A 54,147-nucleotide genomic window follows, 5' to 3' on the forward strand; every position below is an offset into this window, starting at 1 on the left:
CGCCGTCCGAGCAGGCAACGGCGCCCTGTCAGTGCTCGCCCAAGTCGCCCCTGCGCCACTGCCCGTCCCAGAACTCCACCTGCACAGCGCGATTTGGCGCGGCAGCCGCGGAATCGACTTCTGGTCACGCGCCAACTACGTCCGAGCCAGACTCGGCCTCCCCGCCGGCCCCGGCATCGCCGCCGAACTCAACGCCATGTCCAACTCGCTCGTCGGCGGCATCGACCTCGCCGCCCGCATCCTCTCCGGCAGCCCCGACGTTGACCACATCATGCTCACCGGTGGAGAAGTCTTCGGACCACCCGCCTTCGACCACCTCAGCGCCGACCACGGCATCGCCTACGGAGACGGCGGATCAGCCCTGATCCTCGGCCGCCGTCCCGGCCTGGCCCAGGTCCTCGCCACCTCGTCCTACACCGACCCCAGCCTCGAACAACTCCACCGCGGACACCACCGCTTCCTCCCCGCCGGCACCACCGAACCGGGCCCAGAACGCATCCGCGAACGAAAACGCCAATACGTCACCGCCGTCGGCACGGACTCCATCAACACCCGCAACGCCCACGGCATCCGCACCGTCATGAAACACGCCCTCGCAGACGCCGAACTCACTGCCGACCAGCTGGTTTGGATCCTCCTGCCCCACTACGGACACCAACTGCTCGACACCCACTGCCTGCAACCCCTCGGCATCAACGCCGACCGCACCCTCCGAGACGCGGGCAACCAGTGGGGACGTCTCGGCCCCAACGACCAGATCGTCGGCCTCACCCACCTGCTCGCCCGCGACGCCGTCCGCCCCGGCGACCACCTCGCCCTGATCGGCATCGGCATCGGCATGACCTGGACCGCCGCAATCATCCGCATCGACAGCATCCCGACCTCCCTCCGAGCACAAGCACCTCCGCTCGCGCATCCCTGGCGCAACAAGACGTCACAGTCCACTTGACCCTTGTTCGCGCGGTGCCGCACAGCACCCCGCGTGCGACTCCAGGCAGGCAGGTCATGAGCATCGAAGCCATCAACTGGGCGCTCCGCGACGCCCCGATCCCCGACGACCGACGGGACTCCTCCAGCCTCGCCATCGTCCTCATCGGCCTGGCCAATCACGCCGATCCCGACGGCCGCAACGCCTTCCCGTCCTTAGCCACCCTCGCCCGCTACACCCGGCTCTCCGAACGCTCTGTCCGCTACGCACTACGGCATCTGCAGCACCTCGGCCTGATCGCACCAGCCGACCCAGGCATCGTCGCAGCCCACGTCCGCCGCGCCGACCGCCGTCCGAACGGCTACGACCTGTCCATGACGACTGAGCCTCGGCAGACAGCAAGCGACGATCTGCCGCCGACTGACCGGGGGCAGCGACTGCCCCCGGTCAGTCGGCACGAGGGGCAAAACACGACCGCACGGGCGGCAAACAACGCCGCGGCGAGAGGCAAACACTGCCCCCGAAACATCCCTAAACCATCCATGAACCGCCCGAACCCGCGCACGAACCTGCGCAGCGAACCGATCAGGCCGGTGCCGCCGCCCTGTGGCCAGTGCGACGCCCGTCCTGGCGATCCGATCGGGACACGCTCCACCACCGACTGCGATGGCAACGTCCGGCGCTGTCCGCTGTGCCATCCAGCCGAGATCCAGCGCCGCGACGCTGAGTGTGGTCCCGCCGACGATCTCGTCAATCACTCCTCAGCTCGCCGATCGCGCGTGGCAAGGGTCGTGAACGCCAGCACGGCCGACCGCGGCAAACGCCCTCCCTCAGTCACGTCCGTTCCGATCGGAGGGCCATATGGGCAGCCGTGAAACCGAGGGACTAACGCCCGTTCAGCGATCGATGCGCGCCCGCGCCGCCGCCCACGTCTCCTGGTCACGCACCACAGACCGGGCAGCTCGAACCGCGCCTGCCCGGAAGGCCGCGCTGGACCGCTTCGAGCGGATGGTCGATCCGGACGGGGTTCTGGACGACGAGGCGCGGCGGAAACAGGCCCTCGCAGCCAAGCGCGCGTACTTCCAGCAGCTGGCCTACCGCAGCTCTCGCGCTCGCGGGCGCAGTCACGGCGGGGCCGCCGGAGGCTAGAGGAGCGCCCCGACGAGGTTCAGCTTCCGGTGCGCCGCCTGCGCCCGTTCGTCCGCCGCGGAGGCCCCGTAGCGTTCGAGCATCTGGCGGCTGCGCCAGCCCGCGATCCGCATGATCGCCTCGTCGCTCATGCCCGCCAGCTTGCACCGGTGCGCCCACGTGTGCCGGAAGAGGTGCGGAAAGACCGGGCCGATGCCTGCCTGCTCCGCTCGGCGGTCGAGCATCGACCGGATACCCCACTCGTTCAGCGCGCCATAGCGGCCGAGCCACGCCGCGACGGTCCTCCTGCCGTACGGATGGCGTATGCGGGAGCGGAAGTAGCGTCGGAGCGCCTCTGCGGTTGCCGGGTTGAACGGCACGTCGCGAGCCCGACGGCCCTTCCCCAGAACGCGGACGACATCGACGTCGAAATCGAAGCTGCCACGTTCCTGCTCCGCCGGGTTTGCCACCGTCAACAGCGACAGTTCGCCGACCCGGACGCCGCAGTCGATCAGCACCAGAATGATCGCCCGGTCCCGCAGTTCGGCGAATCCTTTCCCTTTCGTGGTGGCCAGCAGCTTCTTCAGCTCGTTTTCCCGCAGAACCGTCGGTGGATTATCCGGGACGTGCGGAACCTCCATTTTGTAGAACGGGGACAACTCGACAATTTCTTCCACGTCGTCGAGCCAGCGCCAGAACTGCTGCAGGTGCCGATACTGCTTGGCGATGTAACTGTGCGACAGCGACTCTCCGGTGCGGAAATTCGGCCGCTGGCGAAGGTACTCGAAATACCGCTCCAGCTCCCGGCGGCCGATTTCAGGGGCCAGCATCGGCATGTTCTCGTCGTCGAGGTAGTTGACCAGCATGGCCACGCTGTCGAGGTAGGCGTCGATCGTCGAGTCGGCGCGGTTCTTGGCCCTCAGGTGCGTCCTCCAGTCCGAGACGAGCTCCCTGATGTCATCGGGCTCCAGCACCTCCAGCGGTGCCTCAACGGCGGTCATGAAAACAGGCTTACTCGAACAATCCCTTGGGTTACCAGCGCTGTGCTCGCCTCCAGCGCCCCGAGAAGCCTCGATTCAAGATCGTTTTCGAGGACGTTTCCGCAGGTCAGACCCTATACAAGGGGAGGTAGAGTGGGCCGGGTCGGGCTCGAACCGACGGCCAAGGGATTATGAGTCCCCTGCTCTAACCAACTGAGCTACCGGCCCCTGGGTTCGCTTCCGCAGGTCGATCCCCCCAGTTCGAGTCAACTTAGCACAGGCCCCGCGCGGGCCGGGGGCGTAGGCCGATCGGGTCGAGACCCCTCGTGCGGGCCTCCGGTCGCCTAGATTGCAGGGGGTCGGGTCCCGAGAGGAGGCCGCCATGACCATGCCCGGCCGGGTTCCGCTCGCGCTTCTCGACGCTCTCGCCGCCGGGCTCGGACTGGGCTATCTTGCCCGCGACTATCGCGACGCCCTGGTTTCGCACGGGCCGGCCTGGTCGATCGCCGCGGTTGTCGGGATTGCGGTAATCGTGGTGGCATGTCGCGGATACCGCGTCCTTCGCAGCACGAGCACCCGCATGGAGGCGATAATCGCGGACGAACTGTCCCGGCGTAAGCCGTCGCCTCGGCCTCGGCGGTGAGTGCGGGATCCGTTGCGGCCACGAGAGAAATCACCTGCCTAGCTCAATGATGGCACCGTACAAGCCGGGGGCGAGCGCGTCGGCGAGACCGCCCGGCGGCACTGCCTCGCGAAGAAGGTGCAACCAGGCGAAAACCGAACCCAGCAGCATCGCGTGCACTACCGGCACCTCGGGTCGCCGGGCCAGTTCGCCGCGGGCGATCGCGCGGTCGAGCACTTCGGCCAGGTACGCCCGTTCCCGGATCAGGAACAGTTCGCCAAGCCGGGCCGTGGGGCCGTCCTCGGCGCGGAGGTCGGCAAGCAGGCCGGGCAAGGCGTTTCGCACCTGTGGTCCGTCCAAAGCGGACTGAATGTCGGCGAGAACGCTTGCTACGTCACCACGCAGAGTGCCGGTGTCGTGCGGTGCCGCGATCGCGTCATCGTGCACGACTGCGGCGAAGACGAGTTCCGCTTTGGACTTCCAGCGCCGGTACAGAGCCGCCTTGCCGACGCCGGCGCGCGCGGCGATCGCGTCGACCGTGCACCGCTGGTAGCCGACCTCCTCCAGCAGCTCGTTGACCGCGGCCCGCACTGCCGCGTCGATTCCCTGCTCACGCGGCCGTCCGCGCCGGTTGGGCGTCATGGCCCACAGTTTACGAGACTGGCAGTTCCGTATATCTTCGGGGCATGACCTGGGACAAAACCTCCGCCCACACCCTCGCCGTCGACCCGGCCGCGCTGTGGGACGTCCTTGCCGACGTCGAGAACTGGCCGCGCTGGGACCCGGACGTCGCGCGCGTCGTGCTGCACGGACCGGCCGCTGCCGGTTCGACCGGATTCCTTTACCCCAGCGGCGGACTCCGCGGCAGCGTGCACGCGAAGCTCGCGAAGGACTTCACCTTCACGAGCTGGCGGCCCGGACGCGAACTCGGGCTCTGCCAGCCTGTGCCGTTCGGGAAGATGGACCTCCGGCTGAGCGTCGCGGCCGCCGCCGGCGGCGCCGAACTGACCCAGCGCGTCGTCCTCGACACCCCGCTGCGGGCGGTCATGGTGCGGATCATCGCTGGCGACATCGTGGCGAACTTCGGCCGGAAGTGCGCCGCGCTGACCCGGCTCGCCGCCGCGAAAGCGAGCTGACTCGCCCTTGCGGCCCCGGCCGGGACCGCAAGGGCGGACCGGGCTAGTTCCGGTACCGGAACAGGATCCGGCCCCGGTCGAGGTCGTACGGGCTCAGCTCCACCAGGACCCGGTCGAACGGCACGATCTTGATGAAGTTCTTCCTGATCTTGCCGCTGATGTGGGCCAGCACGTGGTGCCCGTTCGCCAGTTCGACGGTGAACCGGGCGTCGCGCAGGCACTCGACCACGGTTCCCTCGACTTCGATCCCGCCCTTACCGGCCATGGCGCATCAGCTCCACCGCGCTGTTCGCCCGCCGCGCGCCGATGCCCTCGAACAGCGCCGTCGCCGCTGCGTTGGCCTCGTTCACCTCGGCGGATGCCGTCGGGATGCCCGCTTGGCGCAGGACGTCGAGCGTGTGGGTCAACAACCCGCGCGCGATGCCGCGGCGGCGCCGATCAGCACGGACGGCGATGAGCCCGATCCGAGGCAGGCGCGTCACCTGAACCACCCGGACCAGGCCCACGTACTCGCCCTCCTCGACCGCCACGGCGTACTTCGACGGGTCCACGATGGTGTCGCCAGCCGCGCGAGGCAGCACCTCGGCTGGCATCTCCGACCAGCCGACAGTCGCCTCGACCTCGGCGCGAATGACGCGGTCGAGCTCGCGCAACGGACCCTCGTCAGCGGATCCGGCGGGCACGAACGCGACGCCCGACGGCAGCCCGACCGGTCCGGTGACCTGCGGGTCTGTGGGCGCGACGTACTCCCACTCGCGCCGCCGGACCGTCAGGCCGGCCCGCTGCCAGCCGTCCAGCAGTTCGCGGTCGGTTTCGTCGACCACGGTGTGCACGGGGTCCGGCAGCGCGGCCAGCATCTCGCGGGCGAGCTGGTCGAAGACGGAGCGGTGCCAGGCGTCGACGCTGAGGAAAACCCGTCCGTCTGGCCGGGTCGTGGCCTCGCCGCGACCGGCGACCCGGCCGTCGTCCAGTGCCTGCCATAGTCCCGGTCCGAGCCGGGTGATGTTCACCGCGGGTTCGCCCGCGGTGAAACGCAGAGTGTCCATGATGGTCACCTTTCGGAGTGCCTTCGCTCAAGGCGCTCCTGGCAACCCCTACGTCAGTCGCCCGACCGTGACGACACGGGGAGCACCCACATCGAAACAGCGTTCATGGGTCTCACCTCCTGGCGTCGAGTCACGGTCGAGGCGAACCATAACGACGCGCTCCGGCCCCGTCCACCGAATTAACTTCTCCTCAGCCGATCCGCAGCACCACCTTGCCGCGACCGTGTCCGACGGCCACCTCGCGATGGGCGTTCGCCGCGTCGTCGAGCGAATACTCCGACCGGACGGTCACCCGCAGGTCTCCTCGCGCGCACAGGTCCAGCAGTTCGCGGAGCCGCCGGGCGGACCGGTCGCTGGTGAGCCACTGCGCCCCGAGTTCCGAGGCCAGCGGAGGCTCCACAATGGACCCGATCCGTCCGCGATCAGCCACCAGTTCCGCTGCGATGCGAAGGTTCCCGTGTCCAGCGGTATCGAAAGCGAGGTCGATCCCGTCTGGAGCGGCTTCGCGGAGACGGTCGAGCTCGCCTTCGCCGTACACCACTGGTATGGCACCGAGCGCGCGGAGATATTCCTGGTTCTGCTCGCTGCCGGTCCCGATCACCCGCAGCCCGCGGAGACGCGCCAGCTGGACCGCCATCGAGCCGACGCCGCCGGCCGCGCCGTGAATCAGAATCGTCTCGCCGGACTTGGCGCCGAGCCGCTCAAACGCGGTGTGCGCAGTCTGCCCGGAAGCCGACAATGCGCCCGCTGTCAGCCAATCGACGTTCTCGGGCTTGACGACGACTTGGCTGGCCGGGACAGCGAGGTACTCGGCGTAGCAGCCCAGTACGCGGAATCCGGCAACCTGTTGTCCTGTCTCGAATTCGGCCACTCCCGCGCCGACCTGGACGATCGTCCCGGCGAACTCGTTGCCCAGGATCTGCGGGAATTCGATGGTCGCGCCCGGCGGCGTCCAGCCGTCCCGGATCGCGACGTCGGTCGGCTGAACGCCGGCGGTCTCGACGCGTACCAGCACTTCTCCCGGCTTCGCGACCGGCGTCGGCAATTTATGGACCGTCAGCCGTTCCGCGGGCCCGAACTCGTCGATCGCCGCAGCGCGCATCACCGTCGGAATCTCGGACATCACACCACCGCCTTCGCTGCCGAGCGGACGAATTCCGCCATTTCCGCAACGCTTTGCGCCGCCCCTACCTGCAGGGTCGTAGTCGTCACAAAATCCCCTTCACGCGCGATCCTCGCCGCCGGCTGGGCGGTGCTTACAGTGGACTTCATCAAGCGGACTTGATGTCAAGCACGGAAAGAGCTGCCATGCCCCAGATCACGCGCGAGGTCGTCTGGCTGAAGCCGGGACAGATCGCCGAACGCGCCGGTGTCAGCGTCCCGACGCTGCACTATTACGAAAGCCGCGGGCTCATCGCGAGCAGGCGCACGAGCGGCAACCGGCGCGAGTACCGGCGGGACACGCTGCGCATGATCGCCTTCATCCGGACCGCGCAGCGGGTCGGGGTGTCGCTGGAAGAGATCAAGGAAGCGCTCGCCGAACTGCCGGACCAGCGGATCCCGACCAAACGCGACTGGGCGCGCATCTCCCGCCGCTGGCACGACCGCCTCACCGCGCGGATCGAGGAACTGACCGCGTTGCGCGACCGGTTCACCGACTGCATCGGCTGCGGGTGCCTGTCGCTGAAATCCTGCCCGTATTCGAATCCGGACGACGTTCTCGGGCAAGGTGGTGCGGGGGCTCGGCGGTTTCCGCATTAGCTCCCCGCCGGCGTTTCGCGAGCCCTGAGGGAATCAGAGTCGGTGAAGGCGGCTCACGGGAGGTGAGCTGGCCGTCGCTGCTCGCGGATGGCTCATGCGGCCCTTGGCCCACGACGAGGTCGAGCCGCTGGGGCGGCCCGGTCAGCTTGGCCGCGGTGAATGGGCCGTCCTAACCGCCGAGTGCGGCCCGGAAGTACCGTCCCGTCGCGCCGTCATGCTCGGCGAGTCCCTTCGGCGTGCCGGTGTAGAGCACCTGCCCGCCGTTCTCGCCGGCACCGGGGCCCAGGTCGAGCACCCAGTCCGCCGCGGCGACGACGTGCAGCGAATGTTCGACGACCACGAGCGTCCGGCCCTCGTCGACCAGCCGGTCCAGGAGCGCGACCATCCGCGTGGTGTCGCTGGGATGCAGGCCCGCGGTGGGTTCGTCGACGAGCAGGTCGTCGCTGGTCGAGTCGAGCTGGCGGGCGAGTTTCAGCCGTTGCCGCTCGCCGCCCGACAGCGTGTCGAGCGTGCGGCCGCTCGCCAGGTGCCCGAGACCCAGTTCGCCGAGCAGCGCGGCCAGCCGGACCACGTCCGGATGCGGCACGTACCGGGCCAGCGCCGACACCGGCGTGTCCAGCACTTCGAGCACCGTGCGCCCCTCAAGCCGCGTTTCCAGTGCCTCCGCACGGAATCCGGTCGCGTCGCACTCCTCGCACGGCGTGTCGACGTCCTCCAGGAACGCCAGGTCGGTCCGCCGCACGCCGGTGCCGCGGCAGGCCGGGCACCCGCCCTGCGAACGCGGGTTGAACAGCTTCGGCGACTCGCCGCTCGCCTCGGCGAACGCGCGCTGCACCGGATCGGCCAGTCCGAGCCAGGTGCCGACCGTCGACCGCCCCGTCGCGACGATCTGGCTCTGGTCGACGACAGTGAACCGCGGGTGCCGCTCGGCGAGTTCGCCCGCCAGCGTCGACTTCCCGGACCCGGCCACCCCGGTGATCACGGTGAGCACGCCAGTCGGCACGTCGACGTCGATATCGCGCAGCGTGTGCCGGTCCAACCCGCGCAACGGCAGCCAGCCGGTGGGCTCTCGCAGCGTGTCCTTGAGCCGGACGCCGGTGCGCAACGCTCGCGCGGTCGTCGTGTCGGCCTTCCGCAACTCCGCCGGCGGACCGTGAAACACGACGCGTCCGCCCGCTTCTCCGGCTCCTGGCCCCAGGTCGATCACGTGATCCGCGGCGACCATCACCGCTTCGTGGTGATCCACCACCAGCACCGTGTTGCCATGATCACGCAACCGCCGCAGTACATCAACCAGGGACGCGACGTCGGCCGGATGCAGCCCGTCCGTCGGTTCGTCGAGGACGTAGGTGAGGTCGGTGAGGCTGGATCCCAGGTGCCGCACCAGTTTCAGCCGCTGCGACTCGCCGCCGGACAACGTCGGTGTCGCGCGGTAGCAGTGCAGATGCCCGAGGCCGAGCGTGATCATCGATTCCAGCCGCAACCGCAGCGCGGCCACCAGCGGACGCGCCCACTCGTGGTCCAACCCGGCGCAGAATTCCAGCAACCCCGCCGCGTCGCGATATCCGAGGTCCACAATGGACACGCCGTTGATCCGGCTCTCCCGCGCGGCCGGGGCGAGCCTGCTGCCGTCGCAGTCCGGGCACGGCCGCTGCCGGGTCACCTCGGCCAATGCTGCCCGCACCGCCGGTCCCGGCTTGGCTTCGCGTTCCACGAGCAACCGCCGGATCCGCGGGACCATCGACTGGTACTTGGCGCTGGCCGGGAACCGGGGCAACGGATTCGGCGGCTTCTGCGTCGGTCCGTGCAGCAGGAACTGCACCAGTTCCTCAGGCCATTCCCGCAACGGCAGGTCGTTGTCGAAGAATCCCGAGTAGACATAACGCTTCCAGATCCAGCTGCCGACCGCGAAACTGGGGAAGACCATCGCCCCGTCGTTGAGCGAACGGCTGCGGTCGATCATCCGCTCGCCGTCGATGTCGGTGACCGTGCCGAGCCCCGCGCAGGCCGGGCACATGCCGGACGGATCGTTGAACGAGTACGCCGGCGAATAGCCCGCGGACGGTTCGCCCAGGCGGGAGAACAGCATCCGCAGCATCGTCCACACCTCGGTGGCGGTGCCGACCGTCGACCGCGAATTCGTCCCGAGCGGCCGCTGATCCACCACGACGACGGTGGTCAGCCCGCTGAGCGAACTGGCCTCGGGCGCCGGATCGTGCGGCAGTTTGGTCCGGACGAACGCGGGCATTGTCGAGTACAACTGCCGCCGCGACTCGGCCGCCAGCGTCGCGAACGCCAGCGACGACTTGCCGGACCCCGACACTCCGGTGACCGCGACCAGCTGGTGCTTCGGGATGTCGACGTCCACATCGGCCAGGTTGTGAGTGCGCACACCGCGGAGGCTGATCAGGTTCGACGGCATGTCTCGCAGCCTACGTCCCGGAGGGGATCCGGCTCGGATGGGTTGCGCCGGATCGCGGACTGGCGGGTTTCGACGGGCTCGTAAGTTTCCGCGGACTCGCGGGCTTCCTCGGACTCGCGGGTTTCGGCGAGCCGCGATGAGTAGTGGCACGTTTCGAAATCTTGGGCGATCTTCGGAAGGCGAATTTTCAGCGTTGGATTATTCGGTGCGGAACATTCGGCTTGGGGTTCGCTCCGGCCGGCGGTCCTTTCGCTGATGCCGCGGCTTTGTCGTGCATCGCGACCGGCGCGAGCAACCCGGGTTCGAGCAGCTTTGGTCGATGTCGAGTGCTACGGCGGAGTTCGCTCGCTCAGCATCACTCGCCTCGACCGACGTCGGCCCTGCTCCACGCGCTCAATCCGGTCTGGACCGCAGCGTGCTTCGCTCGACAGCGAACGTGTCCGGGCCTCCGGTCTCCTCAGCACCGACAAGCCGCAGATTTTGGACTTGCTGGTCCATTTTTCCGGAGGCACCCTGGCCGAGCCAGGCGGGCACGGTCCCGCGCGTGTTTTCGGAACGGAGCGAGGACCCCGATGTCTCTTGACCATTACTACCTGCTCGGACGGTCCGGATTGCGGGTCAGCCGGCTCGCGCTCGGCACGATGAACTTCGGCGTCGACGGGTTTCACGCCGCGTACGGGAAGTCCGAGGAGGAGGCGCGGCCGATCTTCCGCAAGTACGTCGAGGAGGGCGGAAATTTCGTCGACACGGCCGACTTCTACACCGCGGGCGAGAGCGAACGGCTGATCGGCAAGTTCATCGCCGAGACGGGCGAGCGGGACCGGCTCGTGCTGACGTCGAAGTTCACCAACAGCGTCGCCCCGGGCGATCCGAACGCGGGCGGCAATGGCCGCAAGCACATGATCCGGTCAGTGGAAGCGTCGCTGCGCCGGCTGGGCACCGATTATCTCGACCTCTTCCGGCTGCACACGTGGGATCGGATCACACCGGTCGAGGAGGTGCTGCGCACGTTCGACGATCTGGTGCGGGCGGGAAAGATCCGGTACGCCGGGCTGTCCGACGTGCCGGCGTGGTACGCGAGCCGTGCGCAGACGCTCGCCGACGCGCATTCGCTGCCGCCGATGATCAGTCTGCAGCTGCCGTACTCGCTGATCGAGCGGACGATCGAAACCGAGCACGTCCCGGCGGCTCAGGAGCTGGGACTGGGAATCACCGCGTGGAGCCCGCTCGGCAGCGGGTTCCTGAGCGGCAAATACCGCAGTTCGGCGGCAGGACTCAGCGGCGAGGGCCGGTTGGCCGGCGCGTCCGGGGCCTGGACTGCGCAGCAGTGGGAGCTGCTGAAGACGCTCGAGACGGTTGCCGACGAGCTGAACGTGACGATGGCGCAGGTCGCGATCAACTGGGTCGCGACACAACCGGGCATCGCGTCGGCGATCGTCGGGGCGAGCAGCGCACGGCAACTGGACGCGACGATGCACGCGCTCGATTTCACCCTGCCCGCCGACCTGCGCGAGACCATGGACCGCGCGAGCGAGGTGCCGCCGGCCGGGCCGTACCGGATGTTCACGCCGGACTACCAGTCGTGGCTGGTCAACCCCGGCGCGAAGGTCGGCGACAAACCCGAGGGGTATCGGCCGGTGGTGCGGAACTGGGTGCCGGCGAAGCAGGCGTGAACCGCGCGGGATTCCGCGCACTGGGAAAAATGATTTCCTCCGCCCTTTTCAAGATATAGCGCACCCCGGGGCTTGCCGCAAGCCCCGGGGGATGGCGCAGAATCGCTGCTCGACCATGAAATTCGAGCTGTCGGGGGCGAGTGTGCGGGCGAGATCGGGACTAGGGGTGTGCGGGAAAGTCTGCCCGCCGAAGATGCTTCCGGCGCGGGCGCCGAGAGCGCATTCGCGCGGCTCCTTGAGCCCGCCGCCGACGCGGAGTTCGCGCGCGGCCGCCCTCCACCGAAGGCCGTCGCACAGCTCCGACAGTCAGATGGCCCCGTCACGCGGCCGCCCCCGGCGACGCCGAATCCGCGCCGCAGGACCAACTCGCCGGACATGCCTCATCAACCGGCTTGGCTCTGCGGCCGCCCGCTCGGATTCACTCGACCGACCGCGATGCCCGACACGCTCGACGTAGCCCAGCCGGACAACGCCAGGAGCTCCGAGGCAGGGCCTGGCCAGCCCTAGCCGGAGGCTCTGCTCGCCCTTGCCGAAGACTTCCCGCCACACCACGGCCCGGGCCGCCTGCAAGCGCGGTTTGCCAACCACGAACTGACCCTTGTGCGCCGGAGAACCTCGGCTCGGCTCGGCTCGGCTCGGCTCGGCTCGGCTCGGCTCGGCTCGGCTCGGCTCGGCTCGGCTCGGCTCGGCTCGGCTCGGCTCGGCTCGGCTCGGCTCGGCTCGGCTCGGCTCGGCTCGGCTCGGCTCGGCTCGGCTCGGCTCGGCTCGGCTCGGCTCGGCTCGGCTCGGCTCGGCTCGGCTCGGCTCGGCTCGGCTCGGCTCGGCTCGGCTCGGCTCGGCTCGGCTCGGCTCGGCTCGGCTCGGCTCGGCTCGGCTCGGCTCGGCTCGGCTCGGCTCGGCTCGGCTCGGCTCGGCTCGGCTCGGCTCGGCTCGGCTCGGCTCGGCTCGGCTCGGCTCGGCTCGGCTCGGCTCGGCTCGGCTCGGCTCGGCTCGGCTCGGCTCGGCTCGGCTCGGCTCGGGACAGGATGGAACCGCACAACCCGCCGACCGCACAACCCGCCGACCGCACAACCCGCCGACCGCACAACCCGCCGACCGCACAACCCGCCGACCGCACAACCCGCCGACCGCACAACCCGCCGACCGCACAACCCGCCGACCGCACAACCCGCCGACCGCACAACCCGCCGACCGCACAACCCGCCGACCGCACAACCCGCCGACCGCACAACCCGCCGACCGCACAACCCGCCGACCGCACAACCCGCCGACCGTCACGACTCCAGGCGCGAAAAACCGCCGGAAAACGTCAGTCCGCCCAGCCACTTGACAGAAGGTGGACAATGAAAAATCGACGCGTCTTCACCAGGCAATCAGAAGTTCGCGCCGAATCTGATTTCAGAATAACAGCAGCGAGGGGCACTTGTCAACTCAGGGGTACGAAGAAGAACTGCGGTCCGAACAGGACTACGTCGCCGGGCTGTACCGGCGGCTCGACGACGAGCGCGGGCGGGCCAAGGAGCGTTACACCGCTGCCCTCAAACGAAACGACGAGGCTCCGGGCGAGCGCGACGTCGAGGTGCGCGCGCTCGCTCGCGAAACGCGGCGGTTGGCGGTCGCCGACTCCGGGTTGTGTTTCGGGCGGCTCGACCCGCTCGAAGGCGACCATTCCTACATCGGCCGGATCGGGCTTTTCGACGAGGACGACGAGTACAAACCCGTTCTTCTCGATTGGCGCGCGCCGGCGTCGAGCGCGTTTTACACCGCTACCGCCGCCAACCCCGAGAACATGCGGCGGCGACGCCAGTTCCACACGCGCGGACGCCAGGTCGCCTCGTTCACCGACGAGGTCTTCGGGCGGCCGGACAGCGGCGAAAGGACCGACGCCGACGCCGCGCTGCTCGCCGCGGTCAACGCGCCCCGCGGGGAGGGGATGCGGGACATCGTCGCGACGATCCAGGCCGAGCAGGACCGCATCATCCGGCTCGACCACCCGGGCGTCCTGGTCATTGAGGGAGGGCCGGGAACCGGGAAAACCGTCGTGGCGCTCCACCGTGTCGCGTATCTGCTCTACACGCAGCGCGAGCGGATGGAGCGCCACGGCGTGCTCGTCCTCGGGCCGAATCCGTCGTTCCTGAACCACATCAGCCGCGTGCTGCCGTCGCTCGGCGAGTCCGACGTGGTGTTCACCACCCCGGGCGGACTGCTTCCGGGGTTGCACGCGCACGCCGAGGACGAGCCGGAAGTCGCGCGCTTCAAGGGATCTCTGCGGATGCTCGACGTCCTCGACGCGGCGGTCGCGGACCGGCAGGAGCTGCCCGAGGAACCGATCCTGATCGAGCTCCGCGACACCACGGTCCGGATCGACGCGGCGACCGCCGAGTGGGCCCGCGACGAGGCGAGGCAGAGCGGGCGGCCGCACAACGAGGCGCGGGCGGTGTTCGTCGAGATCGTCACCTACGTCCTCACCGAACGCGCCCTGTCCCGCATCGGGCGCGGCTGGCTCACTCGCGACGACAAGGAGGAATGGGAGGACTTCCGCTCCACGCTCGTCAAGGAACTCCTCGCCGACCCGGCCTTCGTCAAAGCGATCGACAGCCTCTGGCCCATTCTGACCCCGGAAAGCCTCCTGACCACGCTGTACTCCTCCCCCGCCCGGCTCAACGCGGCCGGCGCCAGCCCGGCGCTGCTGCGCGAGCCGGGCGCTCCCTGGACGGTGTCGGACGTCCCGCTGCTGGACGAGCTGGTCGACCTCCTGGGCAAGGCTCCGGACCGGGCGAAGCAGCGGGAGGACGCGGCCGAACGCGAGGCCGAGGCCGAGTACGCGGCCGGCGTGCTCGACATCATGCGGCTCGACCGCGAGGAGATGGACGAGGACATCGGCCTGTCCGCGGAGAACCTGCTCTACGACACCGATCTGGCTGACCGGTTCGTCGAGCACGACACCCGCGACCTCGCCGAACGCGCCGCGGCCGACCGGGACTGGACGTACCGGCACGTCGTGGTCGACGAGGCCCAGGAACTGTCCGAAATGGACTGGCGGGTGCTGATGCGGCGGTGCCCGAGCCGGTCGTTCACCGTGGTCGGCGACCTGGCGCAGCGCCGGTCGGCGGCGGGCGCGACGGACTGGGGCACGATGCTGGATCCGTACGTCCCGGGCCGTTGGGCCTACCGTTCGCTCACTGTCAACTACCGCACCCCGGCCGAAATCATGGCCGTCGCGGCCGCGGTGCTGGCCGAGTTCGCACTGGGGGCCGAGCCGCCGGAATCGGTGCGCGCGTGCGGCGTCCGGCCGTGGTCGCGGAAGGTCGCCGAGGACGAACTGCCCGCGGCGGTCGAGGAATTCGTCCGCGACGAGGCAGCGCGCGAAGGGACCAGCGTCGTGATCGGGCCGCCGGACGTGCCGGGCGCGGTGCCCGCCTCGGAGACGAAGGGGCTGGAGTACGACGCCGTGCTTCTCGTGGACCCGGACCGGATTCTCGCGGACGGTCCGCGCGGCGCGGCCGAGCTCTACGTCGCGCTGACCCGGGCGACGCAACGGCTCGGCGTGCTGCACCGCGGCGCGTTGCCGTCGGTGCTGAACGGGTTGGAGGAACGGGTCTGACCGTCAGGAGCGCAGCTCGGGCGCGAGGACGCTGCTGCGCTTCAACGCCTTGAGTACCACCCCGGTATGCACCGAATCCGCCTGCCGGGACCAGCCGGAGCTGCCGACGAACTCGTGCAACGCGGCGATGTCGGGCAAGGTCACGTCAGCGAGCAGCTGATACTCGCCTGTCATCGCCGCCGCGTACCGCACGTACGGCGAGCCCAGCAGGGCGCGTCCGATGTCGTCGACGTCGTGCGGGCGGCACCGGATCCACAGCAGCGCCTCGACCGGCAGCCCGAGCACGGCCGGTTCCACCACCGCCCGGATGAACACCTTTTCCTCCCGCCGCAGCGCTTCCAGCCGACGGCGGACGGTCGATTCCGAAATCCCGGCGGCGCGGGCGAGTTCCTCGTGGGTCCGCCGGCCGTCCTCGCGCAGCGCACGCACGATGGCGCGTTCGTCGCTGCCGAAGGCGACGCCGTCGGGCTGCCGGGGCTGCGGAGTGGGCTGCGGCAACGAGCAGATCGCCTCCGTCTCGGCCGGGCTGAGCAGGCCGGGCTGCCATTCGTGGATGGTGCGGTAATACCGCGTGACGGTATCGGCCGTCAGATCGTGCAGGCCGGGGATTGCCGCCATCTCGTCGAACAGGAAGGTCGGCAGCCGGTTGCGGTCGCAGAAGACCTCGGCGACCAGTTCGCCCTGCCCGGTGATGAGGTAGCAGAAGCTCGTCTCCGGACGTCCGGCGAGCGCGGTGCCCGCGGGACGGCCGAGACCGGCCCGGCAGCGTCCGCGCACCAGCAGCGGGACGCCGTGCGGGGAAACGGCGACCACCGTCACGACGCCGGTGCTCAGCAGATGCGTCCCGCGGCGGGCCACGGTGCGTTCCGGCGCGTCCAGCACCTCGGCGATCCGCCGCCAGGACGCGCGGCCGTCGACTTGCAGCGCGCCGGCGATCCGGCGGTCGAGCGGGTCCAGCTGTGCGGTCATCAGCCAATCCTGTGGCTGATTCCGTCATTTGTCGAGCAGGTCTTGTCCAACCCCGGCATGACGAGAGAGGCTTCGCGCACGGACGCCGCCGTCGAGAAGGGAAGCCAGTGAGCGCTGAAGAGATCTGCTACTTGCCCGCCCGCGAGCTGGCCCGGCGGTTGCACGCCCGCGAGGTGTCCGCCCGCGAGGTGACCCAGGCCCATCTCGACCGGATCGAGCAGGTCAACCCCCAGATCAACGCGATCGTCACCCTCACCGCCGAGCGCGCGCTGAGCGAGGCCGCGGCCGCCGACGAACGGCTCGCACACGGCGAGGAGGTCGGTCCGCTGCACGGGATTCCGGTGGCGCACAAGGACACGCACGACGTCGCCGGGGTCCGCACCACCTACGGCTCCCCCATTTTCGCCGATCACGTGCCCGACAGCGACACCCTCGTCGTCGAGCGGATCCGGAACGCGGGCGCGATCACGCTCGGCAAGACGAACGCGCCGGAGTTCGGGGCCGGTTCGCACACGATGAACCCGGTCTTCGGGGCCACGCGCAACCCGTACCGGCGGGATCTGTCCGCGGGCGGCAGCAGCGGGGGCGCGGCGGCCGCGCTGGCCGCGGGCCTGCAACCGCTCGCCGAAGGCAGCGACATGGGCGGCTCGCTGCGCAATCCGGCGTCGTTCTGCAACGTCGTCGGGCTGCGTCCGTCGCCTGGCCGCGTGCCGACCTGGCCCGCGACGCTGCCGTGGGAGGCGCTGGGCGTGCAGGGTCCGATGGGCCGGACGGTCGCCGACGTCGCGCTGCTGCTCTCCGTGATCGCCGGGTACGACGAGCGCAACCCGATCGCGCTCGACCTGCCCTCCGCGCCGTTCGCCGGATCGCTCGACGCCGACCTCACCGGACTGCGCGTGGCGTGGTCGCCGGATCTGGGCGGCCTGCCGGTCGACCCGGAGGTCACCGCGGTGCTGGAACCGGCGGTGAAGGTGTTCGCCGAGCTCGGCTGCCGCGTCGAACCCGCCTGCCCGGATCTCGCCTCGGCCGACGAGGTGTTCCGAACCCTGCGCGGATGGCTTTTCCACGCGGGGTTCAGCAGCCTGCTCGAGGAACATCCGGACCAGATGAAGCAAACGCTCGCCGACAACATCGCTTTCGGCGCCACGCTTTCCGGTGCCGACCTGGCGAGCGCGCAGACGCGCCAGCTGCAGCTCATCACCGGGATGCGGGAGTTCTTCACCCAGTACGACCTGCTGCTCGCGCCGGTGAGCCAGGTGCCGCCGTTCCCGGTGGAGTGGGAGTACCCGGAAACCGTTGCCGGGCAGCCGATGCACGACTACCTGGAGTGGATGCGGTCGGCGTACTCGATCTCGGCGACCGGGTGCCCGGCGCTGTCGGTGCCCGCGGGGTTCACCGAGGACGGACGCCCGGTGGGACTGCAGATCATCGCGCCGCTGCGGGGCGAGCTGGGGCTGTTGCGGGCCGCGCACGCTTTCGAGCAGGCGACCGGGCACGGGAACCGGCGGCCGGTCTTCTGAGGCGAGGCCGCGGGCAGGGTCCGTGAAGGACTCCTCGCGGGAATCAGATTCCTTCAAGGAGCCCTTCACGGCCCGGGACGCAGCAGCCGCGCCCAGCAACCGCGCGGTCTCGCGAGGCGCGCCGGCCAGTGCGTGCGCCCTGCCAACCCCTCCAGCGCCAAGGCAATCGCTCGTGGATCCTCCGTCCGGCGAGCTATCTCGTACCCTTCCTGCTGCCGCAACGCGGTCTCCGCGTCACCGCGCAATTCGGCAGCAAAACCGAGTTCCGCGAGAATCAACGTGTTTCCCGGCTCGAAATCGACCTGCTTGTTCCACTCGAGCAGCGTATGCAAATGCTTCTCGGCGAGCTCGAGGTCGCCCTCGCGCCGGGCTCCGAGGGCCAGCCCGGTCAGCGCGTACATCTCCCCGGCGTGCGGCTGCGGTCCGGGGCCCGTTCAGCGCGGGCGAAGCGGTGGCCGCGCCCGCCGTCCGCCGTCCGCGCTGGTCGGCGGACGGCGCTTCCCGGGCCGCATCGTTCGTGCTATGCCGCTGGGGAGGGCGTTTCTCGAGGCGTGGTAGCTGTTTTACTGCCGTCTCCCGGTCCGCCTGGCGGTGGGTGCGGGCCAGGCGGGCGATGCTGCGGCGGGGTGCGCGCTCCGAAAGGATCGGCGTAATAACCGAGCCGCTGTTGCCTTCTGCGCAACGCGTTTCTCACCGGGACGATGACAGCCAGCCCAGCGCCGAGCGCAAGCACGGAGAGAACGGCGATGATGACTATCGCCCACCAGAAGATGTCCACGGCCCCAGTGAACCGGTGCGGCACACCTTCCGGCAAATCGGCCCCGGTCATTCGTCAAGAACCCGATCGTCCCGATGGGAACCGTAGAACTCCGCCTGCCGGAGCATGAGTTCGCGCATCGAGGCACTCCTCGGCATCCCGTACACGGTGCCCGGGAAGTCCAGGGTGCGCTGGACCTCCCACAACTCGTCGTGCCGGTCCGGGGAGAAGAGCTCGGCCGGGTTGCCCGCGGCGATCCAGCCGATGGGGAGCACCGCGCCGGGTTCGAGGCGGGAATTGACGTGCAGGACGCTGTTGATCCGCAACTCCGCCCCGCCGCCGGCGACCGATCCGGGGAACAGCGAGGCACCGGTCGCGACGAAAACCTCGTCCTCGACGACGGCTCCGTTGACGTGGGCGTGCGGCCCGATCAGGACCGCGTCGCCGAGCGTCACGGGATGCGCCGCCCGGCCTCGGACCAGTGCGTGTTCCATGAGCACGACGTCGGAGCCGGTGCGGATTTCCCCGTCTTCCGCGGTGAGCACCGCCCCGTGCAGGACCCGGGCTCGTTCGCCGAGGACGACTGCCCCGCACAGCACCGCGGACGGTGCGACGTACGCCGATGCGGGTACCACGGGCCGCTGCCCTCGATGTTCGATCAGCATCGGCCCACGCTCACCCCGCCGCCCGTTTGGCGGCCGCCTCGCGGGGATATCCGAATCCGACAGAGGCCAGGAGGAAGCCATGACGGAACCGTTCGCGGTCGGCACCGGGACGTCGACGGCCGAGGGTGATTTGACGGTGCCGGCCGATGCCATCGGAGTGGTGGTTTTCGCGCATGGTTCGGGCAGCTCGCGGCACAGCCCGCGCAACCAGGCGGTCGCCCGGGCCCTGCAGGACCACCGCTTCGCGACACTGCTGTTCGACCTGCTGAGCGCGGACGAGGACAACGACCAGGCGCGGTTCGACATCGGGCTGCTGCGGGACCGGTTGCTGCGCGCGCTGGACGACCTCGGCCGCCATCCCGGGGTGACCGGGCTGCCTGTGGGGCTGTTCGGGGCCAGTACCGGAGCCGCCGCGGCGCTGAGTGCGGCGGCGGCCCGGCCGGACGTCGTGCGGGCAGTCGTTTCCCGCGGCGGCAGGCCGGATCTGGCCGAGGACGCTCTGGCGGAGGTGCGCTGCCCGGTGCTGCTGATCGTCGGAGGGAACGACGACACCGTGCGCAGGCTGAACAAGGCCGCCGCGGGGCAGCTGCCCGGCGACCGCGAACTGGTGGTCGTGCCGGGAGCCGGGCACCTGTTCGAGGAGCCCGGCGCGCTGGAGCAGGTCGCCGAGGCCGCCGCCGGGTGGTTCGAGCGGCATCTCCCGGACGGCGGCGACCACGCCTTCGCCCTGTGACGGCGTGGTCGCCACAAACGGAAGGAAGGAGCTCATGCAGCACGACGAGCTCATCGGCAAAGTCCAGGACCGCGCGCACCTGCCGAGCCGCGGCGACGCCGAGCGGGTGACGCGGTCGGTGCTGGAGACGCTGGGCGAACGGATCCCCGAGCAGACGGCGGAGCATCTCGCCTCGCAGCTGCCGCTGGAGATCGCCGAGCATCTGCGGCGCACGATCACCATGGGCGGCGCCGGGACCGGGGAACGGTTCGGGCTGAACGAATTCGCCGGACGGGTCGCCTATCGCGGGCGGATGACCGAGCCGGACGCGGTGTACGGATCGCGGGCGGTGCTCGAAGTCGTCGGCGAAGCGACCCACGGCACGCTGGACAAGGTCCGGGACACGCTGCCGGGCGAACTGCGCGACCTCATCGACGCGGGCAGCAGCGGGCCCCTGCACTAGCCGCCAGCACCCGCGCCACGAAGGCTGCCCGGGGCGTTTTACCGCCGCGCACCAGGTGGGGCCGGCACCAGCTTGTCGGGACGCGCTGCCCGGCGAACAGCGCGACCTCACCGACGCCGATACCAACCGCCCCCGGCACTAACCGGCACAAAACCTGCCCAGGGCGTCCTACCGCGGCACACTGGGCAGGCCCGGCAGCAACTTGTCGAGCGTGATCGGCAGGTCTCGCACCCGGACTCCGGTCGCGTGGTGGACCGCGTTCGCGACAGCCGCCGCCGTTCCGACGATGCCGATCTCGCCGATTCCCTTGCTGCCCATGGGATTGAGGTGCGGATCGGTCTCGTCGAGCCAGTCCGCGCGCAGGTCTTCGACGTCGGCGTTGGTCGCGATGTGGTACTCGGCGAGGTCGTGGTTGACGACGTGCCCGAACCGCGGGTCGAGGACGCTGTTCTCGTGCAACGCCATCGACAGGCCCATGGTCATGCCGCCGAGCAGCTGCGAACGCGCGGTCACCGGGTTGACGATCCGCCCGACGGCGAACGTGCCGTGCAGCCGCGACACCCGGCCTTCGCCCGTGTCGGCGTCGACCCGCACCTCGGCGAACTGCGCCCCGAACCCATACGTGGCGTAGTCCTTCTCGTCCGGGTTTTCCGGGGTTTCGGCCTGTGCCTCGTCGCCGTCGCCGGGGTCGGCGCCGTACTTGTCCCGGAAGGCCCGCGCGGCCGCGACCACGGCCGAGCCCCACGACGCGGTTCCGGTCGAACCGCCGGCCACCGTGGCTTCCGGGAAAGCGGTGTCGCCGATCCGGACGTCGACGGAATCGGCCGGCACGTCCAGTGCGTCCGCCGCGATCTGCGGCAGGATCGTCCACGCGCCCGTCCCCAGGTCGGCCGCGCCGATTTCGACGGCGTAGCGGCCCTTCTCGTACCGGACCACCGCGCTCGACCCCGGCATCCGCTTCGCCGGGTACACCGAGGCCGCGACGCCGCTGCCGACCAGCCACGGGCCGTCGCGGCGGACGCCCGGCCGCGGGTCTCGCTGGTCCCAGCCGAAGCGCTCGGCTCCGGTGCGCAGGCATTCGACCAGGTGCCGGCTGGAGAACGGGCGGCCGGACTCGGGATCCCGCTCCGGTTCGTTGCGCACGCGCAGGTCGACCGGATCGACGCCGAGCGCCTCGGCGAGTTCGTCCATCGCCACTTCCGGGCCGAACATGCCCGGGCACTCCCCCGGCGCGCGCATCCACGACGGCACCGGCACGTCCAGACGGGCGAGCCGGTGACTGGTGGATCGGTTCCTCGCGGCATACATCATCCGAGCGGGCGCCGCGGTCTGCTCCGCGAACTCCTTGATCCGCGAGGTCTGCTCGACGACGTCCATGCCGATCGACTCCAGCCGCCCGTCGCGGTCAGCGCCGAGTCGGACCCGCTGGATCGTCGGCGTCCGGTACCCCGCCAGGCTGAACATCTGCTGCCGGGTCAGCGCGAGCTTCACCGGACGGCCCGGCACGGTCCGGGCGGCCAGCGCGGCGAGCACGACGTTGGCGTGCGGCATGCCCTTCGAGCCGAAGCCCCCGCCGAGGTAGGGACAGATCACCCGGACCCGCTCGGCAGGCAGGCCGAACACTTTCGCCACGGTGGACCGCACCGAGTGCACACTCTGGGTCGAATCCCACAGCGTCAGCATGCCGTTCTCCCACAAGGCCGTCGTCGTATGCGGCTCAAGCGGGTTGTTGTGGTACATCGACGTGCGGTAGGTCTGGTCCACTGCCACAGCGGCCCCGCTGAACGCGGTGTCGAAATCGCCCTCGCTGGTGTCGGTCGGGAAGCTCGGGTTCACCTTGTCCGGCTGGTACAGGTCAGGATCGTCGGCCCTGAGCCGGGTGTCGAAGGGATCGGTCTCGTACTGGACATCGACGAGCTCCGCCGCGTGCCGCGCGGTCTCGGAAGTTTCGGCCAGGACGAGCCCGATGACCCTGCCGCGAAACGGTATTTCGCAGTCCTGCAGCACCGCGAGTTCCGCGTCGTCGGTGTCGGCGAGCCGTTCCGCGGTGAAGGGAGTGATCAATTCCCGGACGCCGTCGAGGGATTCGGCTTCGACAGCGCTGATCCGCACACAGCGACCGCGAGCGATGGCCGCCTGAATCGGATAGCAGTACAGCGGCGCTTCGGCGGGGTGTTCGTAGGCGTACGGCGCGGTGCCGGTGACCTTCGCCGGGCCGTCGCGGCGGGTGAACCCGCGTCCGATCGCTCGCGGTTCCAGCAGTCCGGTCATCGGTCGCACTCCTCGGCGGTCAAGTCGCGCAGCACCGCGACCAGGGTGCGCGCGGCGAGCGGGATCTTGAACGCGTTCCCTCCGTCGAGACCGTCCAACGGCCTGGCGTCCGCGAGTTCCGCGTCGGCGGCCGCGCGGAAGACGTCGTCACTGGGCCGGGCACCGCGGAGGACCTGCTCGGCATGCTGGGCGCGCCAGGGTTTGTGTGCCACTCCGCCGAAGGCGACCCGGACGTCCTCGATCACACCGTCTGAAATGGACAGTCCCACTGCGACAGAGACGAGCGCGAAGGCATAGGAGGCTCGGTCGCGCACCTTCCGGTAGGTCGATCGGCGCGACCAGGACGTAGCGGGCAGCGTGATGTCGGTGATCAGTTCGCCGTGCTCGAGCACGGTGTCGCGCTCCGGGTGCTCGCCCGGAAGCCGGTGCAGTTCCGGGAAGGGGAGCACCCGTTCGCCAGCCGGGCCGAGCACGTGGACGCGCGCGTCAAGCGCAGCCATGGCCACCGCCATGTCCGAGGGATGTGTCGCAACGCACTGGTCGGACGCGCCGAGGATCGCGTGATGCCGCGTGTAGCCGCCGAGGGCAGAGCAGCCGGACCCCGGCGAACGCTTGTTGCACGGCGTCGTGACGTCCTGGAAGTAGACGCATCGGGTGCGCTGCAACGGGTTTCCGCCGACGGTGGCCATGTTCCGCAGCTGCGGCGACGCCCCGGACAGCAGCGCTTCGGCCAGTACCGGATACCGCTCCCGGACCCGCTGGTCGGCTGCGAGGTCGCTGTTGCGGACTCCCGCGCCGATCACCAGTCCGCCGTCGTCCTCACGGATCTCGGCCGACAGCAAGCCGGTCACGTCGACAAGACGATCCGGCCGTGCCACGCCCAGCTTGAGGTGATCGACAAGGTTGGTGCCGCCGGCGAGGAACATCGCGGACGGCTCGGCCGCCACGGCCCGCACCGCTTCCGTTGTCGTCCCCGGTTTGCCGTACGCGAACGGCTTCATCGCTGTTCTCCCGCCTCGCGGACCGCCGCGACGATCCCCGCGTAGGCGCCGCAACGGCAGAGGTTCCCGCTCATCCGCTCGGAAATCTCCCCGTCAGTCCACTTCGGAGAGTCGGAGACGGGCTTGGTGACGTGGCTGGGCGCGCCGTCGCCGAACTCGGCCAGCAACCCGGCCGCCGAACAGACCTGGCCCGGCGTGCAATAGCCGCATTGAAACGCGTCGTGCTCCACAAAGGATCGCTGCAGCGAATGCAGCTCGCCGTCCTCCGCCAGACCGGCGGCTGTAGTCACTTCGGTTCCGTCGCAGGACAGCACGAGCGTCAGGCAGGACAGCACTCTGCGACCGTCGAGCAGGACTGTGCACGCCCCGCACTGGCCGTGGTCGCAGCCCTTCTTGGCGCTGTACTCGCCGAGCTGCTCCCGCAGCAGGTCCAGCAGGGTGCGGCGCGGATCCACGGTCAGCCGGTGTTCGGTCCCGTCGACCCGCAGCGCGATCGTCCGGGCCGCACCGGCGGTGTCCGGCCTCGCCCTCGTTTCCGTCTCGCCCGGTCCCATACGGCCGCCATACCCGCTCGTCCCGGCCCCAAACTTCCGCCTGGTCACGAGGCGGGTGCCGACCCGGCTCGGGGCCTGCCCGCGAGGAAGCGCCCCACGTCGTCGAAACCCGCCCCGCGGTACTCGGCGGCGAACAGTTCGTCCTTTCCTTCGCTGGTCACAGCAGCGTCCCCAAGGGACCGAGGTCGAGGTTCAAATCCGCGGCGGAAAGGTCGTACCGGTCGCGAAGTTCGGCCAGTCGTTCTTCGAGCAGCATCAGGGTGAGGCCGAGACGTTCCTCCTGCGCCTCGGTCAGCCCGCCTTCCTCGACGCGACGCAAGGCCTGGCGTTCCATCAGCTGCCGGAGCAGTTCGATGATGGTCAGCACCAGCTTCATCAGGTCGCGTTCCACCGAGTCGGCGTCTGTCTCGAGGCGGGCGGGCAACGCTCCGAGGAGGCGTTCGGCCTCGTGCATCGTCGCTCCTTTCACCAGGGCACCGGGCGGTCTTCGCGGACCGAGGTGATCAGTGCCCGCAAGGAAATGTGCACCAGGTCGACCTCGGCGACCGACAGCACCAGGTCGCCGGTGAGCACGACACCACCGGCGAGCAGCCGGTCCAGCAGGTCGACCAGGGCGAGCCGGTCGGTGGGCTCCACCGCGGCAGTCACGAGATCCCCGCGAAAGAGTACGGGGCCCACGGACCGGTGACCTCGACCTCGATTCCGGCCACGCCCGATTGCCGCAGGCGCGCGAGCTCGGCCAAGAAGCGCTCCCGGCCGGTGTCGGGCACCAAACAGGCCAGGTTGAGGATGTTGCTGTCGGCGCGGCCGGTCAGGGCCGGGTCCTGGTTTCGGTGCCGGTGGACATCCGCGGACAACTCCGCGAGTTCTCGCTCGATTCGCTCGGCCACCCCGACCGCTTCGTTCGTCCGAGCGTCCCTCGTCTGGCGTTGCCGGAGCCGTTGCCGCAAGTAGGAACGTCCGTCGGCGGGCGCTTCGGCGGGCGTCGCCGGTGCGGGGGAACCGCCGAGCGAGGCGAAGACTTTGACACCCCATTCGGCGTGATCCCGGACCCGGCGCAAGGCCTCCGAAAATTGCGCCGCATGGTCGTCGAGCATTTCCCGTACCCGATGCTCGTCCCGGTAGATCGTCGCCATCCGCAGCGGCAGCACTCCCGTCCGGCGGTTCGCCTCGTCCACCACGGCGTTGTGCGCGCGGGCGATTTCCTCCAGCCAGGGAAGGTTTTCCAGGTTTTCCCGCAGCGCGGCCTCGCCGAACTCCTCGTCCGGGACCGGACTGACCAGCGCGGTCAGCCCAGCCCCGGACACCGCGGAGACCGGGCGGTCACGGAGCCCGGAAATGCCCGCGGCCGGGTTTTCCGCCGCGGATTCGGCGACCGCGTAGCAATACCAGCTCACTGTTCCGCTCGCTCTCCCCGCGCGAGTTCGAGTTGCGCGCGCAGTCGTTCGTTCTCCTCCAGCAGATCCTGGCGCCGCGAGTCCGACGTCAGCGACGGATCGTGCTCCCACCAGTCGATGCCCATTTCCTTGGCCCGTTCGACCGACGCGACCAGCAACCGGACCTTGATGGTCAGCAGCTCGATGTCGAGCAGGTTGACCTGGATGTCCCCGGCGATCACGATGCCCTTGTCCAGCACCCGTTCCAGGATGTCGGCGAGGTTCGCACCGCCGCCGGAACCCGCCGGGCGGGACACGCCGAGCGGTCTTCCGGCGGTCAGGCTGGACTCGCTCATCTGCTGCCTCCTCGTCACCGCGCCGAAACGGCCCGGCGGCCCCGGGGACGTTCGTCCTCAGGTTCGTCGTCTTCCTCTTCGTCTTCCTCTTCGTCTTCCTCGTCTTCGTCCTCGTCGAAGTCCTCTTCGTCCTCGTCTTCCTCGGGGAAATCCTCGTCCTCGGGCTCGTCGGCGCCGGTGTCTTCCTCGCGCGGTTCGTCCTCGCCGTCCTCGTCTTCGCGCACCTGTTCCGGGGTGCGCACGACCTCGCCGTCGCGGATCTCGCCGCGCCAGCCGTCGCCCGAGGCCTGCCCGGCCATCATGATGAACCGGCGGAAATGCTTGAGGTCCAGCCGCGCCCGGCGGCCCTGGGCCCGCCAGATGTTGCCGGTCTTCTCGAACAGCCCGGACGGGTAGTACTCGATGACCAGCAGCACCTTCGTCAGGCTCGGGGCGAGCTCGTGGAAGGTGACCACGCCTTTGATGGTGCCCTTGGCCCCCTCGGTGGTCCACGCGATCCGTTCGTCGGGAATCTGTTCGGTGACCGTGGCCTTCATCGAGCGGTTCGACCAGAAGACCTTGAACCGCCACTGCGACGTGGTCTCGTCGGTCTGCTCGGCGCTGGTGACGCCCTTGGCGAAACTGCTGAACTTCTGGAATTCGGTCCACTGGTCATAGGCCTCGCGAACCGGCACGCCGACGTCGATGTCCTCGACGATGTTGATGATCTTCTTGCCGCCGGAACCCTTACCGCGCTTGCCGAACAGACCCGACACCGAGTTCTTGAGAGCTTTGCCGCCGGCCTCGACCACCGACTTGACCGGCGACTTCCCTCCGGCGACTTTTTCGCCGGCGCTGAACAATCCCTTCACCGAGCCGCTGCCGCCCGCGTCGGCCAGCCGCCGGGACGCCTCCCCGAGTTTGCTGCCCGCCGAGGACATCACGTGTTCGGCTTTCGCTTGCGCGTACTCCTCGCCGGCGTGCAGCAGCTGCTCTGTCGCGGGATTGCGCGAGGCCAGTTCCCGAAGCTTCGCCAAGGGACCGAGTTCGTCGTTGTCAGAACGGGATTCAGCCACGGTTCACCCCCGAAGCACCCGAGGAACGCCTCTGCGTACGGCCTCCCGAGGAAGCCCGTTTCCGCGCGGTCGAACTCGACGAACCACCGGACGTCTTGCGCGCGGGCTTGCTTTCCTTTTGCGACGCGCTGCGCGGTTTCGCCGGACGTTTGCGGGCGCGGGGCCGGGATTCGCTTTCTTCCGCACCGCCGTCCTCGTTGTCGTCGCTTTCGTCCACGTCCTCGGGCTCGTCCGAGTCGGCAGAGTCTTCGTCCCGGCCGGTGAGCGCCGCCGGAAGACCAGCGGCCTTGTCCCGCAGAGTGTCGGTGCGCTCCTGCAGCGAACCGGCTAGCCGTCCCGCCTGATGCGTCAGGATGTCCGCGGCCAGGGTCTTGCCCGCGCCCAGCACCTCGTCCCGCACCTGATCCCGGACCCCGGCCAGTTCGGGCGACGAAGCCAGTTCGTGCGTGACGTCCGACAGCAGCTTCTTCGGGTCCAGGTTCAGCTTCTTCCCGACGAGCCACGCGCCCATGGTGATGGCCAGTTTGGCTTTCTTCCGTCTCCCGAGCACGTAACCGCCGACCACGGCGGTCGCGATCTTCATTCCCGGTGTCATCTGTTCGCTCCGTTCATCCGGCAACCCCCCGGTCGAATTCTTCGAGCAGATCGAGTATTTCGTCTTCTCTGCGGTCGAACTCCTCCTCGGTGATGCCGCCGGCCACCAGCTCCCTTTCCAGGGAGACCAGTTCCCTCCTCAGCTGCGCGATCCGTTCCTGCTCGGCGGCGTCGACGAGCTGTCCGGTCACCCAGGCGGCTCCCCGCACCGGCGCGAGCGGAAGCAGGAGAAGCTCGCCGAGCAGTCCCACTACTGATCCTCGGTGAAGCTGTAGGGCGGCAGCGGTCCCTGCGCGCGGACTTCCGCCACCTCCTCGACCAGGGTCGCCAACCGCCGCACCGCGTCCTGGAATTCCCCCGTTTTCTCGTGGGGCACCAGGAATGAGCAGTTGAAAAAGCAGCCATCGACCCGCGGCCCCGGCTCATGCTCGGACGCCAGCGGAAGCAGGTAGCGGAGAACCGCGTCGGCGTCCTCGCTTTCCCGCTCCTCCAGCCGGCCGGCGACCAGCTCGCCGAACCGGACCTGCTCGGCTTCGCCGCGTCCGGCGTCCTCCCGCAAGCTCGCGGCCAAGGTCCGGATTTCCTCGTCGTCGGCGAGGATCTGGCCCAGGACGGCCTCTTCCCGGTGCGCGACTTTGACGTTCATCTCCACGTGCCCGCGAACCCGTTGCAGAGCCGCCGTGTACACGTCGGCTTTGGCCGCGATCTCCTCCGCCACAGCGGTATCGTCGTCCGCGACGATACCGAAGCGCATCGGCAAGGTCGGCCCTTCTTCGCACAACGCCTGCAGGATCTCTTGGTGGGCAGCCAAATCTCGGCGCTTTGCCCGCAACTCGCCCTCGACGTCGCCGACCACCGCGCTGAGTTTGTCCCCGGCCCGCACCACCCGCGCGGGAGCAGGCGACGATCCGACGCCGCGCAGGCCGCCCACTTCGGCGGGATGGTCGGCGAACGTGATGCCGTACAGGTAAGTGCTCATCCGCTCGTCCTCGCGGTGCTGCGCCGGCTGCGGCTGCGCGGCCGTTCCTCAGCCTCGCCGTCGTCGTCCTTGTCGCTGGACTTCTGGAACTGCTCGGCGAACGTCTCGACCGCACCGCTCAGCGCGCCTTTGGACTTTCCTTTGGCGCCTTTCTCGCTCACGTCGCCCACCAGATCGGGCAGCGTCGTGGCGCTCGACGAGCGCGTGAGGTCCAACCGGTTGCACGCCTGCGCGAACCGCAGGTAAGTGTCCACACTGGCCACGACGATCCGTGCGTCTACCGTGAGCAATTCGATGCCCACCAGCGAAACCCGCACGAACGCGTCGATGACGAGACCCTTGTCCAGGATCAGTTCGAGGACGTCGTAAAGGTTTCCGTTGCCCGGTCCGCGTTGCAGCTGACCGTTCGCCCCCGACCGTCCGGTCGCCATGGTCATGGAAATCTCCTCTCCTTTCCTACCCGTCGATCTGGCCGCGCGCGTACCGCCGGATCTGCTCGTAGCCGAGGAATCCGCCCTGTCCGTCGACCCGCACGCAGTACGTGGCCATCAAGCTCGTGGTGTCCGGGACCCGTTCCAGCTCAAGGACTTCCACCAGCAGCTTCCATCCGTCGCCGTCCTTGGTGAACGCCGACACGGATTCGATGTCCTTTTCGGTCAGCTCCTCGAACACCGCACGCGCGTCGCGCATGAGCCCGGCGGGCGACCGGCCGTTCTCAGCCATCGCGCCTCCGGCCCTCTTCGCGTCCGCTCTCGTCTGGCCGATGAAACATGTGGTGTCGGCTACCCGGGCCTCCCCGGCCAAAACTGGCTACTCGCCAGGAAAATCGAAATTGGGCCGAACAGCCCAGCGCTGCCCGCCAGTCAGCGCAGATGTCCAACGCTCAGTAGCCGATCACGCGCGAAGCGCTGTGTCGCAGGCGAAATACCCGTTCCGTCCACGAAGGACACACCGCCGGTGTCCTCAGTGGATCGCGGACGGTCACCGATTCACCACCGCCACCGCATTCCGTGAATTCCCGGCCCCTGCCCGGTCCGGATCACGTGCGCGGGCTCGCCGGGCCGCATCCGCACCTCGGCGGTCTCCAGCTCCGGCCCGGTCGGCGAATCCTGCCGGTACGAAACGCATTCCGCGGGCAGAGCCGCCGGATCGAAATGCACTTCCATCAGATGTTCGGCGACCGGCAGCCGGAACCGCCGGTCGTAGCGCGAATCCGGTTCCTCGTCCCGGAACGCGAACCGGTACTCCACGATCGCCGTCTCGCCGGGCGCCAGCGGGTGGTCCAGCACCAGTTCCGTCACCGAGAACGCTTGCTCCGGCCTCGTCCGCACGCAGCCGGGGCGGCAGTATCGCGCCGACTCCAGCTCCGGCGACCGCCCGGGCGTGTACCCGCGCAGCGCCACGATGCGCACGAACGCCGGTTCGTACCGCGCCCGCAGCACCTCTCGCACGTGGAGACTGCGCATCCGTCCCCCGGCGTCCACGTGCAGCGTTTCGTGCACGCTGACCGATTCCGGCGAAGGGTCCTCGAACGAATTCAGCACCATCGGAAGCAGGCTGCGGTTCTCCCACAACCGGTCCCATCTCGCCGCACGAGGGGCGGGGGCACCGGTGCGCGGCTGGTCCAGCAACGCACGCAGCGCACCCGGCGGCACGTCCAGCACCGATTCCAGCAAAGCCAGCGCCCGCAACGATTCCGGCCGTTCCGGACGGCTGCGGCCCATGCGCCACGAGCTGAGGGTCGTCGTGCTGACGGGCACGCCGGACACCGCGAGCCGTTCGCGCAGCCGCGCCAGGCCGAGACCGCTGCGCTCGATCGCCAGGGTCAGGGCGCGTTCGAACGGGCCCTCGGCCAGCGCACGGGCCAGCCCCTCCCCGCCCGCAGCCGGGGCGAACAACCGCATTTCGCCTCTCCTGGAACAAACGGACCGGTCGAAACGGATTCTCGGCATCCGTTCACCGGTTGGCAACCCGCCGAAAGTCGCGTCGCCTCCGCTTGACCGCCACGGGCGGTTCGGCGGATTCCGCCGCGCGACCGCGCTGCTTACGTTCGAAAACGTCCCCATCGGAACTGCCTTCCCCAAGGAGCGACATGCGCGCACTCTCCCGGGCCCTCGCCGTGCTGACCGGTTCCTGCGCGGTGCTCGGCGCGTTCGCCGTGACCCCGGCGTCCGCGAGCACCATGGCACCCGGCGCCCAACCGTCGATCATCGGCGGCAGCACCGCGCAGAACCCCGGCTACATCACGCGGTTCAACGGACACGCGAACGGCTACACCTTCTTCTGCACCAGCACGCTGATCGGCAGCCGCTGGGTCCTCACCGCGAAGCACTGCATGTACGACAACAACGGGCAGCGCCTCACCGACATCGACCTGTACGTCGGTTCCAACAGCGCCAGCGGCGGCGTGCACGCCAAGGCCGCCTCCACCTACGTCTACTCCGGCGGCGACCTGGCGCTGATCAAGCTGGACACCGACGGCGGCAGCACGTTCGCCCGTCTCGCCAGCAGCTCCGCCGACGCGCAAGAAGGCGACAGCGCCACCGTCTACGGCTGGGGCGCGACGCAGAGCACCGACGAGGGCCATCACCAGTCGAGCGTGCTGAAGCAGGCCGTGGTGACCATCTCGGACACCCGGGACACTGACAACGCGGGCGGCCCGGCGATCACGGCGAGCACCCCGAACGGCGCGGTGGCCGGCGGCGACTCGGGCGGTCCGATGGTCGACGACGGCATCCAGGTCGGCGTGTGCTCGACCAGCGACCGTTCCAGCTCCACGACCTACGGCAGCGTCGCCGCCGGACGGGACTGGATTCAGCAGGTCTCCGGAGTCTGATCGGCACGGTTCGGCGCCGGAGGGGTCTGTGCGCACCCCTCCGGCGCCGGCCGCGCGGCTCAGCTGAGCTTCTCCAGCGCCTTCTCCGCCGACCCGGCGTCGTTCCCCATCCCCCGCCACGGGTCGTCCTTGCGCGCCAGCCGCCGGTGCAGCTTGCCCGGACCCCAGCCGTTCGGCTCGGCCTTGCCGAGTTCCGACCAGTCCAGCGGGGTCGCCGAGGCCGCTCCGGGGCGGGCGCGCAGCGAGTACGGGGCCACGAACGTCTGGGCGTAGCCGTTGCGGTTCGCGTCGACGAAGACGCGGTCGCCGCGCTTGTCCTTGCGCTGAGCGGTGGTCAGACGGTCCGGATCGGCGGACGCGACGCGGTCCGCCAAGGCTCGCGAGAGTTCCAGGACGACGTCCGTGGTGGCTGTGGCGTCGAGGGGCGCCACGATGTGGAAGCCGCGGCCGCCAGTGGCCTGCAGGTACGCGGTGAGCCCGGCGTCGGCGTACTGGTCGCGGACGCGGCGGGCCGCGGTGCGCAGGTCGGCGACGTCGGTGCCGTCCGGCGGGTCCAGGTCGAGCACCAGCAGGTCCGGCTTCTCCGGCGCGTCCACAGTGGACAGCCAGACGTGGAACTCCACCGTGCCCTGATCGGCCAGGTACAGCAGGGAATCCTCGTCGTCGCACACGACGTACTCGTCAGTGCCGCCGCCTCGCCGCGGCACGCGTTCGGTGCGCAGCCACGACGGGAAGTGCTCGCCCGGGTGCTTCTGGAACCAGCCCTCGGCCTCGATGCCGTCCGGATAGCGCCGCAGCGTGAGCGGCCGGCCGCGCAGGTGCGGCAGCATCGCCGACGCGACCGTGCGGTAGTGCTCGACCACGTCGCCTTTGGTGAGGCCGTCGTCGGGGTAGAAAACCTTGTCGGGATGGGAAATTTTCACGGGCGCTCCCGGATCACGTCGGACGGCTTCTTGTCCTCGCGCAGGCCGGTGAACCGCGGATGGCGCAACCGGCCGTCGCGCGTCCACTCGGAAAACCCGATCTGGGCGACCAGTTCGGGCCGCACCCAGTGCGCGCCCGGCTCGCGCACCGGATCGGCGAACGGCGAGCGGTCGGTTTCGCGCCGGGTCAATTCGGCGTGCAGCGAGGTCAGAAGCTGGCGGTCGAAGCCGGTGCCGACCTTGCCCGCGTACCGCAGCCGCCCCTTTTCGTGGTAGCCCAGCAGCAGCGCGCCGAAGCCGAGCCGGCTGCCCTGCGGGGCGGTGAACCCGCCGATCACCATTTCCTGCCCCTGCTGGCATTTGAACTTCAGCCAGTCCGGCGAGCGGCCGTGGTGGTACGGAGCGTCGGCGCGTTTCGCGATCACACCCTCCCAGCCACGACGGCACGCCTCCTCGAAGTACTTCTCCCCTTCGGTGTTGCGGTGTGCCGACAGGCGGAGCGGGTCGTCGAAGACGAAGGCGTCGCGCAGGATCGCCTTGCGCTGGCGCAGCGGTAGCGGCGTGGTGTCCTGATCGTCGTAGTACAGGAGGTCGAACAGGTAGTAGTACACGCGTACGCCGGTCGCGCGGGCGCGCTCCGGATCAGTGAGGTGGATGCGCCGCTGGAGCGCGGCGAAACTGGTCTGGTCGCCGTCGAAGGCCACGATCTCGCCGTCCGCGACGAAGCGCGGTCCCCCTTGCGCGGCAAGGGCTTCCACGATCTCGGGGTACGCGTTGTCCATCGCCTTGCGGTTGCGGGAGTACAGCGTGGGGGTGCCGCTGTCGCGCACGCAAATGGCGCGCACTCCGTCGAGCTTGCGCTCGTAGATCCAGCCCTCGTCGGAGAAGCGGCGGTCGGTGAGCGTGGCGAGGGTCGGCTCGCGCCAGCCGGGCCCGGTCATTCGAGGTCCCGGTTGGTGCGGCCGGTGAGCACGGATTCGGGCTGCGTTTTGGCGGGTTTGCGCCGGCGGTCGGCGCCCTCGTCGTTCTTTTTGATCAGCAGCCACTGCTCCTGGCCGGACGAGTCGCGGCGGATCAGGGAAAAGGCGCCTCGCAGCTTCTCGCCGTGCAGGCCGACCTTGAGGTGGCCGGCTTCGAGGGCTTGTTCCGCGGACTCGTCGGTGAGCACGTCGAACGTGCCGGTGTCCCACACGATCACGGTGCCGCCGCCGTACTCGTCGGCGGGGATGGCGCCCTCGAAACGGGCGTAGTCGAGCGGGTGGTCCTCGGTGCGGACGGCGAGCCGCCGGTCCGAGGGATTCAGCGACGGGCCCTTCGGCACCGACCACGAGACGAGCACGCCGCCGATCTCCAGGCGGAAGTCGAAGTGCAGGCTGCTCGCGTCGTGCCGCTGGACGACGAACACCGGTTCGGCGTTCCCGCGGCCCCCGCTCGGTTCGGGAGTCCGGCGCGGGTCGCGCTTGGCCCGGTATTCGGCCAGCCGGTCCTTCGGGGACATCCCACCACCTCCGGTCGCCCGGGTGCCCGGGCGCGGGAGGGGCGAAACGTGATTGACGGCGCGTCGCCCGGGTAAGCGAACGGTTCCCGGCAGGCAGGAGGGACCCATGACCCCCATCGCGGACGACCTCGTCCTCGCGACCCGCACCGGCGACCTCGACGAGGTGGTCCGGCTGCTCGGCGAACTCGACTCCCTTCCCGTGCGGCTGCGAGTGCTGCGCGGTCTGGTGCACCGCTGCGCCGCGGCGGTAACGGACCGGTTCGGACCGCAGCCCGAAGACGCGGTGTTCACGGCCGTCGCGGTCGACGAGCACGCGGGCGCCGCCGACGTGGACGACCTCCCGCCCGCGGTGCGGGCGGCGTTGCGGGCGGTGCTCGCGGAGCTGAACGGCGACTTCGAGGCCCTCGAAGTGCAGCTCAGCCTGGCCGTGCGGGAACCGCGGCTCACCGGGGTGGTGCACTGCCTGCTCTGGGCCGCCGGCCTCCCGGGCTTCAGCGCACGGTGAACACTCCGCGGTCGCCGACGACCAGGACCCGGCCGTCGAGCTCGTCGGAGCTGGCCTGGTCGAGGAACACGCGGGCGCCGGTCTCGTCGTCGGTCAGCACGGTGTCGGTTTCCGTGGCCAGCGCGGAGACCGAGGTCGACAGCTCCGCGGAGCCTTGGCGGGCGGTGATGCGCAGCCCGCCCTCCGGGGCGACACCCTGTTCGGTCGCGAGGCGCTGGATGGTGCGGGCCGCGTCGGGATCGATTTTCAGCATGGCGCCCGGTTACCCGCCCGGGCCGCGGCTAGACGCGGCGCGCGGGCCGGGCGTTCGTTTACCGCGGCGGGCAGCGGGTAAGCGGATTCCCGACCCCGATTCCGAGCCGTCCTGAGATGTGAGCGCTCCGATGACCGGATTTTTCCCGCCCGGACAGGGAAACAGCCCGTTCGACCAGTTCCTGGCGCAGTTCTTCGGCCAGGCCGCGCCCGGCCGGCGCGGCTACTCGGTCGACGTGTCGCGCCTGCTCACCGACCAGGCCCGGGGGCTCGTCGCGGAGGCGGCGAACCGCGCGGGCGCGTGGGGCGCGCGGCACGTCGACACGCAGCACCTGCTGTGGGCCGCGACCCAGCTGCCGGCCACCGCCCAGGCGCTGACCCGCGCCGGGGTCGACCCGGCCGAGGTCGCCGGGCGCATCGAACGCGACCACGCCGCGTCCGGCGAAACCACGGCGACCGCGCTGGCCCCGGGTGCGAAACGGACGCTGATCGACGCCCACCAGCTCGCCCGCGGCCTCGGCTCTCCGTTCATCGGCCCCGAGCACCTGCTGGCCGCGCTCGCCGCCAACGAGGAGTCCGAAGCGGGCCGCATCCTGCGGGAAGAGGGCGTCGCCGCCGACCGGCTCCGGCAGGGTTCCGCCGCGGACAGTCCGGCCGGCGCACCGCCGTCGCCGCTGCAGGAGACCCCGACGCTCGCCCAGTACGGCGAGGACCTCACCGCCCGCGCCCGCGAGGGCCGGATCGACCCGGTGATCGGCCGCGACGACGAGATCGAGCAGACCGTCGAGGTGCTTTCGCGCCGTACCAAGAACAACCCCGTGCTGATCGGCGAGGCGGGCGTCGGCAAGACCGCGATCGTGGAGGGCCTGGCACAGCGGCTCGCCGACGACGACGTGCCCGACATCCTCAGCGGCCGCCACGTCGTGCAGCTCGACCTCACGGCGATGGTCGCCGGCACGCGCTACCGCGGCGATTTCGAGGAGCGGATGTCCGCGCTGCTGAAGGAGATCCGCGAGCACCGCGACCAGCTGATCATCTTCGTCGACGAGCTGCACACCATCGTCGGCGCCGGAGCGACCGAAGGCAGCGGCGGCCAGGGCGCCGGGAACATGCTCAAGCCCGCGCTCGCACGCGGCGAGCTGCACATCGTCGGGGCGACCACGCTCGACGAATACCGGACCGGCATCGAACGCGATCCCGCGCTGGAACGCCGGTTCCAGCCGACCCTGGTGCCCGAGCCGACCGTCGAGGACGCCGTGTCGATCCTGCACGGCCTCCGCGACCGCTACGAGGCCCACCACCAGGTCCACTACACCGACGACGCGCTGCGGGCGGCCGTCGACCTGTCCGACCGGTACCTGACCGAGCGCTTCCTGCCGGACAAGGCGATCGACCTGATCGACCAGGCCGGAGCCCGCGTCCGGCTGCGCGCGCGGACCAAGCCGGACGGCCAGCGCGAGCTGCAGAGCCGGCTCGACCAGCTGCAGCGCGAGAAGGAACAGGCCGTCGCCGAGGAGGACTTCGAACGCGCGTCCTCGCTCCGCGACGAGGCCGCAGACCTGCGGAAACGTCTCGAACAACCCGCCGAACGGCCCGGCGGCCCGGTGGAGGTCACCGAAGCGGACATCGCCGAGGTCGTCTCCCGGCTGACCGGCGTGCCCGCCGCGCGGCTCACCGAGACCGAACGGGAGCGCCTGCTGGGTCTGGAAGAGCACCTCCACGAGCGCGTGATCGGCCAGGACGACGCCGTGCGCGCGGTCGCCGAGGCGGTGCGCCGGTCGCGCGCCGGGCTCGCCGAGCCCGACCGGCCGTTCGGCAGCTTCCTGTTCCTCGGCCCCACCGGCGTCGGCAAGACCGAACTCGCGCGGGCGCTGGCCGAGGCGCTGTTCGGCGACCAGGACAGCATGGTGCGCATCGACATGAGCGAGTACTCCGAGCGGCACACCGTCAGCAGGCTGATCGGTTCGCCGCCCGGATACGTCGGCTACGAGGACGCCGGCCAGCTCACCGAGGCCGTGCGGCGCCGCCCGTACTCCGTCGTGCTGCTCGACGAGATCGAGAAGGCGCATCCGGACCTGTTCAACGTGCTGCTGCAGGTCCTCGACGACGGCCGCCTCACCGACGGCCGCGGCCGGACGGTCAACTTCGCCAACACCGTCCTCATCATGACCAGCAACCTGGGCTCCGACCTGGTCGGCAGCTCGACGCACGGCGCGCTCGGCTTCGTCCAGCCCGCCGACGGGGACGGCGACCAGCTGCGCGAACGCCTCCTGCGGCGGCTGCGCGAATCGTTCCGCCCGGAGTTCCTCAACCGGATCGACGAGATCGTCGTCTTCCGCCGCCTGGAGGAAGACCAGCTCGACCGGATCACGGAACTGCTGCTGGAGCGCACGAAACGGCGTGCCCACGCGCAGGGCCTCACCGTCGAGTTCACGCCGGAGGCGGTGCGGCGGATCAGCGAGCTGGGCTACGAACCGCAGTTCGGCGCGCGGCCGCTGCGGCGCGCGATCCAGCGGCACGTGGACAACCCGCTGTCGAGCCGGCTGCTGGCCGGAGACGTCGCGCCGGGCACCGTCGTGCGCGTGGACGCGGGCGACGAGGGGCTCCGCTTCGACACGTCGGCGGCCGCCTGAGGTGCCGTCTCTCCCGGTCGTGTTCGGCGTCGCCGGACTCCTCGCGCTCGCCGCCGCCGTACTGCCGAAACTGGTCGCCGACCGCCCCTTCTCGACCCCGCTCGTGATGTTGCTCGCCGGGCTGCTGCTCGGCCTGCTGCCGCTGCCCTGCCTCGGCGACTGGGCCTCCCCCGCCCAGCACGCGAACGTCGTGGAGTCCTTCACCCAGCTCGGCATCGTGCTCGCGCTCGCGGGCGCCGGCCTGTCCGTGGACCGGCCGTTCGGGTTGCGCAAATGGATGTCGCCGTGGCGGCTGCTGTTCGTCGCGATGCCGCTGTCGATCGCGGCCGTCGCGCTGCTCGGCTGGTGGTGGCTCGGACTCGCCCCCGCCGCCGCGCTGCTGCTGGGTTCCGCGCTCGCCCCCACCGACCCCGTGCTGGCCGGCGACGTCGGGGTCCCGGCGCCCGGCGCGGACCCGGATCTGGCCCGGGACAACGAGATCCGCTTCACCCTCACCACGGAAGCGGGTCTCAACGACGGTCTCGCCATGCCGTTCGTCTTCGTCGCGCTGCTGCTGGCCGGCCCGCACGTGTCGGTCGGCACCGACGTGCTGCTGCCGCTGCCGATCGGCGTGGTGGTCGGGCTCGCCGTCGGCCGGCTGCTCGCGTGGGCGTTCTTCCGCATCCCGTCGTCGCGCTTCCGGCTGGCCGAGTATTCCGACGGGCTGGTCCTGCTGGCACTCGCCTTTCTGCCGTTCGCAGTGGCGGAACTGCTGCACGGCAACGGTTTCCTCGCGGTGTTCACCGCCGCGGTGTGCGTGCGGACCAGCGAACGCTCGCACGGCTACCACGAGGTCCTGCACACCTTCGGCCGCCAGCTCGAACGGCTCTTCGTCGCCATCACGCTGCTGGGGCTGGGCTTCGTCCTCGGCGACGGCCTGTTGCGCGGCGTCACCCCGCTCGAAATCCTCTTCGCGGCCGTCGCGGTGTTCGTCGTCCGGCCGCTCGCCGGGATCGGTTCGCTCATCCGTTCCCCGGCCCGCGGACGCGCCGCGCTGGCCATCGCGTTCTTCGGCGTACGCGGGATCGGAACCCTCTATTACCTGGCCTACGGGCTCCACCAGGCTGATCTGCCAGGAGCCGGTCGGCTGTGGCGGGTCGGCGCGCTGGCCGTGGCGCTTTCGGTGCTGATACACGGGATCCTGGCCGCACCGGTGATGCGCCGCGTCGAAGAGCAGGGCGCGCACCTGCCCCGGCACCTCCCGGAGGAACCCCCGCCGCCCGGGTAGTTTCCGTCACCCGAGCTGCGGGACATCGCCGGAGAACCTGATCGGCAGCCGGTACAGGCCGCGGGCCTGGCGTCCGCCGCCCAGCCAGCCGTGGAAATAGACGTTCCCGTCGACCACGTCGGCGCCGCCCGGCCCGTCGACGGCCCCGCCCAGCCGCTCGGTCGAGAGAAACGGAGCGTCTGCCTTCACGAAGGTGCCCGCGAGGGTCGGCGCAGTGGCGTAACCGGTGTGGTAACCGGAACTCTGGAAGGTGTCGGCGGAGTAGAAAAGCACATAGCGGGATGGGGTTTTCACCATCGAGGGCGCCTCGACCACGTTCTTCTCCGAGCCCAGGTCGGCGCGCAGCAGTTCCGTGCGGGGGCCGGAAAGCGTCCGGCCGTCCGGGCTCAGCTTCTGCGCCCAGATCACCGCCGGCGGGCCCGAGGCCGCGCCGTTCCCCTTGTACAGCAAGTACCGGGTGCCGTCGGAGTCGAGGAACGTCTGCGGATCGATGTCGCCCTTGTCCGCGGGCACGCACACGAGCGGCTCGTCGCCGTCCGGCTGGTACGGGCCGGACGGCTGCGCGGAAGTCGCCGTGCCGAGGCACATCGGCCCGTTCGGGACGCGGGTGGCGGCGAAGTACAGCACGAACGTTCCGTCCGGCGCCTCGGCGACGTCCGGCGCCCAGAACCCGCCGTCCGGCTTCGCCCACTTCGGCACGGAAGCGAGCGCGTCGCCGACGATCCGCCACGGCCCCTCCGGCGCGGGCGCGCTCGCCACCGGGATCTTCCCGGAGCCGGTGGTCGTCGAGAACGCGAAGTATCCCGAGCCGGTCTTGACGATGTCGGGGTCCGGAAAGTCTTGTCCCAGCAGGAGCTGAGGCGCGCTGGCCGCCGACGCGGCCGGGCAGTGGGCGAAGCACAGGAGAACGCCGGCGAGCGCGGCACCGGCCCGGCGTAAGGAGCGCATGCCCACGATTGTCCTTGCCCGCTAACGGGATCGCCCGTTCATCGCGGAGTTGCCACTGGGAAGGGTGTACGCCGCGGTCGAAACTACCCGGTTTGGCGGGAAAGTTCGGCGAGCTTGCCCAGAATCTCGGCGCCGTCGCCCAGCGCGTCGCGGTCCACCGGGGAGATGCGCCACCACACCACCCCGGAGACGACCCTGCTCGGCGGAAGCACCACGAGGTCCCCCGGTCGAACGACCTCGACCGCGGACGCCAGGTCGTGCTCCCGGCGGAGGCCGGGCTCGACGAAAAAGAACGCCCCGTGCGGCGAAAGCGCCATCGGGCCGAGCGGCCGACCGCCGCCGAACGCGGCGAGCACCCGCCAGCCAAGGTGCGTCGGTGCGCGCAAGACGCCGAAGTGCTGGCCCACCGGCGCCAGAATCGCCTGCCGGTGCACAGACCACCATCCCGACACCACCCGGAGGTCGACAGTGGCCTCGGACCGGGGCACCGTCGGCTCCCGGCCGCCCAGCAGCTCGAAACTGACCGGATGCCAGTTCGTCAACCCGTCGCACACCGGCCCCGGCAGGACCGGCCAGCCCCGCGCGGCGTACTGCTGAGCCGCCGCCCGCAACGACCGCAGCGCGGCCCCGTGGTCCCGAGCCAAACGGCGTGAACGGCTTCCGCGCGCAACGACGGTCATCGCAAGAGTCCCTTCCGAGAGACAAGCCCGTCCGGGTCCCGCGACGCCGAACGGGTACGGTGCGGCAGCCGGGATGCCGCACCGACCACGATGCGGCTGCGGGGCGTCGCGGACCAGCCAGCGAACCGCCCGGGAACCGGCAGGAAACCGGCAGTGCGACCTCGTGTCGGGTGGTGCGGTCCTCGTCCATTCGCGCGACGCGGACCAGGTCCTTCCCCGCGAAACGCACGCGGCACGTTCGAGCGAACTTTACCGAACTCGAACACAACTCGAATCGAGTTCGGAGCTCACGGTCCTAGCGTGCGAGCATGCCGCGACGCGCTCGTTTGTTTCTGATCTCGGTGCTGGCGATGGCGGTGGCCTCGACGGCCGTCGCCTGCGAGGCCGGCGGTTCGGCGCCGCCCCAGGCCGCCGGGCCTCCTGGCGCGCCGGGCAGCAAGCCGAACATCGTCCTCGTGCTCACCGACGATTTGTCGATGAACCTGCTGCCGTATCTGCCGCACGTGCAGGACATGGTCAAGAACGGCACGTCCTTCGCCAACTACACCGTCACCGATTCCCTCTGCTGCCCGTCGCGGTCGTCGCTGTTCACCGGCATGCTTCCGCACAACACCGGCGTGTTCACCAATGGCGGCAAGGACGGCGGTTACGCCACGTTCCACGGCCGCGGCGACGACAAGTCGACCTACGCGACTTCGTTGCGACAAGCCGGATACCGCACCGCGATGATGGGCAAATACCTCAACGGATACACCCCCAGGTCCGACGGAGTCCCGCCCGGCTGGAACGAATGGGACGTCGCCGGCAACGGTTACCCGGAGTTCAACTACGACCTCAACGAAAACGGCACGGTCAAGCACTACGGCAAGAAACCCGAGGACTACCTCGTCGACGTCATGGCGAGCAAGGCCGCCCAATTCGTCACCGATTCGGCAGCCGAGCACACCCGTTCGTCCTGGAACTCGCCACCTTCGCCCCACACAGCCCCTACACCCCCGCGCCCCGCGACGCCACCGCGTTCCCCGGGCTCACCGCCCCGCGCGGACCCGCGTTCGACTCGCTGCCGTCTTCGCCGCCGTCGTGGCTCGCGTCCCGCACACCGTTGACTGACAAGGAAAAACAGAAGATCGACAAGGACTTCCGCAAGCGAGCGCAAGCCGTGCAGTCGGTCGACAAGATGATCGGCACGGTGCAAGCAGCGCTGGACAAGGCCGGCGTGCGCGGGAACACCGACCTCGTCTTCACCTCGGACAACGGCTACCACATGGGCGAGTACCGGCTCACCCCCGGAAAGCAGACGGCGTTCGACACCGATGTGCACGTGCCGCTGGTGGTCACCGGTCCCGGCGTCAAAGCCGGCGCGACAGTGAACCAGCCCGCGGAGAACATCGACCTCCGGCCGACTTTCGAGGCCCTGGCCGGAGCCTCGACCCCGGCACAGGTGGACGGCGAAAGCCTGCTGCCGCTGCTGAACGGCACCACACCCCCGGCGTGGCGCAGCGTCGGGCTGGTCGAACACCACGGTCCCGACTTCGACAAGACCGACCCGGACAAACCGACGAAGAACAGCGGCAACCCGACCACCTACGAGGCCATCCGCAGCGCCGACTACACCTACGTCGAATACGCCGACGGCGCCAAGGAGTACTACGACCGCCGCACAGATCCCCAGGAACTGCACAACACTGCCGCTCAGTTACCAGCGGACAAAGCACAACAGCTGCACGACACCCTGCGGGCGATGACCCTCTGCCACGGTACGCAGGCCTGCCGACACTGAAGTCCGCAGCCAAGACAGCGCCTTCCCCAGGAAGTTACTGGTCCGCGGACGGGCTGCTTGCCCCGTCACTGGCGACTCCTTCCGAAGCGTCCCGCACCGCGCGGGACTGCGTGGCTGCCCAGCTGGCCAGGAGTTTCAGCCGATCCTCGGACGCACTCCCGGGTTCGGCCGTATAGACGACCAGGTCGTGCACGGCCCGGCCGGACAGGGGCAGGTCGAGGGACTGGAAGATCAGTTCGAGTCGCCCGACCTCCGGGTGCTGGAGCCGCTTGATGCCGTCGTGGCGCATCAGGACGTCGTGCGTGGCCCAGTGGCCGCGGAACTCGGGGCTGAGGGTCGACAGCTCGCCGACGAGTTCGCGCAGTGCCCGGTCGCGAGGCTCGCGTCCGACCTCGGCGCGCAGCAGGGCGGCGGTGGCCATGCCGGCGGCGTCCCAGTCGACGAAGAAGTCGCGCGCTCCGAGGTCGAGGAAGATGTAGCGGGCGAGGTTGGGGCGGCCGCGCCGGTCGACGGTGGCGCTGTCGAACATCGGCGCGAACAGGGCTCGGGCCAGGGGGTTGCTGGCGACGAGGTCCGCGCGGCCGTTGCGCACGAACGCCGAGGACATCGTCATGGAGTCGAGCAGCCACTGGACCCGGGCCGGGATCTCGACGTCCCGGCGACGCGACGGCGTGCGGCTCGCCGGCCGCGACGACCGGGCCAGGTCGAACAGGTAGGTGCGTTCGTCGTCGTCCAGGCGCAGGGCGCGAGCGACCGCGGCGAGGACGTCTTCGGACACGCCGCCGATGTGTCCTTTCTCCAGCCGCGTGTACCAGTCCGTGCTGACCCCGGCGAGGACGGCGACCTCCTCCCGCCGCAGCCCGGCGACCCGGCGACGCGAGCTGGTCGGCAGCCCGGCCTGCGCCGGGGTGATCCTGGCGCGCCGGCTGACGAGGAAGTCCCGGATTTCGCCGCGATTGGCCGGCTGCTGGTCCATGCCGTTCACGATAGCCGCTGGTCACGCCGCGAAGGGGGTTGACGTTGTACCCCCGGTGAACGCGACCTTCCCCGGGGCCGGAGATCGCGGTCTTCTGGGAATCGAACGTTCGGACACCGGAGGCAAGACATGACGAGCAAGACGCTGACTGTGCCAGCGGCGGCGCTGGGCACCTGGGCCTGGGGAGACAGCGGCGAAGCGGGCGACGGCTACTTCGGCAGTCGACTGAGCGAATCCGGCCTGCGAGAGGTCGTCGAGAAGGCGCAGTCGAGCGGATTCACCTTGTGGGACAGCGCCGCGGTGTACGGCATGGGCCGCTCGGAGACAGTTCTCGCCCAGGCGCTGATGGGCTATGACCGCAGCGAGTACCAGCTGTCCACGAAGTTCACTCCGCAGATCGCGGGCGACGGCGACAATCCGGTCGCCGACATGCTGGAGCAGAGCCTCGCCCGGCTGGGCACGGATTACGTGGATCTGTACTGGATCCACAACCCGGCCGACGTCGCCCGTTGGACACCGCTCCTGATTCCGCTGCTGCGGAGCGGCCGGATCAAGCAGGTCGGCGTCTCGAACCACAATCTGCGGGAGATCGCTCTCGCCGACCGGATCCTCGGCGAGGCCGGCTTCCGCGTGGAGGCGGTGCAGAACCACTACAGCCTCCTGTACCGCGGCTCCGAGCGCGCGGGCATCCTCGACCATTGCCGCGAGCACGGCGTGCCGTTCTTCTCCTACATGGTCCTCGAGCAAGGAGCCCTGACCGGCAAGTACAGCCCGGCCAACCCGTTGCCGGAGGGCAGCAGCCGAGCGGCCGTGTACAACGGCGTCCTGCCCCGGCTGCGGACGCTGACGGACCGGATGCGGGACATCGGCGAGACCCGAGGCACTTCCGCCGCCGAGGTCGCCACGGCCTGGGCCATCGCCAAGGGCACCACGCCGATCATCGGAGTCACGAAGCCGGAGCACGTCGACGGATTGGTCCGCGCTCGCGACCTCAAGCTCGCCGACGAGGAGGTCGCGGAACTGGAAACCCTGGCGGACGACGCGAACGTCGACACGCGCGGGTCGTGGGAGCACGAAATGTAGGGGCCGAGGGATGTGTCCATTGTGGATCTTTACCGTCGGCTACGACAGTGAAATTCCACAATGGACATCTCCGGCGAAGCCCAAGGCCGGGAATGGCGCCGCTACGACTGGTCGTGGCCGGGGTGGGAATCGTGCCCGCTGTGGTCGTGTTCGGCGGCCCCGTCCGGGGATCCGCCCATCATGCGCAGCATGTCCCGGCCGCCGGTGCGGAAGAACCGGACGAGCAGCGCGGCCGCGAGGACGAGGAAGGCGATGTTGAGCCAGGTCGTGTAGTTCCACGAGATGCCTTCCCGCATCACGGTCGCGGACCGCTGGGCCGGGATGAGACCGGCGGTCCCGAAGATCAGCTCGACCAGGTAGCCCGCGCCGACCATGGCCGCGTAGAAAGCACCGAGCAGCACGAGGGTCATCCGGGTGCCGTAGTACTTCCGGTAGATGTTCAGGATCGGCAGGATCAGCAGGTCGGCGAAGATGAACGCGACGACGCCGCCGAAGCTGATGCCGCCGTTCCACAGCACCGCGGCCAGCGGGACGTTGCCGATGGAGCAGACGAACGACAGCATCGCCACGACCGGGCCGACGAGCGGTCCCCACAGCGCGGAGACCACCGGGTGGTCGGTGAAGAAGAACGTGCGCCAGAACGATTCCGGCACCCACGCGGCGACCGCGCCGGCGATCAGCAGGCCGATGACCAGGTCGCGCAGGATCGCGGCCCATTCCATGACGAACACGTGCGCGACCGAGGTGAAGCCGTCCCGGGAGAACAGCCGCTTGGCGAAGGAACCGCCGCCCCGCACGGACATGTCCATCGCGGCGTGGCCCTCCATGGACCCGGCCAGCCCGCGCTCTGCCTGCTCCCGCGCTTTGTCGACAAGCCGTTTCCGCACGAAGAGCCGGAACAGGACCGCCAGCAGCACGATCATGATCGGGCCGCCGACGAACTCCGCGGCGGTGAACTGCCAGCCCATCAGCAGCGCCATGATGACGCCCAGCTCGACGACCAGGTTGGTCGAGCCGATCTCGAACGCCATGGCCGCCGTGAAGTCCGCGCCCTTGCGAAACAGCGAGCGGGCGAGCGCGACCGCCGCGTACGAGCACGACGAGGACGCCGCGCCGAGCAGGGAGGCCACCGCCAGGGTGCGCGGGCGATCGTCGCCCATCAGCCGCACGATCGTGGCCTTGCGCACGACCGCCTGCACCACCGCGGACAGCAGGAACCCCAGTACGAGTGCCCACAGGATGTCCCAGGTCATCGAGCCGGCCAGCGCCAGCGCATGTCCGATCGCACCCACTCCGGTCACCTCCTCATACGCGCCAGGGGTATCCACGCCGGGAGACGTCAATCCTCATCTTCCGTGCAGGCACGGTCGACCGCAGTACGGGAAGGACGGTGGTGAGCGGTGCCCCGGTCAGGCGCTGGGGACGCGGTCCGCCGCTCGCAGCGGCGCGCCGAGCTGATGCAAGTGCTCGAGGACGTGGCGGTAGGAGCGCAGCAAACCGGTCTGGGCGTAAGGGATGTCGTGGCGAAGGCAGAAGCGTTCCACGATCGGCTGGGCACGGCGCAGATGCGGACGGGGCATGCTGGGGAAAAGGTGGTGCTCGATCTGGTAGTTCAGGCCGCCGAGCACGAAGTCGACCATCCTCCCGCCGCGGATGTTGCGCGAGGTGAGCACTTGCCGCTGCAGGAAATCGACGGGACGCCCGGTCATCGTGGGCATTCCCTTGTGGTTCGGCGCGAAGGAACAGCCCATGTAGACGCCCCACAACGCCTGGTGCACCACGACGAACGCGACCGCGAGGCCCGGCGAGAGGACGAGGAACACCACCGTCAGGTACGCCGCGATGTGCGCGGTGAGCAGGGCGCCCTCCACGCGGCGCATCTTCGTCTCGCCGCGCCACACCGCACGGATGCCGGACACGTGCAGGTTCAGCCCCTCGAGGGTGAGCAAGGGGAAGAAGAGGAATGCCTGGTTCTTGGCCATCCAGCGGAGGAAGCCCTGTTTCAGGCGGGCTTGCCCGCTGGTGAAGGCGAGCGCGGGGATGTCGAGGTCGGGGTCGTGGTCCTCGTGGTTGGGGTTGGCGTGGTGGCGGTTGTGCCCGTCGATCCACCACTGGTAGCTCATGCCCACCAGACCGCCGTGCACGACGCCGACCGCGTCGTTCGGGCGGCGGGTCCGGAAAATCTGCTTGTGCCCGGCGTCGTGACCCACGAACGCCAGCTGGGCGAACACCACGGCCAGCACGGCCGCGATCAGCAGCTGCCACCACGTGTCGCCCAGGAACGCGAACGCGACCCACGCTCCGGCGAACACCATCAGGTTCGCGGTGATCACGACCGCGTAGTAGCCGCGGCGGCGGCGCAACAGCCCGGCCTCGCGGACTTCGGCGAGCAGATGGCGGTAGGAACCCGGCGCGCTGTCGTTCACCAGTGCCGCCTCGCCGGCGCGGCGGCGGAGGAGAACCGAACGCCGCGGGTGCGGCGCTGATCAGCGTCGGACAGCGTGCGTCCGGCGGAGTGCGAGACCGGGTGGCTGAACTGCACCGGCGAGACCGGTGCCCGGGCGCTGCGGGAACGTACGGTTGTGCGCAACAAAAAAACTCCTCGGGAAGGGACCGGGCAGGCGAACACGGCCAGCGCGGAAAATGAGCACGGAACGGCGGCGCCGGGCGAAGGCCGGCGCACTGTCGTCGGTCAGAGGCTTGGCGGCAGGTCGGACGGCGTCGTGAAGGCTCCTTGTGACCCAGGGTCGGAAGCGGGGCGCAAGCCTGCCAGCCTCGACGTTACGCGCTTCGGCGGGCAACCACCACCAGGGGCCCTCGCTTGACGACACGCCTGCCCGCGTGCTCCACTGATCACGGTTGAAGATTTTTGTGCTCGTTGTTCTCGACGCCGCAGAGGTTTTTGGCGAGCGTCGTCTTGGTGCCTCTCAGGATTCCCGGATTTCCGCTCGCAGCCCGGCCCCCTCGGACGAGGTGGTGCCGCATGTTCGACGCGACAAGGAATGTCTCTATGACCCAAGGCACCGTGAAGTGGTTCAATTCCGAAAAGGGATTCGGCTTCATCGCCCCCGACGACGGCGGCAGCGACGTCTTCGTCCACTACTCGGAAATCTCCGGCGGCGGTTTCCGCAGCCTCGACGAGAACGCCCGGGTGCAGTTCGACATCGGCCAGGGCAACCGCGGCCCGCAGGCCACGGCGGTGTCGGTCCTCTGACCACCGCCACCTCGGCCGGGCGTCCGCGTCGTCGCGGACGCCCCGCCGGGCCCACTCGCCCGCCCGCCTCGCCGCCGCATTCGACGTTCCGGGTTTCGAGGCGCAGACCGTGACCTCAACCCTCGACCGGCCAGCTGAAGGACCGGCGGCGCAGCACGCCTCCAGCCGTGCTCGCCACCTGCGCGACCACGAGGAGAGCCGCGTCCGCGCGGCCCGCACAGTGGCCCGCATGGCTCGCGATCCGCACGACGAAAGCCTTCTTTTGTCCATTTTGGACCTCAAACCAGCCCCCAGTGCCGCGACGCCGACCTTGGATTCCGCGCTGGCGGGCTACGTCAGCCAGGTGGCCGAGCGCGTCGGTATTCCCCTCGACGCGGTGACGCACGAGGTCACCGACACCGCCACCGCCTACCTCGGTCTCGTCTCTCGCACCGCCGGGCATCCGGAGCACGACCTGATGCTCGTCTGGGACGAACGGCTCGGCTGGTCCATCGCCATCGAACCGCGCGGCGACGACCAGCCGCCCGCGATCTGCCGCCTCCGCGGCCACATCGCACCCCCGCCCGGCGCCGTCGCGCAATTCGTCGCCGACGTCCTCGACGGACACCGCGACGGACAGCTCAGCCCAGTACCCGCCCAGCTAGACCGGACAACCCTGGCGGCGCACTTGAGCACTTTTCCGCACAGTGTCGCGAATATCGGCCCGAAGACCTCCGGCAGCCACTTCCGGGCTAGCAGTCCTGAATCCTCGCCGAGCGACAACCTTCGCGAGTTCCCGGGCCCCGATGGGCGCACCGCGAGTCGCCGGGTTTCGTTGCCTGCGCGGTAACCCGCCCGGCGGCGAGACACCGGCGATCGAGCGGCGGCACATCCAGAATCGCACCGCCGCCCGGCGCCGCCACTCGAGCACTTTTCCCGCACAGTGCCGCGAATATCGGCCCGAAGACCTCCGGCAGCCGCCTCCGGACAGACAGTCCCGATCGGCGCACCGCCAGCCGTCGGGTTTCGTTGCCTGTGCGGTAACCCGCCCGGCGGCGAGACACCGGCGATCGAGCGGCGGCACATCCAGAATCGCACCGCCGCCCGGCGCCGCCACTCGAGCACTTTTCCCGCACAGTGCCGCGAATACCGGCCCGAAGACCTCCGGCAACCACCTCCGGACAGACAGTCCCGATTCCCCGCCGAACGACAACCTCCGCGCATTCCCGGACCGCGCCAGCGATCGTGCTGCGGCACATCAAGAATCGCTGGCGGCGGTGATCGCGTCGAATTCCGCGCGCAGCAACGACTATCGCCTCGCCGCGACAAGGACCAGAGCGTCGAACGGCAGGGCGACACAGGACTAAGCGACCACCGGGAGCTTGGGGACGCCCAGGGTTTGCCCGTCAGCCGTTGCGGCCGTCGAGAATCGGCTCGTCCCTGGCCCAGTTCGCGAGCCGGTGGACGATGTCGGTGCTCTCCGCGGAGGCAGGACGCCGGTGCGTGTCGGCGGACTTCCCGGCGAGCACGGCGCGGAACCAGGTGGCGACGGCTTCCGGCGCGGGCAGCACATCGCCGCCCAGCTCGGCGGTGATCAGCAGGTCCTCGCCGCAGCCGGTTTCCACCGCGACCGACCAGCCGCTCTCGGCGGCCCAGATCAGCGCCGCGTCCCGGCCGGGGTGGCCGGGCAGCTGCTGGTCCAGCGCGATGTAGGCGCTGGGGGCGTCGGCCCACTCGCACCAGGCGGCTTCCGCTCCCGCGCCCACCGCGGCGGCGATCCGGGCGGTGTAGCGACGCAAGCCTCTCTCGGCCAGCTCCGGCGGAACCTCGCCGTTCCCCGGCCCGTCGGCGGGTTCGATCAACGGCATCAGGACCACGGCGTGTTCCCGGCCGGGGTCTTCCGTTCGTCCGGGGAAAACGGCCGGGTGCGACGGGCGGCCAGTGCGGTTCGGCTGTTCGGGAGCCAGGATTGCGGTCACTGATGTCCTCCGGGCAGGGTTGTCCGTGGCGACGGGAGCGGCCCACGCGACGGCTGAGCGGACCTCACAGCGAGTGGAACGGCGCGGGGTCGGCGTGCTCTCTCCGCCGACAACTGGGCGATCCCGACTGCTTGCCGGGACCACTCAAGCTGCCTGTACGGCTCACCGCGTCCTTCCGCCGCCAGACGGGCCGCACGCTGCGCCGCGTCGGCGGACCGATCCGACGGACCGGTTCGGAGGGTTGGACGCGGCAGCGCGGGCCGCCCGCTCTTCGCCGCCACGACCGCATCGAACTCGGCGCGGCACGGCGAAAGACCGGGGCTGTCCGCGCGGCCGACACCATGGCGACCGCCCCGACGCCACCGGATCAGGCGTCGATCTCCTTGCGGGCGGACCGCCCGCCGCTGATCTCGATCTTGCGGGGCTTGGCCTGCTCGGCGACCGGGATCCGCAGCGTCAGCACGCCCGCCTCGTAGGAGGCGTTAATCTGGTTGGTGTCCAAGGAATCCCCGAGGAACAGCTGCCGGGAGAACACGCCCAAGGGCCGTTCGGACACCTGCATCTCCACCGACTGATCGGTCATCGCGGGACGACGCTCGGCCTTGACGGTCAGCACGTTGCGCTCGATGTTCAGCTCGATCGCGTCCGGGTCGATGCCCGGCAGGTCGAACGCGATGACGAATTCGTCGCCGACGCGGTACGCGTCCAGCGGCATCGCCGCGGGCCGCGACCAGGTCCCCGCGACGCTGTTGAAGGCCTGCTGGGCCATCCGGTCGAACTCCCGGAACGGATCGGTGCGCATCAACATGACGTTTCCTCCCTGTCGTGTCAGCTGTGGTGTCGACGCACACCACAGATCTAGCATGTCGTCGAAACGATGACAAGCTTCGATGTCACTGAAAAGACGACATCCTGGGGAACGGTGTGGCGGACACCCCGCCATGGAGGCACTTGCCCTGGTCCAGTGCGTGGTGAAGCGAACCCGCGCGGGCACGGCGAGGCCGGGTCGGCACCGTGCATGGCCTCGCCAGCAGGGTCGGTTGCAATCGCGGCACGGGAGTGCTAAATCAGAATTAGCACTCTAAGCCATCGAGTGCTAACCGAGAGCCAGGCGGCACGACCGCCTCGGCACCGCGCCCGAACTCCGCACGCCGGGAGTCTGTGATGATCGCTGTAGTCCTCTTCGCCATGACCGTCGTCGGCTGCGTGGTCGCGACCATGACCGCCGCGCGCCGCCACCACGTCTGAACCCCCGCCCCCGCCACGAACGGAGGACCCGGAACCCATGGGGCTCGACAAAGTCTGGATACAGACCCTCAGCGACGGCCTCCTGCGCGCCGACCAGGTCGTCGGGCTGACCTCGCACGCCACGCCCTCCTTGCCCGGCAAGGCGCCGCGCTGGCTGCTGGACGCGACCGTCGCCGTCGCCGCGGGCAGCGGGGCCGGCGGGAACACCTGGGACATCGGCATCCTGCACCGGACCCTTGCCCAGACCGCGGACGAGCCGACCGAGGCGCCCGAAGCGCTCGCCCGTCTCCTCGCGCGGCTGGACCAGCCGGGCGTCGCCGGAATCATCACACCGTCGGCCACCAGGCACGGAGTCGAATTCTCCTTCACGTCGTTCGCCGAGGACACCGCCGGATCCGTGTCCGGCACCGGCTGAGCCGCGCCACCGGACCGACCCGGGAATCGGGAGAATTCGCCGCTGCAGCGCGAGAAAACGCCGACCGGGGTGCGGCCTCTGGTTACGGATACCGCGCCGAATGGCCTGCCCGAGGAAACCGGCCAGTCGGCGGGAGCAAGGCCGTCAGGCCGGTAGACGCCTGACCGGCCAGGCCCCAAACCATCCGGGATGCCTTGCCGCCAACGGCTTCCTTCAACCGCGGCGCTCCGTTCCCGGCTCGGCCGGTGCGGTCATCGCCTCCCCGCTCGGGTGCGATTCCTCACCGGATGTTCGAACGGAGCGTCCGGTGGTATTGGTACTTTCGTGAGGGAATCCGGTTGTGTACTCCTGAAATACGGCGAGCTGGCCCTCAAGGGCCGCAACCGGCGCCATTTCGAGGACCGGCTCGCGGAGAACGTGCGGCGGGCGCTGGCCGACGTCGCCGGGGTGCGGCTGCGCCGCCGGGCGGGCCTGCTGGTGCTCTCCGCGCGCGCCGAGCTCGACGAAGTGGTGCGGCGTGCTCGCGATGTCCCCGGGGTGAGCGTCGTCCAGCCCGCCGTGCGAGCGGGCAAGACCGCCGACGAGGCCGCCGCCGCGGCCGTAGACCTGCTCCGGGCCGAGTCCGAGCGCACCTTCCGAGTACGGGTGCGCCGCCGGGACAAGCGGTTCCCGATGACCTCCGAAGAGCTGGCGAAGCAGGTCGGCGCCCGGGTGGTGGCCGAGCTCGGCCTTCCGGTCGACCTGGAGCACCCGGACGTGACGGTGACGGTCGAGGTGGACGAGTTCGAGATCTTCGTGTCCACCCAGCGGCTGCCCGGGCAGGGCGGGCTGCCGGTCGGCACCGGCGGCCGGGCCGTGGTCCTGCTGTCCGGCGGGTTCGATTCGCCGGTCGCGGCCTACCGCACGCTGCGGCGCGGGGTGCACTGCGAGTTCGTCCACTTCACCGGCGCACCGTTCACCGGGCCGTCGTCGGCGTACAAGGCTTACGCCCACGTCCGCGGCCTGCGCCGGTTCCACGGCGATGCCCGCCTGCACCTCGTGCCGCTCGGCAAGGCTCAGCGCGCGCTGGCGAGCGCGGGGGCGGGCGAACTGCAGATCGTCGCGCAGCGGCGGCTGATGATCCGCTGTGCCGAGGCCCTCGCCCGCCGGCTGCACGCTGACGCGCTGGTCACCGGCGACAGCCTCGGGCAGGTGGCCAGCCAGACGCTGCCGAATCTGGCCACGATCGACGACGCGGCGACCCTGCCGGTGCTGCGTCCGCTGCTGGGCTGGGACAAAACCGAGATCATCGCCGAGGCGCGGCGGATCGGCACCGCCGACGTCTCCGCGCTGCCCGACGAAGACTGCTGCTCCCTGCTCACGCCACCGTTCGTCGCGACCCGCACCACCCCTGGCCAGCTGACCGACCTCGAAGGCCGCCTCGACCTCTCGTCCACTGTGGACGGACTGCTGGACCACGCCCAGATTCTGCGGCCGGGCGCGGACGAGCACCAGGCCGCGCTCGGGGCCGTCGAGAGCTAATCCTGCAATGGCACTTAAGCGGTAGCGGGGTCCGAACGCCTGGCCATAGTGTGGAGTCGTGACCTGGAGCGAAGAGGAGTACGTCGAGTATCTGGCGGGCGAACGACGGCGCTTCGCGTGGGTGATGCAGCGGCACGGCGGCCTGCCAGCGGCTCAGGCCGAAGCGGCGGCACTGGAACGATACCCGTACGAGGCCAGGGGTAAGCCGTATCGCGGACTGATCTTCCATGACGAGTCATGGCACTGGGCGATGCTGAAGATCCATGGGGAGCTTTATTGGGTGGCACACCCGGAGTTGACCCAGCCGTCGGCTGACTACCGTGCGCTCGACTGAATGCAGGACGCTGCAACGCTGGACCAGGTTGACCACCAGACGACGGATCTCCGGTAACGCGCAACCGATCATGCTCGGCTCGCGGACAGCGATTCCCCGGCAATAGCGGTGGTTGTGGCCAGGGCAACCCGTCCGGCGATCCGCACGCTAACCGGCGCGAGCACGCCAGGACGTTGCCGTCAGCGGTCCGTCGGGTCGATTTCGGTGTGCCGGCTGGCCAGCATGGCGGCGAGTTCGGCGAGTTTGACGTTGAGCTGCTGGGAGGTTTCCCGCAGCAGGTCGAAAGCCTCGTCGGCGCCGATGCCGCGCCGGTGCATCAGAATGCCTTTCGCTTGCCCGATGACGTCGCGGCTGTCGAGGGCACGGCGCAGCTGCTCCTCCCGCAACTCCGCGCGCTCGACCGCCTCCGTCCCGGCCAGCGCCAGCGACGCGTGCGTGGCCAGCAGAAGCGCGATGTTCACCGCCTCCGGCCCGAGCAGACCGCGCCGCCTGCTGTAGATGTTGAGCGCACCGGCCAGCCGCGGCGGACGCGCGTCAGGCAGCAGGGTGGTCGCCAGCACCGCGACGAACCCGTGGTTGGACGCTGCCTTGGCAAAGTCCGGCCAGGCGCTTTCTCCCGCCAGGTCGTCGCTCTGCACGTGCCCCGGGCCGTCCAGCCGCGACGCGTCCACGCACGGCCCCTCCCCCGCCCGGTACTGCACCTGGTCCAGCTCGCTGGCCACCGGATCGGTCTCGACCGGGGTGAAAAACTCCCCGCTCGGGGAACGCAGCGTCACCGACACCAGATCGGCGCCTTCCACCAGCCGGTAGGTCGCGTCGACCACCTGTTCCAGCACCTCGCCGACGCTGGTGCACGCCAGCAACCCCCGCGTCAGCTCGGTGAACTGCGCCACCAGCGGGCTCGGAAAGACGCCGCCGGCGTAGCGGCCGCGGTGCTCGGCCTGACGGACGAACTCGGCCCGGTCCCGAGCCCACGGATCTTCCTCGGCCATCGAGAGCACCTGCCGTGTTTCTCCACGTCCCGCGCCGGTCATGGACGATTTGGCGGTGGCGGTGACCCTCAAGGCGCGGCCGAAGGCCCTGACTCCCGTGTCCCGCACGGTCTGCTGACAACGAACCGACCGTAACACGCGCGTCGCGAGCGCTCCGGCAATCTCAGCAGCCTGCCGACAGTGTGGTTCCAGCGAACTCCCTGTGCTGCCACGAGTACCGCCCGCTGAGACGGGTACCTCCCCGTGGAGGTCGCAGTTCTGCCCGGGCATGACTGCGACCAGGCCCCGCCGGTTGACAACGACAGCCGGCGGGGCCGTCTCGTCGCCCCAAGACAGTCCGATGTGCACACCGAATCGCCGTTCGCCCGCGGCTCCAGTCGATCGCCGCTCGTCAGCGCCCCTCCGCTCAGGGCAGCCGGCTCCGGGCGGCTAGGAAACTCCAGGCGCCGGCGCGGGCGGATAGCGACCGTTCGAGCCCCGCGCGTTCCTTCGGCGTTCCGGAAGGTCCGCGG

58 protein-coding genes, 1 tRNA gene and 1 pseudogene (2 of these 60 cut by a window edge) are annotated in these 54,147 nt (G+C 69.8%); 23 read left to right on the forward strand and 37 right to left on the reverse strand.

Annotated features, from left to right (window positions below):
* The 3 genes in view from ATK30_RS01035 to ATK30_RS01045 are tightly spaced (at most 56 nt apart) and all read left to right on the forward strand, a layout consistent with a single transcriptional unit that may run on beyond the window.
* On the forward strand, positions 1 to 949 hold the 3' portion of the coding sequence (locus tag ATK30_RS01035; RefSeq protein ID WP_158242427.1) for a 3-oxoacyl-[acyl-carrier-protein] synthase III C-terminal domain-containing protein. Its footprint begins 8 nt before the window's first position; the window shows 949 of its 957 coding nt (coding positions 9-957); the start codon falls outside the window, past its left edge; it ends in the stop codon at positions 947 to 949.
* A 56-nt stretch (positions 950 to 1,005) separates the two neighbouring features.
* Complete coding sequence (locus tag ATK30_RS01040) at positions 1,006 to 1,803, forward strand: helix-turn-helix domain-containing protein (RefSeq protein ID WP_101433843.1); 798 nt, start codon at positions 1,006 to 1,008, stop codon at positions 1,801 to 1,803.
* A 31-nt stretch (positions 1,804 to 1,834) separates the two neighbouring features.
* Positions 1,835 to 2,077, forward strand: a complete 243-nt coding sequence (locus tag ATK30_RS01045) for a hypothetical protein (RefSeq protein ID WP_101433844.1) — start codon at positions 1,835 to 1,837, stop codon at positions 2,075 to 2,077.
* Here the strand turns inward: ATK30_RS01045 and ATK30_RS01050 are convergent.
* Both ATK30_RS01050 and ATK30_RS01055 read right to left on the reverse strand, forming a co-directional pair.
* Entirely contained in the window at positions 2,074 to 3,057 is a 984-nt protein-coding gene (locus tag ATK30_RS01050; protein ID WP_101433845.1) for a tyrosine-type recombinase/integrase, read from the reverse strand. The two genes, ATK30_RS01045 and ATK30_RS01050, sit on opposite strands and share 4 nt — an antisense overlap.
* A gap of 133 nt (positions 3,058 to 3,190) precedes the next feature.
* A tRNA-Ile gene (locus ATK30_RS01055) sits at positions 3,191 to 3,264 on the reverse strand.
* Positions 3,265 to 3,418: 154 nt separating this feature from the next.
* On the opposite strand from ATK30_RS01055, the gene ATK30_RS01060 reads away from it, so the two are divergent.
* Positions 3,419 to 3,679 carry a hypothetical protein gene (locus ATK30_RS01060; RefSeq protein ID WP_208637222.1) on the forward strand — a complete coding sequence of 87 codons (261 nt, stop codon included), beginning with the start codon at positions 3,419 to 3,421 and terminating at the stop codon, positions 3,677 to 3,679.
* 30 nt (positions 3,680 to 3,709) lie between these two features.
* Here the strand turns inward: ATK30_RS01060 and ATK30_RS01065 are convergent, their stop codons facing one another.
* Positions 3,710 to 4,300, reverse strand: coding sequence for a TetR/AcrR family transcriptional regulator (locus ATK30_RS01065; RefSeq protein WP_101433847.1), 591 nt, complete (start codon positions 4,298 to 4,300; stop codon positions 3,710 to 3,712).
* 44 nt (positions 4,301 to 4,344) lie between these two features.
* Here ATK30_RS01065 and ATK30_RS01070 point away from each other — a divergent pair, with 44 nt between their 5' ends.
* Positions 4,345 to 4,794 (forward strand): SRPBCC family protein, encoded by a 450-nt coding sequence (locus tag ATK30_RS01070; RefSeq protein WP_101433848.1) that lies wholly within the window; start codon positions 4,345 to 4,347, stop codon positions 4,792 to 4,794.
* Positions 4,795 to 4,837: 43 nt separating this feature from the next.
* Here the strand turns inward: ATK30_RS01070 and infA are convergent, their stop codons facing one another.
* The 3 genes from infA to ATK30_RS01085 all read right to left on the reverse strand — a co-directional run bounded on the left by infA (position 4,838) and on the right by ATK30_RS01085 (position 6,963).
* A complete protein-coding gene (gene infA, locus ATK30_RS01075) occupies positions 4,838 to 5,059 on the reverse strand; it encodes a translation initiation factor IF-1 (protein WP_037818449.1) in 222 nt (73 codons plus the stop codon).
* Positions 5,049 to 5,840 carry a GNAT family N-acetyltransferase gene (locus tag ATK30_RS01080; RefSeq protein ID WP_101433963.1) on the reverse strand — a complete coding sequence of 264 codons (792 nt, stop codon included), beginning with the start codon at positions 5,838 to 5,840 and terminating at the stop codon, positions 5,049 to 5,051. Before ATK30_RS01080 ends, infA begins: the two co-directional genes overlap by 11 nt.
* Before the next feature lie 190 nt (positions 5,841 to 6,030).
* Positions 6,031 to 6,963: an NADP-dependent oxidoreductase gene (locus tag ATK30_RS01085; protein ID WP_341867332.1), complete on the reverse strand. Its 933-nt coding sequence runs from the start codon at positions 6,961 to 6,963 to the stop codon at positions 6,031 to 6,033.
* Positions 6,964 to 7,148: 185 nt separating this feature from the next.
* On the opposite strand from ATK30_RS01085, the gene soxR reads away from it, so the two are divergent.
* Positions 7,149 to 7,601, forward strand: coding sequence for a redox-sensitive transcriptional activator SoxR (gene soxR / locus ATK30_RS01090; protein WP_101433849.1), 453 nt, complete (start codon positions 7,149 to 7,151; stop codon positions 7,599 to 7,601).
* Between the two features lie 169 nt (positions 7,602 to 7,770).
* Here soxR and ATK30_RS01095 read toward each other — a convergent pair whose 3' ends face one another.
* Positions 7,771 to 10,023 carry an ATP-binding cassette domain-containing protein gene (locus ATK30_RS01095; RefSeq protein WP_167441796.1) on the reverse strand — a complete coding sequence of 751 codons (2,253 nt, stop codon included), beginning with the start codon at positions 10,021 to 10,023 and terminating at the stop codon, positions 7,771 to 7,773.
* Positions 10,024 to 10,595: 572 nt separating this feature from the next.
* Here ATK30_RS01095 and ATK30_RS01100 point away from each other — a divergent pair.
* A complete protein-coding gene (locus ATK30_RS01100) occupies positions 10,596 to 11,696 on the forward strand; it encodes an aldo/keto reductase (RefSeq protein WP_101433850.1) in 1,101 nt (366 codons plus the stop codon).
* 1,423 nt (positions 11,697 to 13,119) lie between these two features.
* Positions 13,120 to 15,300 (forward strand): RNA polymerase recycling motor ATPase HelR, encoded by a 2,181-nt coding sequence (gene helR, locus ATK30_RS01105; protein ID WP_208637223.1) that lies wholly within the window; start codon positions 13,120 to 13,122, stop codon positions 15,298 to 15,300.
* A 3-nt stretch (positions 15,301 to 15,303) separates the two neighbouring features.
* Here the strand turns inward: helR and ATK30_RS01110 are convergent, their stop codons facing one another.
* The gene (locus ATK30_RS01110; RefSeq protein ID WP_101433851.1) at positions 15,304 to 16,269 is read right to left on the reverse strand and encodes an Lrp/AsnC family transcriptional regulator; all 966 of its coding nucleotides are present in this window, start codon (positions 16,267 to 16,269) and stop codon (positions 15,304 to 15,306) included.
* A 107-nt stretch (positions 16,270 to 16,376) separates the two neighbouring features.
* On the opposite strand from ATK30_RS01110, the gene ATK30_RS01115 reads away from it, so the two are divergent.
* Complete coding sequence (locus ATK30_RS01115) at positions 16,377 to 17,789, forward strand: amidase (protein ID WP_101433852.1); 1,413 nt, start codon at positions 16,377 to 16,379, stop codon at positions 17,787 to 17,789.
* 65 nt (positions 17,790 to 17,854) lie between these two features.
* On the opposite strand, the gene ATK30_RS01120 is transcribed toward ATK30_RS01115, so the two are convergent.
* Both ATK30_RS01120 and ATK30_RS01125 read right to left on the reverse strand, forming a co-directional pair.
* On the reverse strand, positions 17,855 to 18,190 hold the full coding sequence (locus ATK30_RS01120) for a hypothetical protein (protein ID WP_208637224.1): 336 nt from the start codon (positions 18,188 to 18,190) through the stop codon (positions 17,855 to 17,857).
* Between the two features lie 424 nt (positions 18,191 to 18,614).
* Positions 18,615 to 19,211 (reverse strand): gamma carbonic anhydrase family protein, encoded by a 597-nt coding sequence (locus ATK30_RS01125; protein ID WP_101433853.1) that lies wholly within the window; start codon positions 19,209 to 19,211, stop codon positions 18,615 to 18,617.
* A 79-nt stretch (positions 19,212 to 19,290) separates the two neighbouring features.
* Between ATK30_RS01125 and ATK30_RS01130 the strand changes: the two genes are divergently transcribed.
* On the forward strand, positions 19,291 to 19,944 hold the full coding sequence (locus ATK30_RS01130) for a dienelactone hydrolase family protein (protein ID WP_101433854.1): 654 nt from the start codon (positions 19,291 to 19,293) through the stop codon (positions 19,942 to 19,944).
* Between the two features lie 34 nt (positions 19,945 to 19,978).
* Positions 19,979 to 20,386 (forward strand): DUF2267 domain-containing protein, encoded by a 408-nt coding sequence (locus ATK30_RS01135; RefSeq protein ID WP_101433855.1) that lies wholly within the window; start codon positions 19,979 to 19,981, stop codon positions 20,384 to 20,386.
* A gap of 168 nt (positions 20,387 to 20,554) precedes the next feature.
* On the opposite strand, the gene ATK30_RS01140 is transcribed toward ATK30_RS01135, so the two are convergent.
* From ATK30_RS01140 to ATK30_RS01205, 14 genes are all read right to left on the reverse strand, one after another.
* Positions 20,555 to 22,657 carry a xanthine dehydrogenase family protein molybdopterin-binding subunit gene (locus tag ATK30_RS01140; protein ID WP_101433856.1) on the reverse strand — a complete coding sequence of 701 codons (2,103 nt, stop codon included), beginning with the start codon at positions 22,655 to 22,657 and terminating at the stop codon, positions 20,555 to 20,557.
* A complete protein-coding gene (locus ATK30_RS01145; protein WP_101433857.1) occupies positions 22,654 to 23,658 on the reverse strand; it encodes an FAD binding domain-containing protein in 1,005 nt (334 codons plus the stop codon). The genes ATK30_RS01140 and ATK30_RS01145 overlap by 4 nt, the downstream gene beginning before the upstream one ends.
* Positions 23,655 to 24,212, reverse strand: coding sequence for a (2Fe-2S)-binding protein (locus ATK30_RS01150; RefSeq protein ID WP_101433858.1), 558 nt, complete (start codon positions 24,210 to 24,212; stop codon positions 23,655 to 23,657). Before ATK30_RS01150 ends, ATK30_RS01145 begins: the two co-directional genes overlap by 4 nt.
* Before the next feature lie 157 nt (positions 24,213 to 24,369).
* Positions 24,370 to 24,666 (reverse strand): gas vesicle protein K, encoded by a 297-nt coding sequence (locus ATK30_RS01155; RefSeq protein WP_101433859.1) that lies wholly within the window; start codon positions 24,664 to 24,666, stop codon positions 24,370 to 24,372.
* Between the two features lie 11 nt (positions 24,667 to 24,677).
* On the reverse strand, positions 24,678 to 24,890 hold the full coding sequence (locus ATK30_RS01160) for a gas vesicle protein (RefSeq protein ID WP_101433860.1): 213 nt from the start codon (positions 24,888 to 24,890) through the stop codon (positions 24,678 to 24,680).
* Positions 24,857 to 25,609 (reverse strand): GvpL/GvpF family gas vesicle protein, encoded by a 753-nt coding sequence (locus ATK30_RS01165; RefSeq protein WP_158242428.1) that lies wholly within the window; start codon positions 25,607 to 25,609, stop codon positions 24,857 to 24,859. Before ATK30_RS01165 ends, ATK30_RS01160 begins: the two co-directional genes overlap by 34 nt.
* Complete coding sequence (locus ATK30_RS01170; protein ID WP_183124172.1) at positions 25,606 to 25,944, reverse strand: gas vesicle protein; 339 nt, start codon at positions 25,942 to 25,944, stop codon at positions 25,606 to 25,608. Before ATK30_RS01170 ends, ATK30_RS01165 begins: the two co-directional genes overlap by 4 nt.
* 14 nt (positions 25,945 to 25,958) lie before the next feature.
* The gene (locus ATK30_RS01175) at positions 25,959 to 26,999 is read right to left on the reverse strand and encodes an SRPBCC family protein (RefSeq protein ID WP_101433862.1); all 1,041 of its coding nucleotides are present in this window, start codon (positions 26,997 to 26,999) and stop codon (positions 25,959 to 25,961) included.
* Positions 26,992 to 27,594, reverse strand: a complete 603-nt coding sequence (locus ATK30_RS01180) for a hypothetical protein (protein WP_143271332.1) — start codon at positions 27,592 to 27,594, stop codon at positions 26,992 to 26,994. The genes ATK30_RS01175 and ATK30_RS01180 overlap by 8 nt, the downstream gene beginning before the upstream one ends.
* Before the next feature lie 13 nt (positions 27,595 to 27,607).
* A complete protein-coding gene (locus ATK30_RS01185) occupies positions 27,608 to 27,844 on the reverse strand; it encodes a gas vesicle protein GvpG (protein ID WP_101433864.1) in 237 nt (78 codons plus the stop codon).
* Positions 27,844 to 28,572, reverse strand: coding sequence for a GvpL/GvpF family gas vesicle protein (locus ATK30_RS01190; protein WP_101433865.1), 729 nt, complete (start codon positions 28,570 to 28,572; stop codon positions 27,844 to 27,846). Before ATK30_RS01190 ends, ATK30_RS01185 begins: the two co-directional genes overlap by 1 nt.
* Positions 28,569 to 29,009 carry a gas vesicle structural protein GvpA gene (locus ATK30_RS01195; RefSeq protein ID WP_101433866.1) on the reverse strand — a complete coding sequence of 147 codons (441 nt, stop codon included), beginning with the start codon at positions 29,007 to 29,009 and terminating at the stop codon, positions 28,569 to 28,571. Before ATK30_RS01195 ends, ATK30_RS01190 begins: the two co-directional genes overlap by 4 nt.
* A 19-nt stretch (positions 29,010 to 29,028) precedes the next feature.
* Positions 29,029 to 29,295 (reverse strand): gas vesicle protein GvpO, encoded by a 267-nt coding sequence (locus tag ATK30_RS01200; RefSeq protein ID WP_101433867.1) that lies wholly within the window; start codon positions 29,293 to 29,295, stop codon positions 29,029 to 29,031.
* 266 nt (positions 29,296 to 29,561) lie between these two features.
* Positions 29,562 to 30,476: a hypothetical protein gene (locus tag ATK30_RS01205; protein WP_101433868.1), complete on the reverse strand. Its 915-nt coding sequence runs from the start codon at positions 30,474 to 30,476 to the stop codon at positions 29,562 to 29,564.
* A 188-nt stretch (positions 30,477 to 30,664) separates the two neighbouring features.
* On the opposite strand from ATK30_RS01205, the gene ATK30_RS01210 reads away from it, so the two are divergent.
* The gene (locus tag ATK30_RS01210) at positions 30,665 to 31,408 is read left to right on the forward strand and encodes a S1 family peptidase (protein WP_101433869.1); all 744 of its coding nucleotides are present in this window, start codon (positions 30,665 to 30,667) and stop codon (positions 31,406 to 31,408) included.
* A 59-nt stretch (positions 31,409 to 31,467) separates the two neighbouring features.
* Here ATK30_RS01210 and ligD (ATK30_RS01215) read toward each other — a convergent pair whose 3' ends face one another.
* From ligD (ATK30_RS01215) to ATK30_RS01225, 3 genes are read right to left on the reverse strand one after another with little or no spacing between them, the layout of a single operon-like run.
* Positions 31,468 to 32,331 (reverse strand): non-homologous end-joining DNA ligase, encoded by an 864-nt coding sequence (gene ligD, locus ATK30_RS01215; protein WP_101433870.1) that lies wholly within the window; start codon positions 32,329 to 32,331, stop codon positions 31,468 to 31,470.
* Positions 32,328 to 33,272, reverse strand: a complete 945-nt coding sequence (ligD, locus tag ATK30_RS01220) for a non-homologous end-joining DNA ligase (protein WP_101433871.1) — start codon at positions 33,270 to 33,272, stop codon at positions 32,328 to 32,330. The genes ligD (ATK30_RS01215) and ligD (ATK30_RS01220) overlap by 4 nt, the downstream gene beginning before the upstream one ends.
* Positions 33,269 to 33,829, reverse strand: coding sequence for a DNA polymerase ligase N-terminal domain-containing protein (locus ATK30_RS01225; protein WP_101433872.1), 561 nt, complete (start codon positions 33,827 to 33,829; stop codon positions 33,269 to 33,271). Before ATK30_RS01225 ends, ligD (ATK30_RS01220) begins: the two co-directional genes overlap by 4 nt.
* Positions 33,830 to 33,935: 106 nt before the next feature.
* Here ATK30_RS01225 and ATK30_RS01230 point away from each other — a divergent pair, with 106 nt between their 5' ends.
* Positions 33,936 to 34,334, forward strand: a complete 399-nt coding sequence (locus ATK30_RS01230) for a hypothetical protein (protein WP_101433873.1) — start codon at positions 33,936 to 33,938, stop codon at positions 34,332 to 34,334.
* Here the strand turns inward: ATK30_RS01230 and ATK30_RS01235 are convergent.
* The gene (locus ATK30_RS01235; protein WP_101433874.1) at positions 34,321 to 34,587 is read right to left on the reverse strand and encodes an adhesin; all 267 of its coding nucleotides are present in this window, start codon (positions 34,585 to 34,587) and stop codon (positions 34,321 to 34,323) included. The two genes, ATK30_RS01230 and ATK30_RS01235, sit on opposite strands and share 14 nt — an antisense overlap.
* 130 nt (positions 34,588 to 34,717) lie before the next feature.
* On the opposite strand from ATK30_RS01235, the gene ATK30_RS01240 reads away from it, so the two are divergent.
* Positions 34,718 to 37,219, forward strand: coding sequence for an ATP-dependent Clp protease ATP-binding subunit (locus tag ATK30_RS01240; RefSeq protein WP_101433968.1), 2,502 nt, complete (start codon positions 34,718 to 34,720; stop codon positions 37,217 to 37,219).
* Between the two features lies 1 nt (position 37,220).
* On the forward strand, positions 37,221 to 38,486 hold the full coding sequence (locus ATK30_RS01245) for a cation:proton antiporter (protein ID WP_101433875.1): 1,266 nt from the start codon (positions 37,221 to 37,223) through the stop codon (positions 38,484 to 38,486).
* Between the two features lie 6 nt (positions 38,487 to 38,492).
* On the opposite strand, the gene ATK30_RS01250 is transcribed toward ATK30_RS01245, so the two are convergent.
* On the reverse strand, positions 38,493 to 39,434 hold the full coding sequence (locus ATK30_RS01250) for a glycoside hydrolase family 43 protein (RefSeq protein ID WP_101433876.1): 942 nt from the start codon (positions 39,432 to 39,434) through the stop codon (positions 38,493 to 38,495).
* 83 nt (positions 39,435 to 39,517) lie between these two features.
* Entirely contained in the window at positions 39,518 to 40,114 is a 597-nt protein-coding gene (locus ATK30_RS01255) for a bifunctional DNA primase/polymerase (RefSeq protein ID WP_101433877.1), read from the reverse strand.
* 476 nt (positions 40,115 to 40,590) lie between these two features.
* On the opposite strand from ATK30_RS01255, the pseudogene ATK30_RS46795 reads away from it, so the two are divergent.
* Together ATK30_RS46795 and ATK30_RS01260 are read left to right on the forward strand one after the other, a co-directional pair.
* A pseudogene (locus ATK30_RS46795) lies at positions 40,591 to 40,992 on the forward strand (sulfatase-like hydrolase/transferase); the annotation flags it as partial.
* On the forward strand, positions 40,905 to 41,894 hold the full coding sequence (locus ATK30_RS01260) for a sulfatase-like hydrolase/transferase (RefSeq protein ID WP_279629976.1): 990 nt from the start codon (positions 40,905 to 40,907) through the stop codon (positions 41,892 to 41,894). The pseudogene ATK30_RS46795 and the gene ATK30_RS01260, both read left to right, overlap by 88 nt.
* Before the next feature lie 34 nt (positions 41,895 to 41,928).
* On the opposite strand, the gene ATK30_RS01265 is transcribed toward ATK30_RS01260, so the two are convergent.
* The gene (locus ATK30_RS01265) at positions 41,929 to 42,870 is read right to left on the reverse strand and encodes a helix-turn-helix transcriptional regulator (protein WP_101433878.1); all 942 of its coding nucleotides are present in this window, start codon (positions 42,868 to 42,870) and stop codon (positions 41,929 to 41,931) included.
* 129 nt (positions 42,871 to 42,999) lie between these two features.
* On the opposite strand from ATK30_RS01265, the gene ATK30_RS01270 reads away from it, so the two are divergent.
* Positions 43,000 to 43,953: an aldo/keto reductase gene (locus ATK30_RS01270; protein WP_101433879.1), complete on the forward strand. Its 954-nt coding sequence runs from the start codon at positions 43,000 to 43,002 to the stop codon at positions 43,951 to 43,953.
* A 101-nt stretch (positions 43,954 to 44,054) separates the two neighbouring features.
* On the opposite strand, the gene ATK30_RS01275 is transcribed toward ATK30_RS01270, so the two are convergent.
* Both ATK30_RS01275 and ATK30_RS01280 read right to left on the reverse strand, forming a co-directional pair.
* Entirely contained in the window at positions 44,055 to 45,245 is a 1,191-nt protein-coding gene (locus tag ATK30_RS01275; protein ID WP_101433880.1) for a permease, read from the reverse strand.
* A gap of 117 nt (positions 45,246 to 45,362) precedes the next feature.
* Positions 45,363 to 46,379, reverse strand: coding sequence for a fatty acid desaturase family protein (locus tag ATK30_RS01280; RefSeq protein WP_244194458.1), 1,017 nt, complete (start codon positions 46,377 to 46,379; stop codon positions 45,363 to 45,365).
* A 584-nt stretch (positions 46,380 to 46,963) separates the two neighbouring features.
* Here ATK30_RS01280 and ATK30_RS01285 point away from each other — a divergent pair.
* Positions 46,964 to 47,167, forward strand: coding sequence for a cold-shock protein (locus ATK30_RS01285; RefSeq protein WP_101433882.1), 204 nt, complete (start codon positions 46,964 to 46,966; stop codon positions 47,165 to 47,167).
* A gap of 109 nt (positions 47,168 to 47,276) precedes the next feature.
* Entirely contained in the window at positions 47,277 to 47,996 is a 720-nt protein-coding gene (locus ATK30_RS45525) for a DUF6292 family protein (protein ID WP_208637225.1), read from the forward strand.
* 556 nt (positions 47,997 to 48,552) lie between these two features.
* On the opposite strand, the gene ATK30_RS01295 is transcribed toward ATK30_RS45525, so the two are convergent.
* Together ATK30_RS01295 and ATK30_RS01300 are read right to left on the reverse strand one after the other, a co-directional pair.
* Positions 48,553 to 49,125 carry a DUF6292 family protein gene (locus ATK30_RS01295; protein WP_101433883.1) on the reverse strand — a complete coding sequence of 191 codons (573 nt, stop codon included), beginning with the start codon at positions 49,123 to 49,125 and terminating at the stop codon, positions 48,553 to 48,555.
* Between the two features lie 367 nt (positions 49,126 to 49,492).
* Positions 49,493 to 49,933 (reverse strand): Hsp20/alpha crystallin family protein, encoded by a 441-nt coding sequence (locus ATK30_RS01300; RefSeq protein ID WP_101433884.1) that lies wholly within the window; start codon positions 49,931 to 49,933, stop codon positions 49,493 to 49,495.
* A 477-nt stretch (positions 49,934 to 50,410) separates the two neighbouring features.
* Between ATK30_RS01300 and ATK30_RS01305 the strand changes: the two genes are divergently transcribed.
* The 3 genes from ATK30_RS01305 (at position 50,411) to ATK30_RS01315 (ending at position 52,643) form a co-directional block, all read left to right on the forward strand.
* Entirely contained in the window at positions 50,411 to 50,788 is a 378-nt protein-coding gene (locus tag ATK30_RS01305; RefSeq protein WP_101433885.1) for a hypothetical protein, read from the forward strand.
* 324 nt (positions 50,789 to 51,112) lie between these two features.
* Positions 51,113 to 52,309, forward strand: a complete 1,197-nt coding sequence (gene thiI / locus ATK30_RS01310; protein WP_244194459.1) for a tRNA uracil 4-sulfurtransferase ThiI — start codon at positions 51,113 to 51,115, stop codon at positions 52,307 to 52,309.
* A 58-nt stretch (positions 52,310 to 52,367) separates the two neighbouring features.
* Positions 52,368 to 52,643: a hypothetical protein gene (locus ATK30_RS01315; RefSeq protein ID WP_101433887.1), complete on the forward strand. Its 276-nt coding sequence runs from the start codon at positions 52,368 to 52,370 to the stop codon at positions 52,641 to 52,643.
* Positions 52,644 to 52,822: 179 nt separating this feature from the next.
* Here ATK30_RS01315 and ATK30_RS01320 read toward each other — a convergent pair whose 3' ends face one another.
* Positions 52,823 to 53,635, reverse strand: a complete 813-nt coding sequence (locus tag ATK30_RS01320; protein WP_101433888.1) for a GAF and ANTAR domain-containing protein — start codon at positions 53,633 to 53,635, stop codon at positions 52,823 to 52,825.
* Positions 53,636 to 54,064: 429 nt separating this feature from the next.
* A protein-coding gene (locus ATK30_RS01325; protein WP_101433889.1) for a DUF6292 family protein crosses the window boundary here: on the reverse strand, positions 54,065 to 54,147 show its final stretch. Its footprint extends 376 nt past the window's final position; only the last 83 of its 459 coding nucleotides appear in the window; its start codon lies off the right edge, out of view; the stop codon is at positions 54,065 to 54,067.

The sequence above is a fragment of the Amycolatopsis echigonensis genome (genome assembly GCF_002846615.1).
Taxonomy (GTDB): Bacteria; Actinomycetota; Actinomycetes; order Mycobacteriales; family Pseudonocardiaceae; genus Amycolatopsis; species Amycolatopsis echigonensis.

Excerpts from the sequence above, each read along its gene's own strand:
- ATK30_RS01040 (WP_101433843.1), top strand. The coding sequence starts at position 1,006 with ATGAGCATCGAAGCCATCAACTGGGCGCTCCGCGACGCCCCGATCCCC.
- ATK30_RS01045 (WP_101433844.1), top strand. The coding sequence starts at position 1,835 with ATGCGCGCCCGCGCCGCCGCCCACGTCTCCTGGTCACGCACCACAGAC.
- ATK30_RS01050 (WP_101433845.1), bottom strand. The coding sequence starts at position 3,057 with ATGACCGCCGTTGAGGCACCGCTGGAGGTGCTGGAGCCCGATGACATC.
- ATK30_RS01060 (WP_208637222.1), top strand. The coding sequence starts at position 3,419 with ATGACCATGCCCGGCCGGGTTCCGCTCGCGCTTCTCGACGCTCTCGCC.
- ATK30_RS01065 (WP_101433847.1), bottom strand. The coding sequence starts at position 4,300 with ATGACGCCCAACCGGCGCGGACGGCCGCGTGAGCAGGGAATCGACGCG.
- ATK30_RS01070 (WP_101433848.1), top strand. The coding sequence starts at position 4,345 with ATGACCTGGGACAAAACCTCCGCCCACACCCTCGCCGTCGACCCGGCC.
- infA (WP_037818449.1), bottom strand. The coding sequence starts at position 5,059 with ATGGCCGGTAAGGGCGGGATCGAAGTCGAGGGAACCGTGGTCGAGTGC.
- ATK30_RS01080 (WP_101433963.1), bottom strand. The coding sequence starts at position 5,840 with ATGGACACTCTGCGTTTCACCGCGGGCGAACCCGCGGTGAACATCACC.
- ATK30_RS01085 (WP_341867332.1), bottom strand. The coding sequence starts at position 6,963 with ATGTCCGAGATTCCGACGGTGATGCGCGCTGCGGCGATCGACGAGTTC.
- soxR (WP_101433849.1), top strand. The coding sequence starts at position 7,149 with ATGCCCCAGATCACGCGCGAGGTCGTCTGGCTGAAGCCGGGACAGATC.
- ATK30_RS01095 (WP_167441796.1), bottom strand. The coding sequence starts at position 10,023 with ATGCCGTCGAACCTGATCAGCCTCCGCGGTGTGCGCACTCACAACCTG.
- ATK30_RS01100 (WP_101433850.1), top strand. The coding sequence starts at position 10,596 with ATGTCTCTTGACCATTACTACCTGCTCGGACGGTCCGGATTGCGGGTC.
- ATK30_RS01110 (WP_101433851.1), bottom strand. The coding sequence starts at position 16,269 with ATGACCGCACAGCTGGACCCGCTCGACCGCCGGATCGCCGGCGCGCTG.
- ATK30_RS01120 (WP_208637224.1), bottom strand. The coding sequence starts at position 18,190 with ATGTACGCGCTGACCGGGCTGGCCCTCGGAGCCCGGCGCGAGGGCGAC.
- ATK30_RS01125 (WP_101433853.1), bottom strand. The coding sequence starts at position 19,211 with ATGCTGATCGAACATCGAGGGCAGCGGCCCGTGGTACCCGCATCGGCG.
- ATK30_RS01130 (WP_101433854.1), top strand. The coding sequence starts at position 19,291 with ATGACGGAACCGTTCGCGGTCGGCACCGGGACGTCGACGGCCGAGGGT.
- ATK30_RS01135 (WP_101433855.1), top strand. The coding sequence starts at position 19,979 with ATGCAGCACGACGAGCTCATCGGCAAAGTCCAGGACCGCGCGCACCTG.
- ATK30_RS01140 (WP_101433856.1), bottom strand. The coding sequence starts at position 22,657 with ATGACCGGACTGCTGGAACCGCGAGCGATCGGACGCGGGTTCACCCGC.
- ATK30_RS01145 (WP_101433857.1), bottom strand. The coding sequence starts at position 23,658 with ATGAAGCCGTTCGCGTACGGCAAACCGGGGACGACAACGGAAGCGGTG.
- ATK30_RS01150 (WP_101433858.1), bottom strand. The coding sequence starts at position 24,212 with ATGGGACCGGGCGAGACGGAAACGAGGGCGAGGCCGGACACCGCCGGT.
- ATK30_RS01155 (WP_101433859.1), bottom strand. The coding sequence starts at position 24,666 with ATGCACGAGGCCGAACGCCTCCTCGGAGCGTTGCCCGCCCGCCTCGAG.
- ATK30_RS01170 (WP_183124172.1), bottom strand. The coding sequence starts at position 25,944 with ATGAGCGAGTCCAGCCTGACCGCCGGAAGACCGCTCGGCGTGTCCCGC.
- ATK30_RS01180 (WP_143271332.1), bottom strand. The coding sequence starts at position 27,594 with ATGACACCGGGAATGAAGATCGCGACCGCCGTGGTCGGCGGTTACGTG.
- ATK30_RS01190 (WP_101433865.1), bottom strand. The coding sequence starts at position 28,572 with ATGAGCACTTACCTGTACGGCATCACGTTCGCCGACCATCCCGCCGAA.
- ATK30_RS01195 (WP_101433866.1), bottom strand. The coding sequence starts at position 29,009 with ATGACCATGGCGACCGGACGGTCGGGGGCGAACGGTCAGCTGCAACGC.
- ATK30_RS01200 (WP_101433867.1), bottom strand. The coding sequence starts at position 29,295 with ATGGCTGAGAACGGCCGGTCGCCCGCCGGGCTCATGCGCGACGCGCGT.
- ATK30_RS01205 (WP_101433868.1), bottom strand. The coding sequence starts at position 30,476 with ATGCGGTTGTTCGCCCCGGCTGCGGGCGGGGAGGGGCTGGCCCGTGCG.
- ATK30_RS01210 (WP_101433869.1), top strand. The coding sequence starts at position 30,665 with ATGCGCGCACTCTCCCGGGCCCTCGCCGTGCTGACCGGTTCCTGCGCG.
- ligD (WP_101433871.1), bottom strand. The coding sequence starts at position 33,272 with ATGACCGGGCCCGGCTGGCGCGAGCCGACCCTCGCCACGCTCACCGAC.
- ATK30_RS01225 (WP_101433872.1), bottom strand. The coding sequence starts at position 33,829 with ATGTCCCCGAAGGACCGGCTGGCCGAATACCGGGCCAAGCGCGACCCG.
- ATK30_RS01230 (WP_101433873.1), top strand. The coding sequence starts at position 33,936 with ATGACCCCCATCGCGGACGACCTCGTCCTCGCGACCCGCACCGGCGAC.
- ATK30_RS01235 (WP_101433874.1), bottom strand. The coding sequence starts at position 34,587 with ATGCTGAAAATCGATCCCGACGCGGCCCGCACCATCCAGCGCCTCGCG.
- ATK30_RS01240 (WP_101433968.1), top strand. The coding sequence starts at position 34,718 with ATGACCGGATTTTTCCCGCCCGGACAGGGAAACAGCCCGTTCGACCAG.
- ATK30_RS01250 (WP_101433876.1), bottom strand. The coding sequence starts at position 39,434 with ATGCGCTCCTTACGCCGGGCCGGTGCCGCGCTCGCCGGCGTTCTCCTG.
- ATK30_RS01255 (WP_101433877.1), bottom strand. The coding sequence starts at position 40,114 with ATGACCGTCGTTGCGCGCGGAAGCCGTTCACGCCGTTTGGCTCGGGAC.
- ATK30_RS01260 (WP_279629976.1), top strand. The coding sequence starts at position 40,905 with ATGGGACGTCGCCGGCAACGGTTACCCGGAGTTCAACTACGACCTCAA.
- ATK30_RS01265 (WP_101433878.1), bottom strand. The coding sequence starts at position 42,870 with ATGGACCAGCAGCCGGCCAATCGCGGCGAAATCCGGGACTTCCTCGTC.
- ATK30_RS01270 (WP_101433879.1), top strand. The coding sequence starts at position 43,000 with ATGACGAGCAAGACGCTGACTGTGCCAGCGGCGGCGCTGGGCACCTGG.
- ATK30_RS01285 (WP_101433882.1), top strand. The coding sequence starts at position 46,964 with ATGACCCAAGGCACCGTGAAGTGGTTCAATTCCGAAAAGGGATTCGGC.
- ATK30_RS01300 (WP_101433884.1), bottom strand. The coding sequence starts at position 49,933 with ATGTTGATGCGCACCGATCCGTTCCGGGAGTTCGACCGGATGGCCCAG.
- ATK30_RS01305 (WP_101433885.1), top strand. The coding sequence starts at position 50,411 with ATGGGGCTCGACAAAGTCTGGATACAGACCCTCAGCGACGGCCTCCTG.
- ATK30_RS01320 (WP_101433888.1), bottom strand. The coding sequence starts at position 53,635 with ATGGCCGAGGAAGATCCGTGGGCTCGGGACCGGGCCGAGTTCGTCCGT.